Below are 57,671 nucleotides of genomic sequence, written 5' to 3' on the forward strand. Positions count from 1 at the left end.
CAACGCCACAGCACGGCAATGTTGATCGCCTCGATCATTATGCTGCTGATCGTACTGGTCGTGGGTAGCTCAGTAAACGGGGCATCACGCTGGATTGCGTTTGGCCCGTTGCGTATTCAGCCTGCTGAATTTACTAAGCTTTCACTGTTCTGCTATCTGGCCAACTACCTGGTCCGTAAAGTGGATGAAGTGCGTAATAACCTGCGCGGCTTCTTAAAACCAATGGGCGTTATCCTGGTTCTTGCGGTTTTACTGCTGGCACAGCCAGACCTCGGTACGGTGGTGGTACTGTTTGTCACCACGCTGGCGATGCTGTTCCTGGCAGGAGCGAAGCTATGGCAGTTCATCGCCATCATCGGCATGGGGATTTCTGCGGTTGTCCTGCTGATCCTCGCCGAGCCTTATCGTATCCGCCGCGTAACCTCATTCTGGAACCCGTGGGAAGACCCGTTCGGCAGCGGTTATCAGCTGACCCAGTCGCTGATGGCGTTTGGCCGTGGTGAAGTTTGGGGGCAAGGCCTGGGTAATTCCGTTCAAAAGCTGGAGTATTTACCCGAAGCGCATACTGACTTCATCTTCTCCATTATTGCGGAAGAACTGGGTTATATCGGTGTGGTACTCGCGCTTTTAATGGTATTCTTCGTCGCTTTCCGTGCCATGTCTATTGGCCGAAAAGCGCTGGAAATCGATCACCGCTTCTCAGGTTTCTTAGCCTGCTCAATTGGTATTTGGTTTAGCTTCCAGGCACTGGTAAACGTAGGGGCCGCAGCGGGTATGCTGCCGACCAAGGGCCTGACGTTGCCGTTAATCAGTTATGGTGGTTCCAGCCTGTTAATCATGTCGACGGCCATCATGTTTTTGTTACGCATAGATTATGAAACGCGTCTGGAAAAAGCCCAGGCGTTTACGCGAGGTTCACGATGAATCAACCGAAGCGGTTAATGGTGATGGCAGGCGGTACCGGCGGACATGTGTTCCCGGGGCTTGCGGTTGCGCACCATTTAATGGATCAGGGCTGGCAGGTACGCTGGCTTGGAACCGCCGACCGCATGGAAGCCGACCTTGTGCCGAAGCACGGGATTGAGATCGACTTCATCCGCATTTCAGGATTGCGTGGCAAGGGCATTAAGGCTCAGCTTCTTGCGCCGGTGCGGATTTTTAACGCCTGGCGTCAGGCCCGCACCATTATGAAGCGCTTTAAGCCGGATGTGGTGCTGGGGATGGGCGGCTATGTCTCTGGTCCTGGTGGGCTGGCTGCGTGGTCGCTGGGTATCCCGGTTGTGTTGCATGAACAAAATGGGATTGCCGGGCTCACCAACAAATGGCTGGCAAAAATTGCCACCAAAGTGATGCAGGCATTTCCGGGCGCGTTTCCGAAAGCTGACGTAGTGGGTAACCCGGTGCGCGTCGATGTGCTGGCTCTGCCGCTGCCCGATGCGCGCCTGACTGGGCGTGAAGGCCCGGTACGTGTGCTGGTGGTGGGCGGCTCCCAGGGCGCGCGCATTCTTAACCAGACGATGCCGCAGGTTGCCGCAAAACTGGGTAATGCCGTTACTATCTGGCATCAGAGCGGAAAAGGCGCTCAGCAGACCGTAGAGCAGGATTACGTTGCCGCAGGTCAGCCACAGCATAAAGTTACCGAATTTATCGATGACATGGCCGCAGCCTATGCCTGGGCTGATGTCGTTGTCTGCCGCTCTGGTGCGCTGACCGTGAGTGAAATCGCCGCTGCGGGTTTGCCAGCGCTGTTTGTGCCGTTCCAGCACAAAGACAGGCAGCAGTACTGGAATGCGTTACCGCTTGAGAAAGCCGGTGCCGCGAAAATTTTCGAGCAGCCACAATTTACCGCCGATGCGGTCGCCACCACCCTGGCGGGCTGGAACAGAGACGCATTGCTGGAGATGGCACAACGCGCGCGCGCGACAGCTATCCCCGATGCGACGGAGCGGGTGGCAAATGAAGTGAGCCTGGCAGCTCAGGCTTAACCCTCGCAGCGCGTGTTGCGCTGCACGATTTTTTTGAAGTAGTCGATGGCGTTTAGAGAATGAATACACAACAACTGGCGAAACTGCGTTCAATCGTGCCCGAGATGCGTCGCGTCCGGCACATTCACTTCGTTGGCATCGGTGGTGCTGGCATGGGCGGTATTGCCGAAGTGTTAGCTAACGAAGGTTACCAGATCAGTGGTTCCGACCTGGCTCCAAACCCTGTTACGCAGCAGCTGGCGTCGCTTGGGGCGACTATCTATTTCAACCATCGCCCGGAAAACGTGCGCGATGCGAGCGTTGTTGTGGTGTCCAGCGCAATCTCCGCGGATAACCCGGAAATTGTTGCCGCGCATGAAGCGCGTATCCCGGTGATCCGCCGTGCGGAAATGCTGGCTGAGTTAATGCGCTTCCGCCACGGTATTGCGATTGCCGGGACACACGGTAAAACCACCACCACGGCGATGGTTTCCAGTATTTATGCTGAAGCGGGTCTTGATCCGACCTTCGTTAACGGTGGTCTGGTGAAAGCGGCTGGTGTACATGCGCGTCTGGGGCACAGCCGTTACCTGATTGCTGAAGCAGACGAAAGCGATGCGTCGTTCCTGCACCTGCAGCCGATGGTGGCGATTGTCACCAACATCGAAGCTGACCACATGGATACCTACCAGGGCGACTTCGAAAATTTAAAACAGACTTTTATCAACTTCCTGCACAACCTGCCGTTCTATGGCCGTGCGGTGATGTGTGTTGACGATCCGGTTATTCGCGAGTTGCTGCCGCGTGTGGGTCGTCAAATTACCACGTATGGCTTCAGCGAAGACGCTGATGTTCGCTTGGAAGATTACAAGCAAATTGGTGCCCAGGGGCATTTCACTCTGGCGCGTCAGGATAAAGAGCTGCTGCACGTTACGCTCAATGCCCCAGGACGCCACAACGCCCTGAACGCGGCGGCAGCGGTAGCGGTAGCCACTGAAGAAGGCATTGATGACAACGCAATCCTGCGTGCGCTGGAGAGCTTCCAGGGTACCGGGCGCCGTTTCGACTTCCTGGGTGAATTCCCGCTGGAAGAGGTGAACGGTAAAACAGGCTCTGCAATGCTGGTGGACGATTACGGGCATCATCCGACGGAAGTGGACGCGACCATCAAAGCAGCACGTGCGGGCTGGCCGGATAAGAATCTGGTAATGATCTTCCAGCCGCACCGCTTCACGCGTACCCGCGATCTGTATGACGATTTCGCTAGCGTGCTGTCGCAGGTGGATACGCTGCTGATGCTGGATGTTTACTCCGCGGGCGAAACGCCTATCCCGGGTGCGGACAGCCGTTCATTGTGTCGCACTATTCGTGGTCGCGGAAAAGTTGACCCTATTCTGGTGTCTGATCCTGCCCAGGCTGCGGAGATTTTGGCTCCGGTTCTGACGGGTAATGATCTGATTCTGATTCAGGGCGCGGGAAATATCGGCAAAATCGCCCGTACCTTAGCTGAAATCAAACTGAAGCCGCAAACTCAGGAGGACGAGCGTCATGGCTGATAAGATTGCTGTCCTGTTTGGCGGCACTTCCGCCGAGCGCGAAGTCTCCCTGAATTCAGGCGCTGCCGTACTGGCGGGCCTGCGTGAGGGGGGCGTCAATGCCCATCCGGTCGATCCGAAAGAGACGGATGTGACGCAACTGAAAGCGATGGGCTTTGATAAAGTCTTCATCGCGTTGCATGGCCGTGGTGGCGAAGACGGCACCCTGCAAGGGCTTCTGGATTTAATCGGGATGCCGTATACCGGCAGCGGCGTGATGGCATCCGCGATTTCTATGGATAAACTGCGCAGCAAACTGCTGTGGCAGGGAGCTGGTCTTCCTGTGGCGCCATGGGTTGCGCTGACGCGTCGTGATTTTGAAATGGGCCTGTCAGACAGCGTTAATACCCGCATTGCCGAACTAGGGTTACCGGTTATTGTAAAGCCGAGCCGCGAAGGGTCGAGTGTCGGGATGTCGAAAGTCGACAAAGCGCAGGATTTATCTTCCGCTTTAGCGCTGGCATTTCAACATGATGAAGAAGTTCTGATAGAAAAATGGCTCAGCGGGCCGGAATTTACCGTTGCGATGCTTGGTGAAGAAATTTTACCGTCAATTCGTATCCAACCTGCTGGAACCTTCTATGATTATGAGGCGAAGTATCTCTCTGATGAGACGCAATATTTCTGCCCAAGTGGTCTTGAAGCTGAACGTGAAGCAGATTTACAGTCCCTGGTGCTTAAAGCCTGGAATGTTTTAGGCTGCCGGGGATGGGGACGCATTGATGTGATGCTCGACAGCGACGGGCAATTTTACTTGCTGGAAGCAAACACCTCCCCTGGCATGACCAGCCATAGCCTTGTGCCGATGGCCGCGCGTCAGGCGGGAATGAGTTTCTCGCAATTAGTCGTACGTATTCTGGACCAGGCGGGCTGATATGTCTCAGGCTGCATTGAACACGCGCAACCGCGATGACGAAGAAGAATATTCTTCTTCCCGGCGGAGTAATGGAACGCGTCTTGCAGGGATTATATTCCTGCTCGGTGTGCTGTGTACCGTGTTTATCAGCGGCTGGATGGTGCTGGGCTGGATGGAAGATGCGCAGCGTTTACCGCTGTCGAAACTGGCGGTAACGGGTGAGCGTCACTACACGCGTAACGACGATATTCGCCAGTCGATTCTGGCACTGGGCCCACCTGGGACCTTTATGACTCAGGACGTTAATATTATCCAGAGCCAGATTGAACGTCTGCCGTGGATAAAACAGGCGAGTGTAAGAAAGCAATGGCCTGATGAATTGAAGATTCATCTGGTTGAATATGTGCCCATTGCGCGTTGGAATGATCAGCACATGGTCGACGTAGATGGAAATTCCTTCAGCGTCCCAGGCGATCGTGTCAACAAGCAAAATTTACCGATGTTGTATGGCCCGGAAGGCAGTGAAAACGAAGTCTTGCAAGGTTTTCGCGATATGGGGCAGGTGCTGGCTAAGGACCGGTTTACGTTAAAAGATGCAGCAATGACGGCGCGCCGTTCATGGCAACTGACGTTAACGAACGGCATCAAGCTCAACCTTGGCCGCGGCGACACGATGAAACGTCTGGCGCGTTTTGTAGAACTTTACCCGGTTTTACAGCAGCAGGCACAGACTGACGGCAAACGGATAAGCTACGTTGATTTGCGCTATGACTCAGGCGCAGCAGTCGGTTGGGTACCGGCTCCGGTCGAGGAACCTAATCAGCAACAGAATCAGGCACAGGTACAGGCAGAACAACAATGATCAAGGCGACGGACAGAAAACTGGTAGTTGGACTGGAGATTGGCACCGCGAAGGTTGCCGCTTTAGTAGGGGAAGTTCTGCCCGACGGTATGGTCAATATCATTGGCGTGGGCAGCTGCCCGTCCCGTGGTATGGATAAAGGTGGGGTAAACGATCTTGAGTCGGTGGTGAAGTGCGTACAGCGCGCCATCGATCAGGCGGAATTGATGGCTGATTGCCAGATTTCATCTGTCTATCTGGCCCTCTCTGGTAAGCACATCAGCTGCCAGAACGAGATAGGTATGGTGCCTATCTCAGAAGAAGAAGTGACGCAGGAAGACGTTGAAAACGTCGTGCATACGGCGAAATCCGTCCGTGTTCGCGATGAACATCGCGTGCTGCACGTCATCCCGCAGGAATATGCAATTGACTACCAGGAAGGGATCAAGAATCCCGTCGGTCTTTCCGGCGTGCGAATGCAGGCAAAAGTGCACTTGATCACATGTCACAACGATATGGCGAAGAACATCGTTAAAGCCGTTGAACGTTGTGGCCTGAAAGTTGACCAACTTATTTTCGCCGGTCTGGCAGCAAGCTATTCCGTGCTGACCGAAGACGAACGTGAACTGGGCGTCTGTGTGGTCGATATTGGTGGTGGTACTATGGACATGGCCGTTTATACCGGCGGTGCGCTGCGCCACACCAAAGTGATCCCTTACGCAGGGAACGTTGTGACCAGCGATATTGCTTATGCCTTTGGTACGCCGCCGAGCGATGCAGAGGCGATCAAAGTGCGCCATGGCTGTGCACTGGGATCCATCGTTGGCAAAGATGAGAGCGTTGAAGTGCCAAGCGTAGGTGGTCGTCCACCGCGTAGCCTGCAACGCCAGACGTTGGCAGAGGTCATTGAGCCGCGTTATACCGAGCTGCTCAACCTGGTCAACGAAGAGATTTTGCAGTTACAGGAACAGCTTCGCCAGCAGGGTGTTAAACATCATCTTGCAGCGGGGATTGTATTAACCGGCGGAGCAGCGCAAATTGAAGGTCTTGCGGCCTGCGCTCAGCGAGTGTTCCATACCCAGGTACGTATTGGTGCACCGCTGAATATCACCGGTTTAACGGATTACGCTCAGGAGCCGTACTATTCAACGGCTGTGGGCCTGCTGCACTACGGGAAAGAGTCCCATTTGAGTGGTGAAGCGGAAGTGGAAAAACGCGTATCAGTGGGGTCGTGGGTCAAACGACTCAACACCTGGTTGCGAAAAGAGTTTTAATTTTTTTAAGAGACCGGAGAGAATTAGCGGTCTCGGGCGACAGGCACAACGGAGAGAGAAATTATGTTTGAACCTATGGAACTGACCAACGACGCGGTGATTAAAGTCATCGGCGTCGGTGGTGGCGGCGGTAACGCTGTAGAGCATATGGTGCGTGAGCGTATCGAAGGCGTTGAATTTTTTGCGGTTAACACCGATGCACAGGCACTGCGTAAGACGGCTGTAGGCCAGACGATTCAGATCGGTGGTGGCATCACCAAAGGTCTGGGTGCGGGGGCTAACCCGGAAGTTGGTCGCAACGCGGCTGAAGAAGATCGTGAAGCACTGCGTGCTGCGCTGGAAGGTGCAGACATGGTGTTTATCGCAGCAGGTATGGGCGGTGGTACTGGTACCGGCGCGGCGCCTGTTGTTGCCGAAGTGGCAAAAGATTTAGGTATCCTGACCGTTGCTGTCGTGACGAAGCCTTTCAATTTTGAAGGCAAGAAGCGTATGGCATTCGCGGAGCAGGGTATCACTGAGCTGTCCAAACATGTGGACTCTCTGATCACTATCCCGAACGACAAGCTGTTGAAAGTTCTGGGTCGCGGTATCTCCTTGCTGGACGCTTTTGGCGCGGCAAACGACGTGCTGAAAGGCGCGGTTCAGGGTATCGCTGAACTGATTACCCGTCCTGGTCTGATGAACGTTGACTTTGCAGACGTTCGCACCGTGATGTCCGAAATGGGCTACGCGATGATGGGCTCTGGCGTGGCGAGCGGTGAAGACCGTGCAGAAGAAGCGGCTGAAATGGCTATCTCTTCTCCACTGCTGGAAGATATCGACCTGTCTGGTGCGCGCGGCGTGCTGGTCAACATTACCGCTGGCTTTGACCTGCGTCTGGATGAGTTCGAAACGGTGGGTAATACCATTCGTGCGTTCGCCTCTGACAACGCGACTGTGGTAATCGGTACTTCCCTTGACCCGGAAATGAACGACGAACTGCGCGTAACTGTTGTTGCCACCGGTATCGGTATGGACAAGCGTCCTGAGATTACCCTGGTGACCAACAAGCAGACTCAGCAGCCAGTGATGGACCGTTACCAGCAGCACGGTATGGCTCCACTGACTCAAGAGCAGAAACCGGCCGCGAAAGTGGTAAACGACACGACTCCGCAAACGGCGAAAGAACCAGATTATCTGGATATCCCAGCGTTCCTGCGTAAGCAAGCTGACTAGGAATTGGCTGGAATTTGGGGATTTTCGCTCTTTGTGCTAAACTGGCCCACCGTTAGTGATATACACTCTCGGTTGGATAGTTAATTTGGCGAGATTATACGATGATCAAACAAAGGACACTTAAACGTATCGTTCAGGCGACTGGCGTCGGTTTACATACCGGCAAAAAAGTCACACTGACGTTGCGCCCTGCGCCGGCCAATACCGGGGTCATCTATCGTCGCACCGACTTGAATCCACCGGTAGATTTTCCGGCCGATGCCAAATCTGTGCGTGATACTATGCTCTGTACTTGCCTGGTGAACGAGCATGACGTGCGGATTTCTACCGTAGAGCACCTGAATGCCGCCCTGGCGGGTCTGGGTATCGACAACATCATTGTTGAAGTCGATGCGCCAGAAATCCCGATCATGGATGGTAGTGCTGCTCCGTTCGTTTATTTGCTGCTGGATGCCGGCATCGAAGAACTGAACTGCGCGAAGAAATTTGTTCGCATCAAAGACACCGTTCGTGTCGAAGATGGCGACAAATGGGCTGAATTCAAGCCGTTCAATGGTTTCTCGCTGGACTTTACCATCGACTTTAACCATCCGGCGATTGATGCAAGCACTCAGCGTTATGCGATGAACTTCTCTGCTGATGCGTTTATGCGTCAGATCAGTCGTGCTCGCACGTTTGGCTTCATGCGTGATATCGAATATTTGCAGTCCCGCGGCCTGTGCCTGGGCGGCAGCTTCGATTGTGCCATCGTTGTTGACGATTATCGCGTACTGAACGAAGACGGTCTGCGTTTTGAAGATGAATTCGTTCGTCACAAAATGCTGGATGCAATTGGCGACCTGTTCATGTGTGGTCACAACATCATTGGTGCGTTTACCGCGTTTAAATCCGGTCATGCACTGAACAACAAGCTGTTGCAGGCAGTCCTGGCAAAACAGGAAGCCTGGGAATATGTGACCTTCAAAGACGACGCAGAACTGCCTCTGGCGTTCAAAGCACCAAGCATGGTTCTGGCGTAACGGTTCAAGCCGTTTCGTAAAAAATCGACTGGTTAACCTGGTACTCTCTCCGACCAGGGAGGCCAGTCGTTTTTATTTTTACCCTTCTTCATTTTGCCCCCAGCCGCTTAATCCTTTGCCATACGTTGAAAATCTGTGCGTTAGCTGCATTCTTGACCGTTTTTCCCCGCGGCAATACGTCATTCCTGCTGATGTGCTTTGGCTTTAGTGGTAATATCTGGGCGCTAAAAAGAATAACTGAACTCAGCCTGTACGGCTGGCTTATGTGGTGGAGCAAGTGAGCGGAATACTGACGCGCTGGCGACAATTTGGCAGACGCTACTTCTGGCCGCATCTCTTATTAGGGATGGTCGCGGCGAGTCTCGGCTTGCCTGCGCTCAGCAACAGTGCTGAAGCGGCGACTCCGACAAAGACCACCACCACAAAACATGACCTCTCCACGCGGGTTAATTTTACTAACCTCGCGTTGCTGGAAGCCAATCGCCGCCCAAATTTCTCGGTTGATTACTGGCATCAGCACGCCATTCGTACGGTTATCCGTCATCTTTCGTTTGCAATGGCGCCACAGGCAATGCCTGTGGCAGAAGAAACGCTGCCGGTTCAGGCCCAGCATCTCGCACTGCTGAACACGCTCAATGCGCTGCTGACGCAAGACAGCCAGCCGCCAGTTATCGTTCGCCAGCAGACAAAAAACCGTTTTGTTCCTCCCGCGACATTTATCGTCTCAACATGGATTAGCCAGGTTCAGGGTATCCGTGCCGGGCCTCATCGCCTCAGCTAAATTAACGCTTTTTCAATACCTTAATTTATCTGCCCACGATGGGGCGTTTGAGAATTTATTATGCTAATCAAATTATTAACCAAAGTTTTCGGTAGCCGTAACGATCGTACCCTGCGCCGTATGCGCAAAGCTGTCACTGTTATCAATGGTATGGAACCGGCGATGGAAAAGCTCTCCGATGACGAGCTGAAAGCCAAAACCACGGAATTCCGTGCGCGTCTGGAAAAAGGCGAATCCTTAGAAACTCTGATCCCGGAAGCCTTTGCCGTCGTCCGTGAAGCAAGTAAGCGTGTGTTTGGCATGCGCCACTTCGACGTTCAGCTGCTGGGTGGTATGGTTCTGAACGAACGCTGCATCGCAGAAATGCGTACCGGTGAAGGTAAAACCCTGACCGCAACCTTGCCTGCTTACCTGAACGCGCTGTCTGGCAAAGGCGTTCACGTTGTTACCGTCAACGACTATCTGGCGCAGCGTGACGCCGAAAACAACCGTCCACTGTTCGAATTCCTCGGTATGACCGTGGGCATCAACATGTCCGGCCTGCCAGCACCAGCCAAGCGTGATGCCTATAACGCGGACATCACCTACGGTACCAACAACGAATACGGCTTCGACTATCTGCGCGACAACATGGCGTTCAGCCCTGAAGAGCGTGTACAGCGTAAACTGCACTATGCGCTGGTGGATGAGGTGGACTCCATTCTGATCGATGAAGCGCGAACCCCGCTTATCATCTCTGGCCCGGCTGAAGACAGCTCCGAGATGTACCGTAAAGTCGACAAAATCATTCCGCACCTGCTGCGTCAGGAAAAAGAAGACTCCGATACTTTCCAGGGCGAAGGCCACTTCTCCGTGGATGAAAAAGCGCGTCAGGTTAACCTGACTGAGCGCGGCCTGGTGCAAATTGAAGAGCTACTGGTTGCTCAGGGCATCATGGAAGAGGGCGAGTCACTGTACTCCCCGAGCAATATCATGCTGATGCACCACGTGACTGCGGCACTGCGTGCTCATGCACTGTTTACCCGCGACGTGGATTACATCGTAAAAGACGGTGAAGTTATCATCGTTGATGAACATACCGGTCGTACCATGCAGGGACGTCGCTGGTCCGATGGTCTGCACCAGGCTGTTGAAGCCAAAGAAGGTGTGGATATTCAAAATGAAAACCAGACGCTGGCATCTATCACCTTCCAGAACTACTTCCGTCTGTACGAGAAGCTGGCAGGGATGACCGGTACCGCAGATACCGAAGCGTTTGAATTCAGCTCTATCTACAAACTGGATACTGTAGTCGTCCCAACCAACCGTCCAATGATCCGTAAGGATATGCCGGACCTGGTTTACATGACTGAAGCGGAAAAAATCCAGGCGATCATTGAAGATATTCGTGACCGTACCGCAGCCGGCCAGCCGGTTCTGGTGGGTACCATTTCCATCGAGAAATCCGAAGTGGTATCCAATGAGCTGACCAAAGCGGGTATTAAACACAACGTACTGAACGCCAAGTTCCACGCCAAAGAAGCAGATATCGTTGCGCAGGCGGGTTACCCGGCGGCGGTGACCATCGCCACCAACATGGCGGGTCGTGGTACCGATATTATGCTCGGTGGTAGCTGGCAGGCAGAAGTTGCTGAGCTGGAAAACCCAACGCCAGAACAGATTGCTCAGATCAAGGCAGACTGGCAGGTGCGTCACGACGCGGTTCTGACTTCCGGTGGTTTACACATCATTGGTACCGAACGTCACGAATCTCGTCGTATCGATAACCAGCTGCGTGGTCGTGCGGGTCGTCAGGGTGATGCCGGTTCTTCCCGCTTCTACCTGTCTATGGAAGATGCGCTGATGCGTATCTTCGCCTCTGACCGTGTATCTGGCATGATGCGTAAACTGGGTATGAAGCCAGGCGAAGCGATTGAACACCCGTGGGTCACTAAAGCGATTGCTAACGCTCAGCGCAAAGTTGAAAGCCGTAACTTCGATATTCGTAAGCAACTGCTGGAATATGATGACGTGGCTAACGATCAGCGTCGTGCTATTTACACCCAGCGTAACGAACTGCTGGACGTGTCCGACGTGAGTGAAACCATCAACAGCATTCGTGAAGATGTGTTCAAAGCGACTATCGATGGCCACATTCCTCCACAGTCTCTGGAAGAAATGTGGGATATCGAAGGCTTGCAGGAACGTCTGAAAAACGACTTCGACCTTGAACTGCCAATCAAAGAGTGGCTGGACAAAGAGCCGGAACTGCATGAAGAAACCCTGCGCGAGCGTATCTTCGAAACCGCGCTGGATGTTTACAAGCGTAAAGAAGAAGTGGTTGGCGCTGAGATGATGCGTCACTTTGAGAAAGGTGTAATGCTGCAAACGCTGGACTCCCTGTGGAAAGAGCACCTGGCGGCGATGGATTATCTGCGCCAGGGTATCCACCTGCGTGGTTATGCGCAGAAGGATCCGAAACAGGAATACAAACGTGAATCCTTCGCCATGTTTGCTTCCATGCTGGAGTCACTTAAATATGAAGTGATTAGCACCCTGAGCAAGGTTCAGGTGCGGATGCCGGAAGAAGTAGAAGCGATGGAGCAGCAGCGTCGTGAAGAAGCTGAGCGCCTGGCGCAGATGCAACAACTGAGCCACCAGACAGATGACAGCGAAGCGGCTGCGGCTATCGCGGCGCAAACTGGTGACCGCAAAGTCGGGCGTAACGATCCGTGCCCATGTGGTTCAGGTAAAAAATACAAGGCGTGCCACGGCCGCCTGAGCTAAGAACGTAACATAATCTAAAAGGCGCAGAAATCTGCGCCTTTTTTATGGAAGTCACACTATGAAAACACTGCAAATTGCCGTCGGGATCATTCGCAACCCACAAAACAAAATCTTCATTACCCAGCGGGCAGCAGATGCTCATATGGCGAATAAGTGGGAATTTCCGGGTGGAAAGATTGAGTCAGGTGAAACGCCGGAGCAGGCGCTGATTCGCGAGCTTCAGGAAGAGGTCGGGATCACCCCCGTTGGGGCAACGCTTTTCGATAAGCTTGAGTACCAGTTCCCTGACCGCCACATCACGTTGTGGTTCTGGCTTGTCGAAAACTGGGAAGGGGAACCCTGGGGAAAAGAGGGGCAGCCGGGTGACTGGGTGGCGCTTCAGGCAAGCGATGCCGATAAATTCCCACCGGCAAATGAGCCTGTGATCCTGAGATTAGTCGCGCAACCGTAAGCCTGCTAAGCGAAGCGCCAGCAGGCTTTACAGATTACTGCTGGTTTTCGCTCCAGTCATCGCTGTCAGAGAGATCGCCTTCGCTTGGAATGCGTTTCTCTTCCGCAGCCCATTCGCCCAGGTCAATTAACTGGCAACGCTTACAGCAGAATGGGCGAAACGGACTCACTTCGCCCCAGACTACGGTTTTCCCACAGGTAGGGCAGCTTACGGTTGTTACGTCAGACATCAATACTCCTTAACAGCAGGCCAGCTCAAAATCGAGGCGTTCAGGCACGAGGCCATTTTCGCTGTCCAGAGGCATAAATCTAATCGCAAAACGGCTTTTATGGCCGGAGATTTGCGGGTAAAGCTGATCGCTCAGAGATAAGTTCAGGCGCAGCAGATCGGCATCATCACCGTTATCCTGATAAAAACCGTTCAGGCTGGTTTGCTTGCGGAAGGGCGCTGAATTGCGAACCAGGTCGAGAATGAGTGACAGCGTCTGGTTCATTGGCTCAAGGCTTGCCAGCCAGCTATTCACCTGCGCATCACGCTGGGTTTGCGGCATGTGCAACCACATATGGAGTGTCGGCAGGTCAAAGCTGCAGCAGCCGCCAGGAATGCTCAGGCGCTGACGAACCAGGCCGATAAGCCGGTCTTCACGCAAGAATTGCCCCACGCGAGGGGCGGCCATCAGCACACTGCTGCTGGTTTTCAGCTGCTGGCGAAGCGAGTCGATACGGCTTTGATCGACGCCCGGCACTTCAGTCCAGGCCTGCAATTTACGCTGCTGGCGCTCAAGCTCTTTTAATAACTCGGTGCGAACATCACCGCGTTCAATGACATCCAGCAGATCGCCAACATTGCGGAAAAAATGCAGCGCAGTGGCGTGATCGTTAACAGGCAGATGTTGTGAAAGCTGCTGAACTAAAAACTCGATACGCAGCCAGGTACGCATTTTTTCGTTAAGCGGGTGCTCAAAAAGGATATTAGTAGACATTATGGTTTTTCCTGTGCAACGGCCTGCGCGGCGAACGTCAGATACTGCGCGTGCAGACGGGCAACATCCGATGCAAGAGCATCTGGTGCGCCGTTATTATCAATAACATCATCCGCAACAGCAAGGCGCGCTTCACGCGTGACCTGAGCAGCAAGAATTTGTTCAGCATGTTCACGCGAGACATGGTCGCGCGTCATTGTTCGCTCGATCTGCGTTTCGGGGGAAACATCGATAACCAGAATCCGGTCGGCTTTTTTCTGAAGCTGATTTTCCACCAATAGGGGTACAACCCACAGTACGTAGGGTGAACGGGCTTCAGTAATCTGACGCTGAGTTTCCTGGTGGATAATGGGGTGGAGCAGAGCATTAAGCCAGGCTTTTTCCGAAGAATCAGAAAAAATGCACTCGCGAAGCTGACGACGATTGAGTGTGCCATCTGCATTGATGACTTCACGCCCGAAATGCGCTTCGATGGCCTTTAATGCGGGTGTATTGGGTTCTACCACCTGACGGGCAATAATATCGGCATCAATAATCGGGATGCCCAGACGAGAAAAAGCGTCTGCAACGGTGCTTTTGCCACTACCGATGCCGCCGGTTAACGCGACGATGTACCCCATTAAATCAAATCCTGGGAATTATTCATTATTAAAATCAGTTGTTTAAAATTTAAACTTAGAGCAGCGAATGGTTAACTCTCTTTACCTGCTTTCTACCAGGTAAATTTATAGGATTGTAGCGTAAAAAAAGAGAATTTCGCAGTCTTGCGGAGCAGGTATTAGTGCGTATGATAGCGTCACTGGAGTTGTGCTTTTAACATATTTGCCTCTAACCCCAGGAATCCGCACATGCGTATCGAAGAAGATCTGAAGTTAGGTTTCAAAGACGTTCTCATCCGCCCTAAACGCTCTACACTGAAAAGTCGCTCAGACGTTGAACTCGAACGTCAATTCACCTTTAAACATTCCGGTCAGACCTGGTCTGGTGTGCCAATCATTGCGGCCAACATGGACACTGTGGGTACCTTCGCAATGGCAACAGCGCTGGCAAAATTTGATGTCCTCACCGCCGTGCATAAGCACTACAGCACTGAAGAGTGGAATGCCTTTGTGGCGTCAGCGTCTGACGATGTTGTTAAGCATGTCATGGTTTCTACCGGTACATCCGATGCGGATTTTGAAAAGACCAAACAGATCCTGGCGGTTAACCCGGCGCTGAATTTTGTTTGTATTGATGTCGCGAATGGTTATTCCGAGCACTTCGTGCAGTTCGTCAGCAAAGCGCGTGCGGCCTGGCCGACCAAAACCATTATCGCGGGTAACGTTGTGACCGGCGAAATGTGTGAAGAGCTGATCCTCTCCGGTGCGGATATCGTGAAAGTGGGTATTGGCCCGGGATCCGTGTGTACTACGCGTGTAAAAACCGGCGTGGGTTACCCGCAGCTTTCTGCGGTGATTGAGTGTGCCGATGCAGCCCACGGTCTTGGTGGCCAGATTATCAGCGACGGTGGTTGCACCATGCCGGGTGATGTGGCTAAAGCCTTTGGTGGCGGTGCCGATTTCGTGATGCTTGGCGGAATGCTGGCAGGTCACGAAGAGAGTGGCGGCACGGTGGTTGAAGAGAACGGCGAGAAATTTATGCTGTTCTACGGTATGAGCTCTGAATCCGCGATGACCCGTCATGTGGGTGGCGTGGCAAAATATCGTGCAGCAGAAGGTAAAACCGTGAAGCTGCCACTGCGCGGCCCTGTCGAGAATACGGCGCGCGATGTTCTCGGTGGCCTGCGCTCAGCCTGTACCTACGTTGGGGCTTCACGCCTGAAAGAGCTGACTAAACGCACCACGTTTATCCGCGTTCAGGAGCAGGAAAACCGCGTATTCAATAGCCTCTGATGGCTCTTGCTGGCGCACAACCGCGCGCCAGCACTAACCCGCACTCATCGCATCCCCCAGATGGAAAATCGGTAAGTACATCGCGACCACCAGCGTGCCGATTATGACTCCCGTCACAATCAACAGTATTGGCTCCAGTAGTGCCGCCAGGTTGTCTGCTTGCTGGAGCGTTTGCTCCGTGTGGTGATGTGCAAGATTCTCCAGCATGATATCGAGAGCTCCGGATACCTCCCCGGTACGTATCAACTGAATGCAGAGTGGTGTAAACACCGCAGTATGTTGAAATGCTAACCAGACCGGCGTTCCCTGTTCGATTTTCTCCTGCATTCCCTGAATCACATCCCGCCAGAATGGGTTATCAACGGTTTCTTCCGCACTTTCCAGACCTTGTAAAAAAGCGATACCTGCCTGCTGCGTGAGTGATAACACGGTAAATATCTGCCCCAGTTTTTGCCCCCTGGCCAGTGCGCCCATAATGGGTAAATGCAGGACTATTCGCTGATTCACGCGCTGCCATCGCGGATACCGCCGAAGACGGTAAATAACGACGGGCGGAACGAGCACTAATACAGCCAGAATAATCGCCCATTCCTGAATGAACGCTGCCAGTCCCATTACCATCTGCGTTAACAGCGGCAGAGGGGTATTAAATGTTCTGTAGATGGCCGCGAATTCTGGCAAGACCAGCGTGACCATCGCCAGTACAACGACAACGGCCAGCGTCAGGATTATTACCGGGTAGCGCAGCGCTTTTTTCACCTTCGTATTAAGCAGCTGCTGCGATTTTTGTTGTTGTGCGAGCTGGCGGCAACACTCTTCCAGCTTGCCCGTGAGCTCGCCTGTTCTCACCATTGAAACGTAGAGCGGGCTGAATACCTCTGGCCATTTTTTTAACGCTGCAGACAAGGCACATCCCTCGCTAAGATCGTCAGCCAGACTTTGCAACAGTGCCTGCCACTGCGTGACAGGGTGTTGCTGCGCCAGCATCTCAAGACTGTGAGACAGCGTAAGACCTGCCTTGAGAAGCGTCGCGAGCTGCCGAAAAACGTCATAGCAGTGTTGAGACTGCCACCGACGACGCTGCGAACAGCGTATCAGCGTCAAAGGATGTAGCGCTTTTCGCATTAATGCCGTAAATGCGGCTTCACGATTGATGGCCCACATCACTCCGTTTTGTAACTCGCCCTCTTCTGTAAGCGCCCGCCAGCGCCAGAGTTGATTAGCCCCCATTGGACATTCCCAGCACGCGTACCAGCTCTTCCACGGTGGTTAGCCCTTGCTCGACCGCCATACAGCCATGTTCAAACAGGGTTGTCATCCCGGTCTGCCGGGCGCTTGCTTCGATAACCTCAATTGCGGCACCACTGGAAATGGCCTGGCGCAGGTCGTTGTCGATGGTCAGAACCTCAAACAGAGCAATGCGGCCATAAAAGCCGTGATAGCAACGATCGCACCCGGTTGGTCGCCACTGCGGTAGCTCTCGCGGCCAAAGTGTGAGAGGCAATACGGCTTTGGTCTGCCCCTCCTGTCGGCAATGGGGGCACAACCGGCGAACCAGTCGCTGTGCTATCACCAGAGAGAGTGCAGATGAGATCATCCAGCGAGCGACACCCATTTGCTGCAAACGGATCAGCGTCTCTGTCGTCGAATTTGTATGAAGCGTGGAGAGCACCAGGTGCCCGGTCTGTGCGGCATTGATGGCAATTTCTGCCGTTTCACCATCACGAATTTCACCCACCATAATAATGTCGGGATCCTGGCGTAACAGGGCGCGTAATACGCTTTGAAAGGTGAGCCCGGCTCGCGGGTTTATTTGGGTCTGATTGAGGCCTGCAAGCGGGATCTCGATAGGATCTTCAACGCTACAAATGTTCACATCCGGCGTGTTACGCGTTTGCAAGGCGCTGTAGAGGGTGACGGTTTTACCGCTCCCCGTTGGCCCGGTAACCAGGATCAACCCCTGTGGCTGGCGGAGCATTTCGGTAAATTGAGCCTGCTGTTCTGCACTCATGCCCAGTTGTGCAATATCCAGAGCCTGTTGCTCCTGCTGTAGCAGGCGCAGAACGATTTTCTCGCCGCCGCTACAGGGCAGGGTGGCGATACGAAAAGAGACCGGTTCGTTTGCCAGTTCGACCGTAAACTGACCATCCTGGGGCAGACGCCGTTCCGCAATATCCAGGTTGCCCAGCACTTTTAGCCGCGCCGTGAGCGAGGTTGCCAACCCGGCGTTGAGGGTTGTGTGTGGGTTGAGTACGCCATCGATGCGCAGGCGAATGTGGCAGTCGTGTTCCGACGGCTCAATATGAATATCTGATGCCCGCTGACGCATGGCCTGCAACAGCGTGCGGTTGAGAATATCCACAGCGGAGTGGGCCGTTGACGCCACAGGCAGATGTGATTGCGATGCCAGCTGCCGGTGTTTTTCCATGCGTTCGCTCGTCCAGCATTCAATATCAATGCGCTTTTGCGTCGCGAAACGTAAGGCTTCCATCAGCTCTGCGGCAGGCGTACCCACCACTGCTATGTTGACCATAGTGGCATCGCTTGTGAGCAGCTGCGCATGGTAGCGCTGACAGAGCGCCATCAGTTGTTCCGTATTCATCAGCCGCTCCTGTTAATTGCTGTTGAAGCGGAAGACGTCTTCGCAGGCTTGCTTAAGCGCGATGTCGTTCGCGATGCTGCATGTCCGTGTCCAGCCGGTCATACCGTTGCTGTTGTCCCAAACTGGCGTCATGCTGACGTCAAGGCCGTTCAGGCTTTCTTGTCCTGTGAGTGTAATCGTGCCTTTTGTCACGCTCATGCCGGAAACATAGCGAGAGGTAACGGGCGAGGGGATGCCATTACTTCCCCCATCGCAACTCTCTACGCCGCCGTGCTCCAGGGCGCAAAGCTCAACGGCGGTGCGGTACGGGATAAAGGTTTGCAGCATGTCGGTTAGCGCGGCTTTTCGAAGGTAGTTCTGGTAAGCGGGTACGCCGATCGCACTTAATATGGCAATAATGCCGATGACCACCATTAACTCAATCAGCGTGAATCCATGTTGTCTGTTCATATCTGCTCCTTAGAAAAAGTGGCGCTACTGTGGCAGCGCGGAGGAGCACAGACGAGTGGCAAAAAAGGAAGTGTGAAGGCGCTTTCAGCGAATTAATGCGGGGTTGCAGTGCGGGACAACAGAGTTGCGAGCGGCTTCGTATTTCCCCTCTCCGGGCAGAGAGGGGAAAGGCGGTATTACTTAAAGCGCATTGAGAGATCGAGTGCGCGGATGTGTTTAGTTAGTGCGCCAACGGAGATGAAATCGACACCTGTTTCAGCGAATTCGCGGATTGTTTCAAACGTCACGTTGCCGGATACCTCAAGCTGTGCCTTGCCGTCAGTGCGTTTTACCGCTTCGCGCATCTGGTCGGTTTCGAAGTTATCCAGCATGATGATATCCGCCCCGGCCTTGATGGCTTCATCCAGCTCTTCCAGGTTCTCCACTTCCACCTCAACCGGCACATCCGGGTGTAACCAGAAGGCTTTTTCCACCGCCTGACGCACGGAGCCAGAAGCAATAATGTGGTTCTCTTTAATCAGGAAGGCGTCGGACAAACCCAGACGATGGTTCGAGCCACCGCCGCATAACACCGCATATTTCAGGGCTGTGCGCAGGCCTGGCAGCGTTTTACGGGTATCCAGCAACTGGGTACGCGTGCCTGCCAGCAGATCGGTGTAGCGGCGCACTTCACTGGCTACGCCTGACAACGTCTGCACAAAATTCAGCGCGGTACGTTCACCGGTCAGCAGCACACGGGAAGGGCCATCAAGCTCAAACAACGGCTGGTTTGCGGTAATGACGTCGCCATCTTCAACATGCCAGGTGACCTGAACATCGTCACCCGCAAGCTGAGTAAAGACCTCTTCAACCCAGCGTTTTCCGCAAAATACACCGTCTTCACGGGTAATGATGACGGCGTGCGAGTGTGTCTCTTTTGGCAATAATTGTGCGGTAATATCGTTGTCGGCATTGACGTCGCCGCCCAGGTCTTCTTTCAAAGAATGGGCAACGCTTGCCGGAATATCCATGTTAATACGTTCCAGAAGTGCGTCACGTCGGTGGTCGGGGTTGTAGCGGCGAGGCGGCATGATAAAACTCCAAAATGGTAACGAATCATAATATTGAAACATGCTACTCTGAACCGAGTAATAGCACCATACAGAAGGAGTTCCAGCATGTTGTTAGAGAACGGGTGGCTGGTGGATGCGCGGCATGTGCCCTCGCCGCACCACGATTGCCGCCCGGAGGATGAACAGCCCTCACTGCTGGTGGTTCATAACATTAGTCTTCCGCCGGGTGAGTTTGGCGGTCCGTGGATCGATGCGTTATTCACGGGAACGATTGATCCCAATGCTCATCCCTTTTTTGCAGAAATTGCCCATTTGCGCGTATCGGCTCATTGTCTGATCCGTCGTGATGGGGAGATTGTCCAGTATGTTCCTTTTGATAAGCGCGCCTGGCACGCGGGGGTGTCGGTTTATCAGGGGCGCGAACGCTGTAATGATTTTTCAGTCGGGATCGAGCTGGAAGGTACTGATACGACGCCGTATACCGATGCGCAGTATCAGCAACTGGTTGCCGTGACGCAGACCCTTATCGGGTTGTATCCTGCGATAGTCGATAATATAACGGGGCACAGTGATATTGCTCCGGTAAGGAAAACTGACCCCGGCCCGGCATTCGACTGGTCGCGGTTTCACACCATGCTTACCGCATCGTCAGATAAGGAGATAACATGACGCTGTTTACCATGCTGTTGGTTATCGTTGCGGAACGTCTGTTCAAGCTCGGTGAACACTGGCAACTGGATCACCGGCTGGAAGTCCTCTTCCGTCGTATCAAACACTTTTCCCTGCTCCGCACGCTGCTGATGACCGCAGGCGTGATGCTGATAACTTTCCTGCTGTTGCGCTCGCTGCACGGCCTCTTTTTCAATGTGCCGTTGCTGGTGGTGTGGATCCTGCTCGGCGTTTTGTGTATCGGCGCGGGTAAAGTCCGTTTGCATTATCACGCTTATCTGAAGGCAGCATCACGGGATGATGCCCATGCGCGAAGTGCAATGGCGAGCGAGCTCACCATGATCCACGGCGTTCCGCCTGATTGCGACGAGCGTGATTTTCTTCGCGAGCTGCAAAATGCCCTGCTGTGGATTAACTTTCGCTTTTATCTGGCACCGTTATTCTGGTTTGTGGTGGGTGGCCCGTCGGGCCCTGTCTTGCTGATGGGTTATGCATTTTTACGTGCCTGGCAGTCCTGGCTTGCCCGATACCTCACTCCACATGAGCGGCTGCAATCCGGGATTGATGCCATTTTGCATGTGCTTGACTGGATCCCGGTGCGGTTTGTCGGGGTAGTGTATGCGTTGATTGGTCACGGTGAAAAAGCGCTGCCAGCGTGGTTTGCCTCTCTGGCTGACCGCCATACTGCGCAGTATCAGGTGTTAACGCGCCTGGCGCAGTTTTCTCTGGCGCGTGAGCCACACACCGACAAGATAGAGACGCCAAAAGCGGCTGTGTCGATGGCGAAGAAAACATCCTTTGTAGTCGTGGTGGTCGTGGCGTTGCTGACCATTTACGGCACGCTGGTGTAACCCAGAGCGCCGTCACTTCGGTTAAAGCGTATCAGCAGGCGGGATGCCAAAATCAGGCATCCCGTTTTTATCCCAGCGGACAAGCTTCAGGCGGGTATGGCGATTAGGATCGTAAAGCGGATCGCCTTCAATTTCGGTGTAGTTACGTGCGTGATACACCAGTACATCTTCCCCATCCGGCGTTTGCGTAAAGCTGTTGTGCCCCGGTCCATACTGGCGATTTTCGTAGCTGGTTGTGAATACCGGGCGCGGTGATTTCTGCCAGTTCGCCGGGTTTTGCGGATCGGCGTTCATATCAATCCACAATAGCCCCATGCAGTAGTTCTTGTCGGTTGCGCTGGCGGAGTAGCTGATAAATAGCCTGTCATTGTGCACCAGCACTGCCGGGCCTTCGTTAACCCAAAATCCGCGGCACTCCCAGTCATATTCCGGCTTGCTGAGCATTACCGGCTGGCCTTTGAGCGTCCAGGGATTCTCCATTTCACACAGATAAAGGTTGGAGTTACCGGAGATATCCGGGGCTTTTTGCGCCCACAGATACCAGCGTTTTCCCTGATGCACAAACGTGGTTGCATCCAGTGCAAAGGTGTCGAACTGGCTTTTAATCTGCCCCTTTTCTTGCCATTTTCCGGTAAGTGGATCCGGGTCGGCGCACTCCAGGGCGAACATGCGATGCTGGAACATCCCGAGCTTATCGAGCGCCTGGGTATGGGTGGCGGCAAAATAGATGTACCACTTGCCGTCAATGTGATGCAGTTCCGGCGCCCAGATAAGCTCACTCATAGGGCCGGTGTCGGGTTTACGCCAGACAACCACCTCATCGGCGCTGCGCAGTCCTTCCAGCGAGTCTGCGCGGCGGATCTCCAGTCTGTCGTACTGCGGCACGGAGGCAATAAAATAATATTGCCCCTCGTGATGCAAAATGTACGGATCGGCCCGTTGTTCGATAAACGGATTTGGCCAGGTTTGCATTCGGCTTTCCTTATTTCATTTCGTCTCAGCGGCTTCGAGTTCCTGATAATCGTTCAGCTCGCGATAGTTAGCGCGGCGTTTTTCCAGATCCTCCTGGATCTGCTTCATGGTTTCACGGTCAACCTTCAGCAAACGCACCACACCGGCGGTAATCAAATACCCGACGCCTGGAATCACCGTGAACAGCAGCACAATACCGTTGATGGCGTCTGCGCTTTGCGCTTTTGCCCCGGCATCGTAACCGTACCAGGAGAGCAGGAAGCCCACCATTGCACCGGCAATCGCCAGCCCCAGTTTGAGGAAGAAAATATTGCCGGAGAAGCTGATCCCGGTGATGCGTTTACCGGTTTTCCACTCGCCGTAATCGTCCACATCGGCCATCAGCGACCAGTGCAGCGGGGAAGGGATCTGGTGCACGATATTCAGCAGGAAGTAGAGCACCATGATGGTGGTTGTCGCTTTCGGGTCGAAGAAGTAAAACGCGCAGGAGAAAATCGCCAGCACGATATTGGTCCAGAAGAAGACTTTTAGCTTACACCAGCGGTCAGTTAACACCTTCGCCAGCATACTGCCGAACATCATGCCGACCACCCCCAGGCTGATAAACAGGGTGGCGAAGTGGGTGCTCTGGCCCATCACCCAGGTCACGTAATACATGGTGGCGGCCATGCGGATAAAACCCGGGCAGACGTTGCAGAGCGTGAGCAGCAGAATGCGCACCCACTGGTCGTTTTTCCACACGTCTTTAAGATCGTTTTTCAGTTCGTCGTTGGTCTGTACTGCCGGGCGGATACGCTCGCGCACGGTCGAGAAGCTAAACAGGAACATGCAGGTGCCAATCAACGCCAGCACAGTCATGGCCATCTGATAGCCTTTGGCTTTGTTGTCCCCGCCGAACCAGTCGGCCATCGGCAGCAACGTGAGTGACAGCAGCAGCGTCGCGATACCGACCATCACGAAGCGATAAGACTGACAGGCGACGCGCTCTTTAGGGTCGTTAGTAATCACCCCGCCAAGCGAGCAGTACGGAATATTGATGGCGGTGTAGGTTAGCGACAGCAGGAAATAAGTGACAAAGGCATAGATAACTTTGCTGTTATAGCTCCACTCTGGCGTGGTGAACATCAGGATACTGAACAGCGCATAGGGGAAGGCTATCCACAACAGCCATGGGCGAAACCGACCATATTTACTGCGGGTACGGTCAGCGATAGCCCCCATGATAGGGTCTGTTACGGCATCAATGACGCGAACGGACAGCAGCAATACGCCGACCAGCGCAGGTGCCAGACCAAAAATATCTGTATAAAAATAGTTAACAAACAACATGATGGCGCCGAAGATGATATTGCATCCGGCGTCTCCCATCCCATAGCCGATCTTTTCTTTTACTGACAGTTTGTTGTTATCCATTGACTGCTCTCCGGGTTTCGGTATGGAGAGAATTATTTGCTGGCAAAGGAATTTTTGCGTTGCAATATAAGGTCGGTGATATGGATAAAATTGCTGTTGGCGGGAATGTGTGAGGAAGGTAACAACACTCTGCACACCTGAAAAGGCATGCAGAGTGGAAGGGCTGATTAGTGTGCTTTCACCGCGTTGCTATTTTTCTGTTTAACCAGATAGCCCACGCCGAGGATCGCAACCCATACCGGGATCAGGTACACAGAAATTGCCATGCCCGGGGTGATCAGCATGATGACCAGTACCGCCGCCATGAACAGCAGGCACACCCAGTTACCCAGTGGGTAAAGCAGGGCCGGGAAGCGAGTCGCCACACCTTGCTGTTGCTTGGCGCGGCGGAACTTGATGTGCGCCAGGCTGATCATTGCCCAGTTGATAACCAGTGCAGAAACCACCAGTGCCATCAGCAGGCCGAAAGCCGATTCCGGGGCCAGGTAGTTAATCAGCACGCACAACGCCGTCACAACAGCCGAGACGATAATGGTGTTTACCGGCACGCCGCGCTTGTCGACGTTGAGCAGTGCTTTCGGGGCGTTACCCTGCTGAGCCAGACCAAACAGCATACGGCTGTTGCAATATACGCAGCTGTTGTAAACGGACAGCGCAGCGGTCAGCACCACGATATTCAGGGCGTTTGCCACGAAGGTATCGCCCAGCTCATGGAAGATCAGCACAAACGGGCTGGTATCTGCGGTAACACGCGTCCACGGCAGCAGAGAGAGCAGCACGGCCAGTGAACCCACGTAGAAGATCAGAATACGGTAGATAACCTGGTTGGTGGCTTTCGGGATGCTCTGCTCCGGGTTGTCGGCTTCAGCGGCGGTGATACCGACCAGCTCCAGCCCGCCGAAAGAGAACATGATGATCGCCATCATCATCACCAGCCCACTCATACCGTGCGGCAGGAATCCGCCCTGTTCCCACAGGTTACGTACCGTGGCCTGTGGGCCACCGTTACCGCTGAACAGCAGCCAGCCACCGAAGATGATCATGGCCACAACGGCGATAACTTTGATGATGGCAAACCAGAACTCCATCTCACCGAACACTTTCACGTTGGTCAGGTTGATGGCGTTAATGATGACGAAGAAGGCCGCAGCAGAGGCCCAGGTTGGGATCTCCGGGTACCAGAACTGAATGTACTTACCCACGGCGGTAAGCTCAGCCATGGCAACCAGAACGTACAGCACCCAGTAGTTCCAGCCGGAAGCGAAACCCGCGAACCTCCCCCAGTATTTATATGCAAAGTGGCTGAATGAACCTGCTACAGGCTCTTCAACCACCATTTCACCTAACTGGCGCATGATCAGAAAGGCAATAAAACCCGCGATTGCGTAACCCAAAATAATGCCAGGGCCGGCAGACTGGATAACGGATGCGCTTCCCAGAAACAGGCCGGTACCGATAGCACCACCCAATGCGATGAGCTGAATGTGGCGGTTTTTAAGGCCGCGCTTTAGCTGATCGCCGTGCTGTTGAGCTTCCATTTGAAACCTCGTGTGTGGTTGTTATGTTCACGCTGTGCGTGTGTAATTATGAATATCCGTTTTCTGTATTTAATTCTTTACGGTTAACGAGACCGAAAAAAGCGGAGGTGACTTCCGTAAGCGCAAGAATAGTGGTAAGCGCCCGTGAATGCACCTGCTTTATGAAGGGCTGATGACGAGTTGAATAAAAAGAAAGCATTTGTAAGTTGGCCTGTAAATCCTTCCTACCCCAACCTATAGAATAAAAATGCTCCGTAAGTGGGCGAATTTTCATTATTTGCGTTGTTGAATCGCTTCAGATTGCAAAACACCTCGTTTCATTAAGGTTAAAACTGCCTCTTTGTGGGTAACCAACTCTTTTGTGCAAAGTTACATTTCTGAAACGTTATTTCTGTAAGGTTGTTAAAATGTGCAGGGTTTACTGATTTCAATCAAAACCAATATGGACAGAAGGTGAATACTTTGTTACTTTAGCGATACGAACTTGAAATTGGTAAGACCAATTGACTCCGGGCAAAAAGGCGTAAGACAGGGAATATGGCCTACAGCAAAATTCGCCAACCAAAACTATCCGATGTGATTGAGCAGCAGCTGGAGTTTTTAATCCTCGAAGGGACACTGCGCCCTGGTGAAAAACTCCCGCCTGAACGCGAGCTGGCAAAACAGTTCGACGTTTCCCGTCCCTCGCTGCGTGAGGCAATCCAACGCCTCGAAGCAAAGGGCTTGCTGCTTCGTCGCCAGGGCGGCGGAACCTTTGTGCAAAACAGCCTGTGGCAGAGCTTCAGCGATCCGCTGGTAGAACTTCTCTCTGACCACCCTGAATCCCAGTTTGATCTGCTTGAGACCCGTCACGCGCTTGAAGGTATTGCGGCCTATTACGCCGCCCTTCGCAGCACTGATGAAGATCGCGTGCGTATCCGCGAACTGCATCAGGCCATTGAACGGGCACAGCAGTCCGGCGACTTAGACGCCGAGTCCGATGCCGTCGTCCAGTATCAAATCGCCGTCACCGAGGCAGCACATAATGTGGTTTTACTGCACTTGCTTCGCTGCATGGAGCCGATGCTGGCCCAGAACGTTCGTCAGAATTTTGAATTGTTGTATGCCCGTCGGGAAATGCTTCCGCTGGTCAGCAACCATCGCACCCGAGTATTCGAGGCGATAATGGCCGGGGAACCGGAGCAGGCGCGCGAAGCGTCGCACCGACATCTGGCTTTCATTGAGGAAATCTTGCTGGACCGCAGCCGTGAACAATCGCGTCGCGAACGTTCATTACGCCGCATACAGCAACGAAAGGATTAAGCGCCAGGTTTTTTTAGAGCGCGGCAACTAAACGCAGAACCTGTCTTATTGTGTTTTCTGGCGAAAATACAATGGGACAGGTTCCAGACAAATCAACGTATTAGATAGATAAGGAATACCCCCATGTCAGAACGTCTCCAAAATGACGTGGATCCGATCGAAACTCGCGACTGGCTACAGGCGATCGAATCGGTCATCCGTGAAGAAGGTGTTGAGCGTGCTCAGTATCTGATTGATCAGCTGCTTTCTGAAGCCCGTAAAGGCGGTGTGAAAGTGGCTTCAGGTGCAGGGGCTAACAACTACGTAAACACGATTGCCGTCGAAGACGAACCGGAATACCCGGGCAATCTGGATCTGGAACGTCGTATCCGTTCTGCAATTCGCTGGAACGCCATCATGACCGTTCTGCGCGCATCCAAGAAAGACCTGGAACTGGGCGGCCACATGGCTTCCTTCCAGTCTTCTGCAACCGTTTACGAAGTGTGCTTCAACCACTTCTTCCGTGCAGCTAACGAGAAAGACGGCGGCGATCTGGTGTACTTCCAGGGCCACATCTCTCCGGGCATCTATGCACGTGCATTCCTGGAAGGTCGTCTGACTGAAGAGCAGATGAACAACTTCCGCCAGGAAGTTCACGGTAAAGGTCTGTCTTCTTACCCGCACCCTAAACTGATGCCAGAATTCTGGCAGTTCCCGACCGTTTCTATGGGTCTGGGTCCAATCGGCGCGATCTACCAGGCTAAATTCCTGAAATATCTGGAACACCGTGGCCTGAAAGATACTTCTGAGCAAACCGTATACGCCTTCCTGGGCGACGGCGAAATGGATGAACCAGAATCTAAAGGTGCGATCACCATCGCAACCCGTGAGAAGCTGGACAACCTGTGCTTCATCATCAACTGTAACCTGCAACGTCTGGATGGTCCGGTAACCGGCAACGGCAAGATCATCAACGAACTGGAAGGCATCTTCAGCGGTGCTGGCTGGAACGTGATTAAAGTCATGTGGGGCGGTCGTTGGGATGAGCTGCTGCGTAAAGATACCAGCGGTAAACTGATCCAGCTGATGAACGAAACCGTTGACGGTGACTATCAGACCTTCAAATCCAAAGACGGTGCCTACGTTCGCGAGCACTTCTTCGGCAAATATCCTGAAACCGCAGCACTGGTTGCAGACTGGACTGATGAGCAGATCTGGGCCCTGAACCGTGGTGGTCACGATCCGAAGAAAGTCTACGCTGCACTGAAAAAAGCGCAGGACACCAAAGGTAAAGCGACTGTAATCCTGGCCCACACCATCAAAGGTTACGGCATGGGTGATACCGCAGAAGGTAAAAACATCGCTCACCAGGTGAAGAAAATGAACATGGACGGCGTGCGTCATATCCGCGACCGTTTCAACGTTCCAGTGACCGATGAGCAGGTAGAAAACCTGTCTTACATCACCTTCCCGGAAGGTTCTGAAGAGCACAAGTACCTGCACGAACGTCGTCAGGCGCTGAAAGGCTACCTGCCAGCTCGCCAGCCTAACTTCACCGAGAAACTGGAACTGCCAGCGCTGGAAGACTTCTCTCAGCTGCTGGAAGAGCAGAACAAAGAAATTTCTACCACTATCGCTTTCGTTCGTGCCCTGAACGTCATGCTGAAGAACAAGTCGATCAAAGATCGTCTGGTTCCAATCATCGCTGACGAAGCGCGTACTTTCGGTATGGAAGGTCTGTTCCGTCAGATCGGTATCTACAGCCCGAACGGCCAGCAGTACACCCCGCAGGACCGTGAGCAGGTTGCATACTACAAAGAAGACGAAAAAGGTCAGATCCTTCAGGAAGGTATCAACGAACTGGGTGCTGGCGCATCCTGGCTGGCTGCTGCGACCTCTTACAGCACCAACAACCTGCCAATGATCCCGTTCTACATCTACTACTCCATGTTCGGTTTCCAGCGTATCGGTGACCTGTGCTGGCAGGCAGGCGACCAACAGGCTCGCGGCTTCCTGGTAGGTGGTACTTCCGGTCGTACGACCCTGAACGGCGAAGGTTTGCAGCACGAAGATGGTCACAGCCACATTCAGTCTCTGACTATCCCTAACTGTATCTCTTACGACCCGTCTTACGCGTACGAAGTGGCTGTCATCATGCACGACGGTCTGACCCGTATGTACGGTGAAGCACAAGAGAACATTTACTACTACATCACCACGCTGAACGAAAACTACCACATGCCGGCAATGCCAGCAGGTGCCGAGGAAGGTATCCGTAAAGGTATCTATAAACTCGAAACCGTTGCAGGTAGCAAAGGCAAAGTTCAGCTGCTGGGCTCCGGTTCTATCCTGCGTCACGTACGTGAAGCGGCACAGATCCTGGCGAACGACTACGGTGTAGGTTCTGATGTGTACAGCGTAACTTCCTTCACTGAACTGGCGCGTGATGGCCAGGATTGTGAGCGCTGGAACATGCTGCACCCAATGGAAACTCCGCGCGTTCCGTACATCGCTCAGGTGATGAACGATGCACCAGCGGTAGCGTCTACTGACTATATGAAACTGTTCGCTGAGCAGGTTCGTACTTACGTACCAGCTGATGATTATCGCGTACTGGGTACTGACGGCTTCGGTCGTTCTGACAGCCGCGAAAACCTGCGTCATCACTTCGAAGTTGATGCTTCTTACGTGGTTGTAGCAGCACTGGGCGAACTGGCTAAACGTGGCGAAATCGATAAGAAAGTGGTTGCGGATGCAATTACCAAATTCAACATCGATGCAGAAAAAGTTAACCCGCGTCTGGCGTAAGAGGTAAAAGAATAATGGCTATCGAAATCAATGTACCGGACATCGGGGCTGATGAAGTTGAAATCACCGAGATCCTGGTCAAAGTAGGCGACAAAGTTGAAGCTGAACAGTCGCTGATCACCGTAGAAGGCGACAAAGCCTCTATGGAAGTCCCGTCTCCTCAGGCTGGCATCGTTAAAGAGATCAAAGTCTCTGTTGGCGATAAAACCGAGACTGGCAAACTGATCATGATTTTCGATTCCGCCGACGGTGCAGCAGCTGCTGCACCTGCGCAGGAAGAGAAGAAAGCTGCTCCGGCTGCTGCTCCAGCAGCTGCCGCGGCCGCGAAAGAAGTTAACGTGCCTGACATCGGCGGTGACGAAGTTGAAGTCACTGAAATCCTGGTGAAAGTGGGCGATACCGTTGCGGCTGAGCAGTCTCTGATCACTGTAGAAGGCGACAAAGCCTCTATGGAAGTTCCGGCTCCGTTCGCGGGTACCGTTAAAGAGATCAAGATCAACACCGGTGACAAAGTGTCTACGGGTTCTCTGATCATGGTCTTCGAAGTGGCGGGTGCTGCACCTGCTGCTGCGCCTGCACAGGCAGCTGCTCCGGCGGCCGCGGCTCCAGCTGTTGCTGGCGGCGCGAAAGACGTTAACGTACCAGACATCGGCGGTGACGAAGTTGAAGTGACCGAAGTGATGGTGAAAGTGGGCGATAAAGTTGCCGCTGAACAGTCACTGATCACCGTAGAAGGCGACAAGGCTTCCATGGAAGTTCCTGCGCCATTCGCGGGTATCGTTAAAGAGATCAAGATCAGCACCGGCGACAAAGTCTCTACCGGCTCGCTTATCATGATCTTCGAAGTGGAAGGCGCTGCGCCTGTTGCTGCTGCTGCAGCTCCAGCACCTGCTGCTGCACCGGCTCAGGCAGCTAAACCTGCTGCTGCCCCTGCTGCGAAAGCAGAAGGCAAATCTGAGTTCGCTGAAAACGATGCTTACGTTCACGCAACTCCGTTGATTCGTCGCCTGGCGCGCGAATTCGGTGTGAACCTGGCGAAAGTTAAAGGTACTGGCCGTAAAGGTCGTATCCTGCGCGAAGACGTGCAGACTTACGTGAAAGACGCGGTGAAACGCGCTGAAGCGGCTCCAGCTGCTGCCACCGGTGGCGGTATCCCGGGAATGCTGCCATGGCCGAAAGTGGACTTCAGCAAGTTTGGCGAAATCGAAGAAGTTGAACTGGGTCGTATCCAGAAAATCTCTGGTGCTAACCTGAGCCGTAACTGGGTAATGATCCCGCACGTTACGCACTTTGACAAAACCGATATCACCGATCTGGAAGCGTTCCGTAAACAGCAGAACGCCGAAGCTGAGAAGCGTAAACTGGACGTGAAATTCACCCCAGTGGTCTTCATCATGAAAGCGGTCGCTGCGGCTCTGGAACAGATGCCACGCTTCAACAGCTCCCTGTCCGAAGATGGCCAGAAGCTGACGCTGAAGAAATACATCAACATCGGTGTTGCGGTTGATACGCCAAATGGTCTGGTTGTTCCGGTCTTCAAAGACGTGAACAAGAAGAGCATCACTGAGCTGTCCCGCGAACTGACCGTGATCTCCAAAAAAGCGCGTGATGGCAAGCTGACTGCTGGCGAAATGCAGGGCGGTTGCTTCACCATCTCCAGCATCGGCGGCCTGGGTACTACCCACTTCGCACCGATTGTTAACGCGCCGGAAGTGGCAATCCTTGGTGTGTCCAAGTCCGCGATGGAGCCTGTGTGGAATGGCAAAGAGTTCATGCCGCGTCTGATGATGCCAATCTCTCTGTCCTTCGACCACCGCGTGATCGACGGTGCTGATGGTGCGCGTTTCATTACCATCATCAATAACACCCTGAGCGACATTCGCCGCCTGGTGATGTAATCGAAAAGCCGGCCAATCGGCCGGCTTTTTTCTGATAACCTCATGGGGTTTGTGAGGTTATTGGCGAAAGCGAAAATTCGTGAGCCGTTTGTTGTTTCAAAATTGTTAACAATTTTGTAAACTGCGGGCGGATAGAACGACCCGGTGGACGACGGGTATAAATTAAGAGGTCATGATGAGCACAGAAATCAAAACTCAGGTCGTAGTACTTGGGGCAGGCCCGGCAGGTTACTCCGCAGCATTCCGCGCCGCGGATTTAGGTCTGGAAACCGTCATCGTAGAACGTTACAGCACCCTCGGTGGTGTTTGTCTGAACGTCGGCTGTATCCCTTCTAAAGCGCTGCTGCACGTAGCCAAAGTTATCGAAGAAGCCAAAGCTCTGGCTGAACACGGTATCGTCTTCGGCGAGCCGAAAACTGATATCGACAAAATTCGTACCTGGAAAGAGAAAGTTATCACTCAGCTGACCGGCGGTCTGGCGGGTATGGCCAAAGGCCGTAAAGTGAAAGTGGTAAACGGTCTGGGTAAATTCACCGGCGCGAACACCCTGGAAGTGGAAGGCGAAAACGGCAAAACCGTGATCAACTTCGACAACGCGATCATCGCGGCGGGCTCTCGTCCAATCGAACTGCCATTCATTCCACATGAAGATCCACGTGTGTGGGACTCCACCGATGCGCTGGAACTGAAAACCGTTCCAAAACGCCTGCTGGTTATGGGTGGCGGTATCATCGGTCTGGAAATGGGTACTGTGTACCATGCGCTGGGTTCAGATATTGACGTGGTTGAAATGTTCGACCAGGTTATCCCGGCTGCTGACAAAGACATCGTTAAAGTCTTCACCAAACGCATCAGCAAGAAATTCAACCTGATGCTGGAAACCAAAGTGACTGCCGTTGAAGCGAAAGAAGACGGTATTTACGTTTCCATGGAAGGCAAAAAAGCCCCTGCGGAACCACAGCGTTACGACGCCGTGCTGGTTGCTATTGGCCGTGTGCCGAACGGTAAAAACCTCGACGCGGGCAAAGCTGGCGTGGAAGTTGACGACCGTGGCTTCATCCGCGTTGACAAACAGCTGCGCACCAACGTGCCGCACATCTTTGCAATCGGCGATATCGTCGGTCAGCCAATGCTGGCACACAAAGGTGTTCACGAAGGTCACGTTGCCGCTGAAGTTATCGCCGGCATGAAACACTACTTCGATCCGAAAGTGATCCCATCTATCGCTTACACCGAGCCAGAAGTTGCCTGGGTTGGTCTGACTGAGAAAGAAGCGAAAGAGAAAGGCATCAGCTACGAAACCGCCACCTTCCCGTGGGCTGCTTCTGGCCGTGCTATCGCTTCCGACTGCGCAGACGGTATGACCAAACTGATCTTCGACAAAGAGACTCACCGTGTGATCGGTGGTGCGATTGTCGGCACCAACGGCGGCGAGCTGCTGGGTGAAATCGGTCTGGCTATCGAAATGGGTTGTGACGCTGAAGATATCGCGCTGACCATCCACGCTCACCCAACTCTGCATGAGTCTGTGGGCCTGGCGGCAGAAGTGTTCGAAGGTAGCATCACCGACCTGCCAAACGCGAAAGCGAAGAAGAAGTAAGTTTCTTCACGATTGCTAAACGCCTCTTCGGAGGCGTTTTTTTTGCCTGAAAACTACCCATTCTGGTAGTCATCTTATTGATATTATCGCTAAAAATTTTCTTCGGGCTGCCGATACTTTTTTCACCATTGTGTGGCTACTGGCCGCGCTGTTTAGGGGTTCTGGACTCTTTATTACACGAAAAAAGGAAAACACATGTCTTTGAAGAAAGTTGCGGTGATTGGCTTAGTGGCAGCAGCGATGACGCTGACCGGGTGTGGCGCGATGACCACCGCGGTGAAAAAACGTAATCTGGAAGTGAAAACCCAGATGAGCGAAACCGTCTGGCTGGAGCCATCAAACGAAAAAACGGTCTACATCCAGGTTAAAAATACCTCTGATAAAGACATGAGCAACCTGCAAACCCTGCTGGCTAATGATCTTGTTGCCAAAGGCTATAAGGTGACCAGCTCCCCTGATGGCGCCTACTACTGGGTGCAGGCTAACGTTCTGAAAGCGGACAAAATGGATCTGCGTGAATCTCAGGGTTACCTGAAAACTGGCTACGAAGGTGCTGCTGTGGGTGCTGCACTGGGCGCGGGTATCACCGCGTACAACAGCAACTCTTCCGGTGCCGCGCTGGGCGTGGGTCTGGCGGCTGGCCTGATTGGTATGGCGGCGGATGCAATGGTGGAAGACGTGAACTACACCATGGTGACCGACCTGCAGATCTCTGAGCGTAGTAAAGCGAAAGTCACCACTGATAACATCGCGGCGCTGCGCCAGGGAACATCCGGGGTGAAATTGCAAACCAGCACCGAGCAGGGCGATCGCGCGAAATATCAGACCCGCGTGGTGTCTAACGCCAACAAAGTTAACCTGAAGTTCGAAGAAGCGAAGCCGGTGCTGGAAGCCCAGCTGGCAAAATCAGTCGCAAATATTCTGTAAGTTAAAAAGCCGGGTGGCGTCTTCGCCTTACCCGGCCTACAAAACCCGTGGCCGCCAGCAGTCAGGGGGCAACGGGCTCCCAGGATTTATCCGGACTGTACGCCGTTAAGGCTGCGGCTTTTTGCTCTGAATCCTTACCCAGATCGCGCTGGTAAACGGTATCATCCTGATTGATCACAAAGCTCATCACTCCCGTTTGCCCGTAGCTGACAGGCCAGGCAACCATCGCAAAGCCGTTGTTTTTATCGGGCAATATACGGAAGCGATATCCGTGATAGCCGGCCCCAGGCTCTGACGGGCTGAATGCCGGGCCAAGCGGGCTGGGCGCTTCCCCGGGCGTAATGGGCCAGTACAAACCATCTTTTTTCCCTTTTGAGCTGACAATTTTCTGCGCATATGTCTGGTTCATCTCGTAATAACTTTGCTGCGCGTCCACGTAAGCGTGGAGCGCTTCTATAGCGGCGAGTTCATTACGACCAATTTCACGTGTCAGGATCTCTTCGGAAGCTTCCTTGATATCAAATTGCCAGCCGTTTGCGGTCTTAATGACCGGTATCGGGAGCTGCCAGTCGCTATCGCCCACCACCAGATGTGCGACATCGCCGTTAGTTACTGTGTTATGCCGGACTTTCCAGTCGCGCAGGAAGCGGTCGACGGCATCAGGATCGACCCCTTCAGGCGGCAGGAAATCGCGCCAGTTTTCCCCGAGCAGTTCGCTCATTGCGGCTTCATTTTGCTCGCTGATTGCATTTACCAGTGCGTCTGTCGCCTTGTCCGGAGTGTCGAAGTGTTGTTGTGCTTGCGCGATGGCTGAAACCATGAGCAACACCAATCCGCTGAGTAATTTAATGTTCATGTCGGCTCCATTAACGATGACGGACTTCACGGCGTTCAGACCGTGCGCCAGAGGCTTGTCGTTGCGGCTGATTGCGCGAGGCAACCTGACGGCTCTGCGCGCCACGCTGCTGCTGAGCTTGCCAGTTCCCGGAGCGGCTATCGTTTCCACTCAGGGCGTTGGCACGCGGCTGGCTTGTGCGTTGCTGAGTATTTCGTTGTTGCACATTGCGCTGCTGTGCCGTTTGCGAAACCCGTGGCTCCTGTCTTTGTGCCGTCGCTTTACGATTCTCTCTCTGCTGAGAGTTGGCCTTTTTCGCGGTCTGCGTTTTGTTGGTGTCGTAACCCCGATAGTTATTACGCTGAGAAATCTGCTTCAGTTGCTGATTCGACGCCTGACGCTGAGCATCTTTTGTGCCGGTGCGCGCCGTTTGCGGGAAAGTTTTCCCGGTCGATTTTTCCATCTGCGCCATTGCAGCCTGGCGCTGGTTATCGCGATTAACCGGTTTTTGCTGGGTTGCGCTCAGCCCCGTTGCTGCGTTGGTGGAGTGGAAGCGGTTATTAAGCTGGCTATTTGGGTACGGCACCCCTTCACGATAAGCTGGGTTATGCTGCCAGGTACGGTTAGCGTCAGTCAGACGCTGACCACTGATTTTATTGAAGTTATCAACGTTGATATTGATGTTGTTATCACCATTACGGTTGTAACCGCCATTATGGTCGTAATCGTGATCATGGTGATCCCAATCGTCGTCGTCCCAGTCGATGCTGCTGAAGATGGCGTAGGTGGTCGCCACGCCCAGGCTGAAGCCTAAACCGTTCACGAAACTGTTGCCAAACTGCTCGCCGGTGGTCGGTGGGAGATAGGTTGGCGGATAGGCGGTGTTTGGCCAGGTCCCGTAAACCGTATTGGGGTTATAGGTGGGGACATAAACCACCTGCGGATCGGCGGATTCAATCTTGATGACTGTTGGGCTTGTGGTGGTAGTCGTGGTTGTCGACTCGGTGGTCACGGTTTTCGCCGGGGCAGGTTTTGTCTCGGTGGTAACCGTCTGCTGTGGTGTAGATTTTAATGCGCCCGTTTGCTGAGCCAGCAAACGCAGACGTTGTACGGAGTCCATCACGTCTTTTGGCTGCGCGAGAAAGGCATCGCCCAGACTTTGCACCCACGGCGGGTTTTCGCCCATCAGCGACATGAGCTGAGGAAACGCCACCAGCGATTTCACGCTGGGATCCCAGGGTTGGCTGGCCACGGCCTGAATGGCGGCATCACCCTGCATTTTAGGGTTGTCCTTCGACCATTGCGCAGCCTGGATAACGTTAGCCGGATAGGTGGATGCCATCAATATTTGCGACAACAGGGCATCAGGATAAAGCGCAATAGGCGCTACCCACTGATCGATTTGCGCGGCACTGTAGGTTGGTGGTGTGGCAGGCGCGGTTTGCGCTGTGGGTGCCGGTGTGGCTGCCGGGGCCGGTGTTACAGGTTGTTGAGCAACGGGAGCAGGAGTGACGGGGGTTTCTGTTGCGCGGCTTTTGACAAACATAACGCCAGAGGCGGCAAACAGCCCGGCACTGCATAAAAGGACAAGCAAATGTGGCTTAAATGGCAACTTCATAAAGTGACTCCAACGAGACAAGCGCTGTGCCGTGAGGCGTTCCTGTTGCCGCGAGTATTATTCACCCGTGTCTTACAGTTTTGACTTTTCTTGGGAAACCACCCGGAGTGTCCGGATAAAGAGTGTGAGCATTTATTACACAATTATATCTGAAGGTTGAAAAGCCGCTGGGATATTCAGAAGGCCGCTCTTGCGAGCGGCCAGCAGCTAGTTGCCGAGGTTAACGACAAACAGCACCGTGATGTCAGATATGTTCCAGCCACCGTGCAGTGCAGTAAGCAGTAAACCGGTCACAACGATCAGCGCAGTGATTCGCATCTCCATTGCGTGCGTTCTCATAATGGCTACGCGGGTTCATTCTCCACCGGGAAAGGCAGAATCAGGCAAGTTGGGGTTTTGCCACGTAGGTTACGGAACTGCTCCCGGACCCGGTGACTGGTTGCTACACCAGCGAAGCAGGCCGAGAAGAAGAGTAGTGGATTCAAAGGGGATGCAGAAGATGAGAAGTGAAGTTACATTAATTTTCATACGAAACAGGAAAGCGCTACGCAGTATTTCACCTTCGGCTTGCAAGGAAACGAACTCTGGGGCAAAATTTAATCCGTTGGGGTTTTGCCGCAAATCTGCCAGCCCGGTGTGCTACCACCGCAAGGCAACAAATTAACCGCTTTAATGAAGTGAACCCCGAAAGTTGGACATCCAACGATTAGGGGTTTTGCGTTTCAATGGGCAGAAAAAAATACTCACCTGAATTCAAGCAGCAAGTCGTACTCCACTATCTGTTCAGCAGTGATGGTGCAAAGAAAACAGCGCGGTTGTTCGGCGTTGATCACGGAGCGGTCAGACGCTGGACTGAGCACTGGAAAGTGAATGGGATGGACAGTTTTACCATTCCTACCAGGGCTTACTCTGCCGAGTTTAAAGAGTCTGTCGTGCTCTGGATGCAGCAACACAACAAATCATCCCGGAAAGCTGCGGCGGAGTTTCGTATTGCAGCCGCTTGTACTGTCAGCAAATGGGAGCGTCTTTACCGTACTGGCGGTATCATTGCCCTACAGGATAAACCCAGAGGACGCCAGATGAAGTCAGGGAAGAACGAAACTTCAGATAAAGAACTTAATAATCCCCGTCCAGCGTTCCAGAACGCTGAGGAAGAACTTGAATACCTGCGTGTTGAGAATGCCTACCTAAAAAAGCTTCAGGCCTTGATTCGGGAAAAGCAGAAGACAAAGCAAAAATAATTACCGAATTGAGGCGAAACCATAACCTGAGAATGCTGCTTCATATAGCAGGATTACCTCGCAGCACGTACTACTGGCATGTCAAAGCAGATAGCCGTGGAGAGCGCTATGAGGGCGAACAGCAAAGAATAGCCGCACTGTTCCACTATCATAAAGGACGATATGGTTACCGGCGCATTACCCTGGCGTTGCGTAATGAAGGCTATGGCATTAATCATAAAACAGTACGGAAACTGATGCGCAAGATGGGGCTGGCCTCATGCCTGAGAAGCAAAAAGTATCAGTCATACAAAGGCACCTACGGTAAAGTAGCGCCAAATACCCTTGCACGTGATTTTAAGGCCAGCAGTCCAAACCAGAAATGGGTCACGGATGTGACAGAGTTCAACGTAAAAGGGACAAAGCTGTATCTGTCACCAGTGCTTGATCTGTATAACAGCGAGATAATAGCCTGGAATATGACGACGCATCCGGGAATGAATCTGGTCGAAAACATGCTCAGCAAAGCCGTCAAGAGGCTGAAACCGGGTGACAGACCGGTACTGCACTCTGATCAGGGTTGGCAGTATCAGATGGCACGGTATCAGGAGAAACTTAAAGCTAAAGGCATAGAACAAAGCATGTCGCGCAAAGGGAACTGTCTGGACAATGCAGTGATAGAAAATTTTTTTGGTCTGCTGAAAACAGAATGTTGGTACCACGAAGAGTTTGAAAATACAGACCATCTACGAAAAACGGTGGAAGAGTATATCCACTACTACAACAACGAACGAATCAAGCTAAAACTAAACGGCCTGAGTCCGGTACAATACCGAACCCAGGCCATGTCAGCCGCCAGTTAAGAACGTGTCCAATATATGGGGTTCACTTCATTAAGGCGGTTTTTTTGTGCCCAAAATTCGAATCGCCTTCCCGCTACACCATCCTTAACGATTCAGCAAATTTTTTAATGTTGCTTTTTTGTAAACGGATTAACACTGTGCAGAAATCCTGCTATGCTGCCCGACGCGGTATCGGGCATTTACCCTACAAACTGCTGTCTCACAGGAGCGTGAAGAGATTCGCCCACATACACGCTGTGTATGCCGCAATATGACAATGAGAGCGAGGAGAACCGTCGTGCTAGAAGAATACCGTAAGCACGTAGCAGAACGTGCCGCCGAGGGAATTGTACCCAAACCTTTAGATGCAACCCAAATGGCCGCGCTCGTCGAGCTGCTGAAGAATCCGCCCAAGGGCGAAGAAGAATTCCTGTTAGATCTGTTGATCAACCGCGTACCGCCTGGCGTAGATGAAGCTGCCTACGTAAAAGCCGGTTTCCTTGCTGCCATTGCCAAAGGCGAAGCAACCTCCCCACTGGTGACTCCTGAAAAAGCGATTGAACTGCTCGGCACCATGCAGGGTGGCTACAACATTCATCCGCTGATTGACGCGCTGGATAACGAAAAGCTGGCGCCAATTGCGGCCAAAGCGCTCTCTTCAACGCTGCTGATGTTCGATAACTTCTACGATGTGGAAGAAAAAGCCAAAGCAGGCAACGAATATGCGAAGCAGGTTATGCAGTCCTGGGCTGATGCTGAATGGTTCCTGAACCGTCCAGCTCTGGCTGAAAAAATCACCGTGACCGTTTTCAAGGTGACCGGTGAAACTAACACCGATGACCTCTCCCCGGCTCCGGATGCGTGGTCCCGTCCTGATATCCCTCTGCACGCGCTGGCGATGCTGAAAAACGCCCGTGAAGGTATCGAGCCGGATCAGCCAGGCAACGTTGGCCCGATCAAGCAGATCGAAGCCCTGCAGGAGAAAGGTTTCCCGCTGGCCTATGTGGGCGATGTTGTGGGTACCGGCTCTTCCCGTAAATCTGCAACCAACTCCGTGCTGTGGTTCATGGGCGATGATATCCCGCATGTGCCGAACAAACGCGGCGGCGGCCTGTGCCTGGGCGGCAAAATTGCACCAATCTTCTTCAACACCATGGAAGATGCTGGCGCACTGCCAATTGAAGTGGACGTGAACAACCTGAATATGGGCGACGTGATTGACGTTTACCCGTTCAAAGGTGAAGTGCGTCACCACGAAACCAACGAACTGCTGGCAAGCTTTGAGCTGAAAACCGACGTTCTGGTCGACGAAGTGCGTGCCGGTGGCCGTATTCCGCTGATCATCGGTCGTGGCCTGACCACCAAAGCGCGTGAAGCGCTGGGTCTGCCGCACTCAGACGTTTTCCGTCAGGCGAAAGATGTGGCGGAAAGTAACCGTGGTTACTCCCTGGCGCAGAAAATGGTTGGCCGCGCGTGCGGCGTAACTGGTATTCGCCCGGGTGCGTACTGTGAGCCGAAGATGACTTCTGTGGGCTCTCAGGATACCACTGGCCCAATGACCCGTGACGAACTGAAAGACCTGGCGTGCCTGGGCTTCTCTTCTGACCTGGTGATGCAGTCCTTCTGCCACACTGCGGCCTATCCGAAGCCGGTTGATGTGACCACACACCACACGCTACCAGACTTCATCATGAACCGTGGCGGTGTGTCCCTGCGTCCGGGTGATGGCGTTATTCACTCCTGGCTGAACCGTATGCTGCTGCCAGATACCGTGGGTACCGGTGGCGACTCTCATACCCGTTTCCCGATTGGTATCTCCTTCCCGGCGGGCTCTGGTCTGGTGGCGTTTGCTGCTGCGACCGGCGTGATGCCGCTGGATATGCCAGAATCCGTTCTGGTGCGCTTCAAAGGCAAAATGCAGCCGGGTATCACCCTGCGTGACCTGGTTCACGCCATCCCGCTGTATGCCATCAAGCAGGGCCTGCTGACCGTTGAGAAGAAAGGTAAGAAAAACATCTTCTCTGGCCGCATCCTGGAAATTGAAGGTCTGCCGGATCTGAAAGTAGAACAGGCATTCGAACTGACCGATGCCTCCGCTGAGCGTTCTGCTGCGGGCTGTACCATCAAGCTAAACCAGGCGCCGATCGAAGAGTATCTGACCTCTAATATCGTGCTGCTGAAGTGGATGATCGCAGAAGGTTACGGCGATCGTCGTACGCTGGAACGCCGCGTTCAGGGGATGGAAAAATGGCTGGCGGATCCGCAGTTGCTGGAAGCCGATGCTGACGCAGAATATGCGGCAGTGATCGACATCGATCTGGCGGATATCAAAGAGCCAATCCTGTGTGCACCAAACGATCCAGACGATGCTCGTCTGCTCTCTGACGTTCAGGGCGATAAGATCGACGAAGTGTTCATCGGTTCCTGTATGACCAACATCGGTCACTTCCGTGCTGCCGGTAAGCTGCTGGATACCCATAAAGGCCAGCTGCCAACGCGTCTGTGGGTGGCTCCGCCAACCCGCATGGACGCCGCTCAGCTGACTGAAGAAGGTTACTACAGCGTGTTCGGTAAGAGCGGTGCGCGTATCGAAATCCCTGGCTGTTCCCTGTGTATGGGTAACCAGGCGCGCGTAGCGGACGGTGCGACGGTAGTCTCTACCTCTACCCGTAACTTCCCGAACCGTCTGGGTACTGGCGCTAACGTTTATCTGGCCTCTGCGGAGCTGGCGGCGGTTGCCGCGCTGATTGGCAAACTGCCAACGCCGGAAGAGTACCAGACTTATATTGCTCAGGTTGATAAGACGGCGGTGGATACCTATCGTTATCTGAACTTCGACCAGCTCTCTCAGTACACCGAGAAGGCTGACGGCGTTATCTTCCAGACGGCAGTATAAATGCTACCCTCTCCCGTGGGAGAGGGGCTGGGGGTGAGGGCACCAGACCGCACCTGACCCATTGCCCGGTGGCGCTACGCTTACCGGGCCTACAAAACCCATCGCAACTGCGGTGGGTTTTTATTTTCATTCCTCCCACCTCTTACGCTTTTTTTCTTCCTCGCTGCTGCGATAATTACCTTAATGGCTTTGCAGAGGAAAATACTATGGATTACGAATTTCTGCGCGACATCACCGGAGTGGTGAAAGTGCGTATGTCGATGGGCCACGAAGCCGTAGGACACTGGTTTAACGAAGAGGTGAAAGAGAATCTCGCGCTTCTTGATGAAGTTGAACAGGCGGCGAATACGGTGAAAGGCAGTGAGCGCTCCTGGCAACGTGCCGGGCACGAATACACGCTGTGGATGGACGGCGAAGAGGTTATGGTGCGTGCCAACCAGCTTGAATTCTCGGGTGACGAGATGGAAGAGGGGATGAGCTACTACGATGAAGAGAGTCTGTCGCTGTGCGGCGTCGAAGACTTCCTGAAGGTGGTGGCGGCGTACCGCGAGTTCATGAAACAGAAATAGCATACCGGAGCGTCCTTGCTCCTTGTGTCTCTTACATGGCCGGAATATTGCGGCCATAGTAGATTTCGCGCATCTCTTTCCAGAGAAGGTCAGTGATGGCCTTACGCTCTTCGTCGCTCAGGTCTTCCGGTTTGGTGTGGAACATGTAGTGCTTAAGGTCAAACTCCTTAAGCAACATCTTGGTATGGAAGATGTTTTCCTGGTATACATTCACGTCCACCATGTCATACAGCGCTTTCATGTCCTCGGACATAAAGTTCTGAATGGAATTGATCTCGTGGTCAATAAAGTGCTTCATGCCATTGATATCACGAGTAAAACCACGGACGCGATAGTCAATGGTTACGATATCGGATTCCAGCTGGTGGATTAAGTAGTTCAGCGCATTCAGCGGTGAAATCACACCGCAGGTCGATACTTCGATATCGGCGCGGAACGTACACAGCCCGCCTTCAGGATGGCTTTCCGGATAGGTGTGCACACAGATATGGCTTTTATCCAGGTGAGCCACCACCACTTCTGGCAGCGGACCGGGGTGCTCGGTTTTGTCGATAAGCTGCGGGTCGACTGGCTCTTCGCTGACCAGGATGGTCACGCTCGCACCCTGAGGGTCGTAATCCTGGCGCGCGATATTCAGGATATTCGCGCCAATAATCGAGCAGGTTTCTGACAGGATTTCAGTCAGCCGATTGGCGTTGTAGAGTTCATCGATATAGGCGATATACCCATCGCGTTCTTCTGCTGTTTTGACATAGCAGATATCGTAAATACAAAAACTCAGGCTTTTTGTCAGGTTGTTAAAGCCATGCAGTTTAAGCTTTTTCAATTAGTTCACCCCCTGAGAGGACAACGCGTCTTGCAAATACTGAGGCAAGGCAAACGCGGCGGTGTGGACAGCCGGATTGTAGTATCGGCAATGAAGACCGGCCTGGTGGAAACGGGCCTGAATGATTTCGGCGGAGAGATGGCGTAGCACCTCGTTATCCGTTGCCCAGGCAAAGGTCATGATCCCGCCGTAGTAAGTCGGAATAGCGGCCTGATAGAAACTGACATCGCCAAAATAAGTGCTTAACTTGCGGTGGCTGTCGATGGCTTCATCCTGTTGCAGGAAGCAGACGCCATTCTGCGCCACGAAGATCCCACCGGGCTTAAGGCAACGTTTGCAGCCTTCGTAAAAGGATGAGGTAAACAGCGATGCACCCGGGCCGATTGGGTCGGTGCAGTCAGAGATGATCACATCAAAGGTTTGTGTGGTCTGGTTAACAAAGTTGACCCCATCGTCAATCACCAGACTGAAGCGCGGGTCGTCATAGCTGCCGGCATTATGATTGGGTAAGTACTGGCGGCAGAAAGAGACAACGCCTGCGTCGATTTCCACCATGGTGATGGATTCGACAGATTTATGGCGGGACACTTCACGCAGCATTGCGCCATCACCCCCGCCGATAATCAAAACGTGTTTGGCCTGTCCGTGTGCCAGCAGCGGTACGTGGGTCATCATCTCGTGATAGATAAACTCGTCACGCTCGGTGGTTTGCACCACGCCGTCCAGCGCCATCACGCGCCCAAAAGCAGCGTTTTCGAAAATGATCAGATCCTGATGATCGGTTTTCTCATGATAAAGCACGTTATCAACGGCAAAGTACTGACCAAACTGATCATGCAGTGTTTCATGCCACAACGCGTTGTCGGCCATAAGCTGACGCCTCCTTTGTTAACATCCGTTTTCCCACGAAAAATGAGCGAAACATGATAGCTAACTATAACCGTGCTTGCACGGCTATAGGGTCAACAAGGAGCGTCGGGGGGAGGTTATTTTACGTAGGCGAGCAGGCTAAGGGAGTCGCGAGCCAGCGCTTTGCATTTCTTTGCAGTGGGAATGCCAATGCCGCTTAAATCACGGTAGCTGTCTTCACCGAGCGCCTTCATGTCGAAGCTGTCGTAGTTGCTGAGATCCCACTGGTTCTGCTGGGCAAAAAAGACCAGTGCGCGACGAATCTGCCCGTTGGGTAAATTCTGGTAACCACAATCATTTTTCAGGAATACAAAAACCGCCGTTAAATCGGCCATATCTTCTGCTTCATTTTCACTCAGCGCATAACTGTTTGCACACATAGCCATCAGGCTGCCGAACAAAATTGTCCTGAAAAACGTCTTCATTGCTTCTACCACTGCGTCACGGAAAATTAACGTTAGCATACTTGATGCCAGGGCGACGATCTTTATTATTGCCGCTTTGCTTGACCTTCCGGTAAGGGGAGGGTTTATGCTCAAAATATCGCCTGCTGGAAATAAGGAAATGAACATGCAACGTCGTGATTTTTTAAAATATTCCGTTGCGCTGGGGGTTGCCAGCGCATTACCGCTGTGGAGTCGCGCAGTTTTTGCGGCCGACAGACCCGCCTTACCCATCCCTGATCTGCTTACCGCGGATGCCCGCAGCCGCATCCAGCTTATTGTTCAGTCGGGTAAAACGACCTTTGGTGAGCATTCTGCGACAACCTGGGGGTATAACGGCAATCTGCTCGGCCCTGCTATTCAGTTACGCAGAGGAAAAGCCGTCACTGTGGACATCCACAATACGCTGGCGGAAGAGACAACGCTGCACTGGCACGGCCTGGAAGTCCCGGGTGAAGTGGACGGGGGTCCGCAGGGGGTGATTAAGGCGGGCGGTAAGCGCAGCGTCACCTTTACCCCTGACCAGCCCGCGTCGACCTGCTGGTTCCACCCGCATCAGCATGGCAAAACCGGACGGCAGGTTGCGATGGGGCTGGCAGGGCTGGTACTCATTGAAGATGATGAAAGCCGCCTGCTGCGCCTGCCAAAACAGTGGGGCATCGACGATGTGCCGGTGATTGTGCAGGACAAAAAGTTCACCTCAGACGGGCAGATTGATTACCAGCTGGACGTGATGAGCGCAGCGGTGGGCTGGTTCGGTGATACGTTGCTGACCAACGGCGCGATTTACCCGCAGCACGCCGCGCCGAAGGGCTGGCTGCGTTTACGTCTGCTTAATGGCTGTAACGCGCGTTCGCTGAATTTTGCCACCAGTGATAAACGCCCGCTGTATGTGGTGGCGAGCGATGGCGGCTTGTTGCCTGAGCCGGTTAAGGTCAACGAATTACCGATGCTGATGGGCGAGCGTTTTGAAGTGCTGGTGGATATCAGCGATGGCAAGGCGTTTGACCTTGTGACCCTGCCGGTGAGCCAGATGGGCATGGCCGTTGCGCCATTTGATCAGCCGCATCCGGTGCTGCGCATTCAGCCGCTTCAGGTCACGGCGTCGGGCATATTGCCGGATACTCTGGCGAAGGTGCCTGCGTTACCTGCACTTGAGGGGTTAACCCAGCGCAAACTCCAGCTCTCGATGGATCCGATGCTCGATATGATGGGGATGCAGGCGCTGATGACGAAATATGGCAATCAGGCGATGGCCGGGATGCAGCATGGGCAGATGATGGGCCATATGAATATGGATCACGGCAGCATGGGCGGAATGGGGAAAATGAACCACGGGGGACAGGGTTTTGACTTCCATAACGCCAACATGATCAACGGCAAAGCGTTCGATATGAATACGCCGATGTTTGCTGCCACGAAAGGGCAGTTTGAACGTTGGGTGATTTCTGGTGAAGGTGACATGATGCTGCATCCGTTCCATATTCACGGCACGCAGTTCCGCATTCTCTCAGAGAATGGTAAAGCGCCAGAGGTACATCGTTCCGGCTGGAAAGACACGGTGCGGGTTGAAGGTGGTGTGAGCGAGGTGCTGGTGAAGTTCGCGCACGACGCGCCGAAGGAGTTCGCCTATATGGCGCATTGCCATCTGCTGGAGCATGAAGATACGGGGATGATGCTCGGTTTTACCGTATAAAAAAGCCGGGTGGCGACTGCGCCTTACCCGGCCTGTATATGGCACCCGTAGGCCCGGTAAGCGTAGCGCCACCGGGCTTTTCAGTTACTTGCTTGCGTCAGGCAAGGCATACGCGACAATATAGTCGCCCATCTTCGTGCCAAACGAACCATGACCACCGGCAGAGATGACGACGTACTGCTTGCCATTCACTTCATAGGTCATCGGTGTTGCCTGTCCGCCTGCTGGCAGACGGCCTTGCCACAGTTTCTCACCGTTGGTCATGTTGTACGCGCGCAGATAGTTATCAGCGGTTGCCGCGATGAACAGCACGTTACCAGCGGTGGATATTGGGCCACCCAGCATTGGCATCCCCATATTGAACGGCACAGGAACCGGCATCGGGAACGGCATACTGTCCTGAGGCGTACCAATACGTTTCTTCCACACGACCTGGTTGGTTTTCAGATCCAGCGCGGAGATATAACCCCATGCAGGCTGTTTACACGGCAGGCCGAACGGTGACAGGAACGGGTTCAGGGTTACGCCAAACGGCACGCCATACTGCGGCTGAATACCGGATTCGGTCCCGGTACCTTTCGCGTCTTTCGGCGGTTCGATTGGGTTACCCGGGCCGCGTGGGATCAGTTTAGAGACAAACGGCAGCGCCATCGGGTTGGCAATCGCTACCTGACGGTTCGGGTCAACGGAGATCCCGCCCCATTCGAACATCCCCAGGTTACCCGGGAAGACCAGCGTGCCCTGCTCAGAAGGCGGCGTGAAGATACCTTCGTAGCGCAGCTGATGGAACATCACGCGGCAGACCAGCTGGTCAAACATGGTGGCACCCCACATGTCTGCACCGCTCAGGTCTTTCTTCGGACGGAAGCTCAGGTCAGAGAACGGCTGCGTTTTACTGACGTAATCGCCTTTTGCTGCCCCCTGAGGAACCGGTTTTTCCGGTGCAGGAACAACCAGCTTACCGTTGCTGCGATCCAGTACGAAGATGTTACCCGTTTTCGCTGGTGCATAAATTACCGGAACGGTTTTGCCGTTAACGGTAATGTCGGCAAGCGTCGGCTGGGATGGCATGTCCATATCCCACAGATCGTGGTGAACGGTCTGGTAGCTCCATGCCAGTTTACCGGTGGTCGCGTTCAGCGCCACGATAGCGCTCGCGTAACGCTCCTGCTCTGGTGTGCGATAGCCGCCCCAGATATCCGGCGTGGTCACACCCATTGGCAGGTAGACCAGGTCCAGCTTCGCGTCATACGCTGCTGGTGCCCAGGAGTTCGGTGAGTTAAAGGTAAAGGTGTGTTCGTCCGATGGGATCGCGTTTGGATCTTTCGCGCCCGGATCGAAGGCCCACAGCAGTTTACCGGTGTTCACGTCAAAACCACGGATAACGCCAGAGGTTTCGCGGGTAGAGAAGTTATCCGTTACCGAACCGGCAATCACGATAGTTTTATCGGTGATGATCGGTGGTGAGGTCGGTTCATACAGGCCCGGCGTGGTATCCGGCATGTTGGTTTGCAGATTCAGGACACCTTTGTTGGCAAAGGTCTCGCACAGCTTGCCCGTTTCGGCGTTAACTGCAAACAGTCGTCCATCGTTCACCGGCAGCATGATGCGGCGAGGGCAGTCAGCGACCACATCCGGGCTGGCATTATCGGCACGCGCTTCATGGTAAGAAACACCACGGCAGGTCACATGCTGGAATGACGGGTTAGAGTTGAGCTGTGGATCGAAGTGCCATTTCTCTTTACCGGTAGCCGCATCAAGCGCGAACAGACGCTGGTGCGCGGTACACAGATAAAGCATGTTGCCAACTTTAATTGGCGTCACTTCGTTGGTCAGTTCACCTGGATCGTTAGGCATCTTCACATCGCCGGTACGGAAGACCCAGGCTTCTTTCAGGTCCTTCACGTTGTCGGCGTTGATCTGCTTCAGTGGAGAGTAACGCTGACCTTCCTGATTACGACCATACGCAGGCCAGTCGCTATCGGCAACCTGAGAGATAGCCGCGGCAGGCGTGGATTCCGTGTTCAGCGTGCCTTTGATCTCCTGTGGGTCGTTGAAGCCAGCCCAGGTGAGGATGCCACCGCTGATAAGCAGGGCAATCACCAGTGCGGCGACGGCGCCACTGGAAGGAACAATCAGGCGACGCCAGACAAACGGCAGGATCAGCCAGATACCAAAGAACACGAGGATGTCACTGCGTGGCGTCAGTGCCCAGAAGTCGAAGCCGACTTCCCAGACGCCCCAGATCATGGTTGCGAGAAGTAATGCGGCATAAAGCCACAGTGCTGATTGTTTTCTACGCAACAGCAGGATGGTTACGGCAACCATAACCAGACCTGCAATCGGGTAGTACCAGGAACCGCCTAAAGCGACCAGCCAGACGCCACCGATTAACAGATACAGCGCGCAGAAGGCTGCGAACGCTGCTGTTAATGTCACCAGTAGACGCGACTGTTGAGTTTTTGTTTCAGCCATAGAAAAGTACTCGTCAGTTTTGTTAATTATTTGCTAGCAATTAATTATAGGTATTAACAAGTGTGATCGGAATCACAAAATTTGCTTTTTATAACTCATGCGCCAGGGCTATCCATTTGCTGTTATAATGGGTGGCTTGTGAATCGATGCCGGACGCAGATTCATCCGCATTGAGCGATTTTTATTAAAATCATATGGTTAGTAATATGAAACATACTGTTGAAGTGATGATCCCGGAAGCGGAGATCAAAGCGCGTATCGCCGAACTGGGCCGTCAAATCACCGAACATTACAAAGACAGCGGCAGCGAAATGGTGCTGGTTGGTTTGTTGCGTGGCTCTTTTATGTTCATGGCAGACTTGTGCCGTGAAGTGCAGGTGTCACATGAGGTCGATTTTATGACCGCCTCCAGCTACGGCAGCGGCATGTCCACAACCCGTGATGTGAAAATCCTTAAAGACCTGGATGAAGATATTCGTGGCAAAGATGTGTTGATCGTTGAGGACATCATCGACTCCGGCAACACGCTCTCTAAAGTGCGCGAGATCCTGAGCCTGCGCGAACCAAAATCCCTGGCGATCTGCACCCTGCTGGATAAACCAACCCGTCGTGAAGTGCAGGTGCCGGTTGAGTTTGTCGGTTTCTCTATTCCTGACGAATTCGTGGTGGGTTACGGTATCGACTACGCCCAGCGTTATCGCCATCTGCCGTATGTCGGGAAAGTTGTGCTGCTGGACGAGTAATGTTGATTGGGTGCGGGCTGATGCCCTCACCCCAGCCCTCTCCCACCGGGAGAGGGAGAAAACCTCAGGCTTTATTTATGGTTTACGTGCTTGAGTTTGAGGTTGGCAATGCCCGAGCGATAGCGCTGTTCCAGCGTTTCGCGGTTGGTAGCGGTCACTTCCAGATTACGCAGTAACCCGTCATGAATACCGTACGCCCAGCCGTGAATAGATACCTTCTGCCCGCGTTTCCAGGCAGATTGCATAATCGTGGAGTGGCCCAGGTTATAGACCTGCTCCATGACGTTTAGCTCACACAGGGTATCAAGCCGACGCTCTTGCGGCATTTCGCCTAGCAGTGAGCTATGTTTGAACCAGATATCGCGGATGTGCAGCAGCCAGTTATCGATTAAGCCCAGCTCAGTGTTTTCTATCGCAGCCTGGACGCCACCACAGCCGTAGTGGCCGCAAATGATGATGTGCTCGACTTCCAGTACATCGACGGCATACTGAACAACCGAGAGACAGTTAAGATCCGTGTGAATGACCAGGTTGGCTACGTTGCGGTGAACGAATAATTCGCCCGGTTCGAGGCCGGTCAGACGCTCTGCCGGAACGCGGCTATCGGAACATCCAATCCATAGAAAGCGCGGGTTCTGCGCTTGCGCCAGTTTCCCGAAAAAACCGGGGTCCTCTTCCACCAGCATCTTTGACCATAGTGCATTGTTGCTGATGAGTGTATCTATGTCATTCATGGAGGTTAACGACCTGTAACCGAGTGATTGCGTTGCGCTACTATAGGGTAACCCGACTTTTAATGAAACCACACAACGTGTGTCAGAACTATAGGTAAGTCTAATTCATGGCGATTGCACTGGAGCTTGAACAGCTTAAAAAAACCTATCCGGGCGGCGTTCAGGCGCTGCGCGGAATAGATCTCAAAGTAGAAGCGGGTGATTTCTATGCGCTTCTGGGGCCAAATGGCGCAGGGAAATCCACCACCATCGGGATTATCAGTTCTCTGGTTAACAAGTCATCCGGCAGGGTAAGCGTGTTTGGCTACGACCTGCAAAAAGATGTTGTTAACGCCAAGCGCCAGCTTGGGCTGGTGCCGCAGGAGTTCAACTTTAACCCTTTCGAAACCGTACAACAGATCGTAGTGAACCAGGCGGGTTACTACGGCGTGGAGCGCAAAGATGCGCTTGAACGTAGCGAAAAGTACCTCAAACAGCTCGATCTGTGGGAAAAACGCAACGAACGTGCGCGGATGTTATCCGGCGGGATGAAGCGCCGCCTGATGATTGCGCGTGCGCTGATGCATGAACCAAAACTGTTGATCCTCGATGAACCCACCGCCGGTGTGGACATCGAGCTTCGTCGCTCAATGTGGGGGTTCCTGAAAGATCTTAACGATAAAGGCACCACCATTATTCTGACAACCCACTACCTCGAAGAAGCCGAAATGCTCTGCCGCAATATCGGCATCATTCAGAATGGCGAGCTGGTGGAAAACACCTCGATGAAAGATCTGCTTTCTAAGCTGAAATCAGAAACCTTTATTCTCGACCTGGCGCCAAAAAGCCCGCTGCCAAAGCTGGAAGGGTATCAATATCGTCTGGTAGATACCTCGACGCTGGAAGTGGAAGTGCTACGCGAGCAGGGGATCAACAGCGTGTTCTCCCAGCTGAGCGCGCAGGGCATTCAGGTGTTGAGTATGCGTAATAAAGCGAACCGACTGGAAGAGCTGTTTGTCTCTCTGGTACATGAGAAACAAGGAGACAAAGCATGACGCATCTTTACTGGGTTGCGCTGAAAAGCATCTGGGCGAAAGAGATTAACCGTTTTATGCGCATCTGGGTGCAAACCCTGGTGCCGCCGGTCATCACCATGACCCTGTACTTTATCATCTTCGGTAACCTGATTGGTTCTCGCATTGGTGAGATGCACGGCTTTACCTATATGCAGTTTATCGTACCGGGCCTGATCATGATGGCGGTGATTACCAACGCCTATGCCAACGTTGCGTCATCATTCTTTAGCGCCAAGTTCCAGCGCAACATTGAAGAACTGCTGGTAGCACCTGTGCCTACGCATGTGATCATTGCCGGTTACGTGGGTGGTGGCGTGGCGCGTGGTCTGTGCGTGGGTATCCTGGTCACGGCGATTTCGCTGTTCTTTGTCCCGTTCCAGGTGCATTCATGGCTGTTTGTGGCGCTAACATTGCTGCTGACGGCGATCCTGTTCTCGCTGGCCGGTCTGCTGAACGCCGTATTCGCCAAGACGTTCGACGACATCAGCCTGATCCCGACCTTCGTGCTGACGCCACTGACCTATCTGGGCGGGGTGTTCTACTCCCTGACGCTGCTGCCGCCGTTCTGGCAGGCGCTGTCGCACCTGAACCCGATCGTGTACATGATAAGCGGCTTCCGCTTTGGTTTCCTCGGCATTACCGACGTGCCGCTGTTTACTACCGTTGCGGTGCTGGTGGTGTTTATCCTCGCCTTCTACCTGCTGTGCTGGTATCTGATCCAGCGCGGGCGCGGGCTGCGTAGCTAACCTTCGGCCCGGCGACAATCCGTTGCCGGGCGCTTTTCTTTGACAGTTATCACCGTAAGCTAACCTTCACTGGGCTAAACTACTCGCCTGCTAAGGAGGGAGTTATGCTGGGATGGGTCATCACCTGCCACGATGAACAGGCGCAGGATATGCTGGACAAGCTTGACGCTAAATTTGGTCCGCTGGCGCAATGTCGGGCGGTCAATTACTGGCGTGGCTTAAGCACCAATATGCTCAGCCGTATGATGTGCGACGCCCTGCATGAAACCGACACCGGCGACGGCGTTATCTTTCTTACCGATAAATCCGGCGCTGCCCCCTATCGTACGGCGGCATTGATGAGCCATAAGCACGATTGTTGCGAAGTGATTTCAGGAATTAGCCTGCCGTTGCTGGAACTAATGTACCCGCAGCGAGAAACACTCGGCAGCGCCGGGTTTCGCGAGGCTATCGTGGCGCAAGGTACGCCGGGCGTCAGCAGCTTGTGGCATCAGCAACAGAAAAATCCTCCTTTCGTCCTGCTTCACAACCTGTATAAGAATTAAACATTGGTATTGATGTCTCTTTTGCTACAATGACATCAGTTTTTTCGTATCGATAACGATCCAATGCTAACGCGTCTACTATTCCTGCTGTTGTTGTTCGTTTCCGGCATCAGTTCTGCCAGTTTATTAAGTCAGCAAAGACTGCCTGCACAATACATGCAAACCACCGAAGATGCGGCGATTTGGGCGCAGGTGGGTAATGACGTGGTCAACGTTGGCAACGTGCGTGCCGGGCAGATCCTGGCCGTGGTGCCTGCGGCGGCAGATTACTATGAGTTCCGCTTCGGTTTCGGCACGGGTTTTATCGACAAGGGGCATCTGGAGCCTGTTCAGGGCAAGAAGCGCGTTGAAGATGGCCTGGGCGATCTGAATAAACCGCTCAGTAATCAAAATCTGGTCACCTGGAAAGACACGCCGGTTTATAACGCCGCTGACAACAGCAGTGCTCCTTTCGGGACCTTAAGCGCCAATCTCCGCTACCCGATCCTGAACAAGCTTAAAGACCGTCTGAACCAAACCTGGTTTCAGATCCGCATTGGCAACCGCCTGGCGTGGATAAGCAGCCTGGATGCGCAGGAAGATAACGGTATTCCGGTGATTACCTACCACCATATCCTGCGTGATGAGGAGAACACCCGTTTTCGTCATACCTCCACAACGACCAGCGTGCGTGCCTTTAGCAACCAGATGACATGGTTACGCGACCAGGGTTATACCACGCTGACCATGTATCAGCTCGAGGGGTACGTACGTAACAAAATAAACCTGCCTGCTAAGTCGGTGGTGATCACCTTTGATGACGGCCTGAAATCCGTTAGCCGCTATGCTTATCCCATTTTGAAAGAGTACGGGTTTAAGGCAACGGCGTTTATTATCTCATCCCGAATCAAACGCCATCCGCAAAAGTGGGCCCCCAAGTCTCTGCAGTTCATGAGCGTGTCAGAGCTGGAGCAGATCCAGGATGTATTTGATATTCAGTCGCATACCCATTTTTTACACCGCGTAGATGGCAACCATCAGCCGATTTTACTCAGCCGCAGCTACCACATTATTTTGTTCGATTTTAAACGCTCCCGGCGTGATTTGGCACAGTTCAACCCGCATGTGCTTTATCTTTCCTATCCGTTTGGCGGATACAACGATAACGCGGTGAAAGCGGCAAATGACGCCGGTTTTCATCTGGCGGTCACGACCGTGAAAGGAAAGGTAAAACCGGGAGATAATCCGTTCTTACTCAAGCGTCTGTACATCTTAAGAACGGATTCACTGGAGACAATGTCGCGGCTGATCAGCAATCAGCCGCAGGGGTAGCAGCTATCAGGCAACCTGAACCGGGATCGCTTTCGCGGTACGTTTCATGTCATTGTCGCCTTCGAAGTAGGCGACTTTTGGCTGCCAGCGGCGCGCTTCTTCGTCAGACATCATGACGAAGCTTGCGATAATCACGATATCACCCACGTCAGCGCAGTGCGCGGCAGCGCCGTTGACGGAGATGATTTTGGAACCGCGTTCAGCCGCGATGGCGTAAGTAGAGAAGCGTTTGCCGTTGTTCACGTTCCAGATATCAATAGCTTCGTTTTCAAGAATACCCGCCGCGTCGAGGAAATCCTGATCGATCGCGCAGGAGCCTTCATAGTGCAGGTCGGCCTGAGTGACTTTCACACGGTGAAGCTTACCTTGCAGCATTTTGCGAATCATTACGTCTACCTTTAATCATCATGCTTTACCCTCTCATATGTGAAGAGAGGGCAGGTGAGGGGATTTATTCCCAGGCAAATACGCGCGCAGTATTGCCCGATTTTTAGTCGGTGTCTACTACGCCAGCTCAACCACTTTATTGTCGATAAGGCGCGCCTGACCCAACCACGCAGCCACCAGGAGAACCGCTCGTTTGCTGGACTCAGTCAGCTCCAGCAGGGTATCGGCGTCGCGGATCTGCACATCGTCAGAACGGAAACCTTTCTCGTTAAGCGCCTGTTCGGCAAGGGCGATAATCTCTTCAGCGGTCAGCTCTTTCGCCAGCAGTTGTTCCGCCATGGTATTCATGACCTTACTCACACCCGGCGCGATTTTACGCTGGTCTGCGGTTAAGTAACCGTTGCGGGAGCTCAGCGCCAGGCCATCTTTCGCGCGCACAATCGGCACGCCAACGATTTCAATGTCGTAACCCATATCCGCAACCATTTTGCGGATCAGTGCCAGTTGCTGGAAGTCTTTCTCGCCAAAGCAGGCGATATCTGGCTGTACCAGGTTGAAAAGCTTGCTGACGATGGTTGAGACGCCACGGAAATGACCCGGACGGCTTGCGCCTTCCAGCATGGTCGAAATCCCCGGGACATCGACGTAAGTCGCTTCTTCTGTACCCTGCGGGTACACATCGGCAGGTGCCGGAGAGAAAACGATGTCCGTATGGCGTTTCTTCAGTTTTTCGCAATCTTCCTGAAGGGTGCGCGGGTAACGCGCCAGGTCGTCAGCGCGGTCAAACTGCATTGGGTTAACGAAAATACTAACCACCACGATGTCTGCACGGGCTTTAGCTTCATCGACCAGCTTCATGTGGCCGTCGTGCAGGTTGCCCATGGTTGGGACCAGTGCGATACGTTTACCTTCCTGACGTGCTCTGCGGATATGCTGGCGCAGCAGCGGCAGGGTTTCAATGATAAGCACAACGAGACTCCTTAATGGAAACTGTGTTCTTCACCCGGATACACACCGGATTCAACGTCGGCAATATACTGCCTGACCGCCGCGCGCATGTCGCCCGCATCGGTCAGGAAATTTTTGGCAAATTTAGGGATATGTCCACCCGTAATGCCAAACGCGTCGTGCATGACCAGGATCTGACCATCGGTGACGTTGCCCGCGCCAATCCCGATAACCGGAATGGTGAGCGCCTCGGTGATGCGTTTTGCCAGCTCGACAGGAACGCACTCCAGTACCAGTAACTGCGCGCCTGCGGCTTCCAGCGCCACGGCATCATCAAACAGCGTCTGTGCGGCATCGCCACGGCCTTGTACTTTGTAGCCGCCAAAGATGTTTACCGACTGTGGCGTCAGGCCCAGGTGCCCGCACACGGGCACGGCACGTTCGGTCAGCATTTTCACTGTGTCCACAAGCCAGGCACCGCCTTCAATCTTGACCATGTTGGCGCCAGCACGCATCACTGCCGCTGAATTTTCAAACGCCTGCTCAGGTGTGGCATAGGCCATAAACGGCAGGTCGGAAAGAAGCAGACATGCTGGTGCGCCACGACGCACAGCACGGGTGTGGTAAGCAATATCCTCTACCGTTACAGGCAGGGTGGAATCATGTCCCTGTACCGTCATCCCTAACGAGTCTCCGACCAGCATGACGTTGATCCCTTCTTCGGCAAACAGTTTGGCGAAGCTGTAGTCATATGCGGTGATGGTGGCGAAGCGTCTCTTTTCCTGTTTGCATTTTTGCAGCAAGGAGATGGTGGTTGGTTTCATACGGTTTCCTGATAGCCAAAGCGAATCTTTGCGCATTCTATCAGTAACATTCGAGGGAACAATGATTTTAGGCAATCGATTAACCACAATTGTTTAGTGGTTAATCGATAAAAAAACGGGGTTACCAGCGGGCGGGTTTTTCCGCGTTAAGGCTTTCCAGAATGGCTTTCAGGGAAATGCCATCGGGGAAGGTCAGGTCTGGGGCAACTTCAAACAGCGGCCAGAGCATAAACCCGCGATTTTTCATATCGTAATGCGGAACAGTGAGGCGTTCAGTGGTAATAACGTCATGGCCGAACAGCATGATATCGAGATCCAGTGTCCGCGGCCCCCAGCGTTCGGCTTTGCGCACGCGACCCTGCTGCAATTCGATACGCTGGGTTTTGTCCAGCAGCGTTTCGGCGGCAAGGGCGGTTTCCAGCACCACGGCGGCATTCAGGTAATCGGGTTGATCCTGCGGCCCCAGCGGTGGCGTGCGGTAGAAAGAGGATACCGCGATGATGCGGCTTTCAGGGATCTCGCCCAGCGCCTGAACGGCAGCATTCACCTGCTCCAGTGGAGACGCGAGATTGCTGCCGATGGCGATATACGCAAGGGTCATGCCGTGCCTTCGCGACGTGGCGCGCGCTTACGCGGGCGACGGTGGCGACGACGTGGTTCTGGCTCTTCATCCAGACTGGTCAGCATCCCTTTTTGCTCTGGTGGCGCAGAGACCTGGAATTCTCCCCACCACTGTGCCAGGCGTTGCAATTCCTGATTCTTCTCAACTTCAGCGCGCAGGGATAAAAGGTCGAACGCGGCGCGGAATTTAGGATGCTCCATCAGCTTCCAGGCGCGTTTACCCTGACGACGTGACATACGCAACTGAAGCTGCCAGATATCACGCACCAGTGTAGTGATGCGTTTTGGAATGGCCAGCGTCCGGCAGCCTTCGTCCAGCACGTCATTTGCGGCCAGCGCAAATGCATCGTAATAGGCCAGACCGCTTTCCTGAGCAATTTTCTGCGCGGTTTCCAGTAACGGATACCAGAACATTGCAGCAAACAGGAACGCAGGGTTCACGCGCATATCATTGTGAATACGGGTGTCAGTATTCTTCAGCACCTGCGCAATGATGCGCTCCATCGAGCTGTCGCCGTTTTCCGTGAAGTAACGGGTAATGGTCGGGAACAGCGGCTGGAACAGGCTGTATTCGCGCAGCAGGTTGTAGGTTTCAAACCCGTAACCGGCTTGCAGCAGTTTCAGCGCTTCTTCAAACAGGCGTGCAGGCGGGACATCGTTAATCAGCGTTGCCAGGCGCGGGATGGGCTCACCGGTTTCCGGGCTGATACGCATATTCAGCTTGGCAGCAAAACGTACGGCACGCAGCATTCGCACCGGATCTTCGCGGTAGCGCGTTTCTGGTGTACCTATCAGGCGAATCAGACCTGCTTTCAGATCCTGCATTCCACCCACGTAATCACGGACAGTGAAATCCGCCACGCTGTAATAAAGGCTGTTAATGGTGAAATCGCGACGCTGGGCATCTTCTTCAATAGAGCCAAAGATGTTGTCGCGCAGCAGCATCCCGTTCTGGCCGCGCTGAGACGTGGTTCGGTCTGCGGGGTTGCCTTCGTGGTGGCCACGGAAGGTGGCAACTTCAATAATTTCAGGCCCAAACATAACGTGAGCAAGACGGAAGCGGCGGCCAACCAGCCGGCAGTTGCGGAATAATTTACGCACCTGCTCTGGCGTGGCACTGGTCGTCACGTCAAAATCTTTTGGTTTTTTGCCCAGCAGTAAATCGCGAACACCACCGCCAACGAGATAGGCCTCGTAGCCTGCTTTATTCAAACGATAGAGCACCTTGAGGGCATTTTCACTGATATCTTTGCGAGAAATATTGTGCTGCTCACGCGGAATAACCGACATATGGGTTTGTGCAATAGCCTCTTCAGCCATGCTCTCTTCCCGGCTTAGCACCTTACGGCAAAAATTAGCGACTCGGGTAAAAATAGTACACCTCGTAGTGTGTTTTGTTATGAAAAAAGCGGCTAATCATAGCTCAGCATAACGCATTTGAGAATGCTGGATTTTTGGCACTGTTTTGAGTGTCCAGTTAGCAACGGCTAATTTCAGCAATTCATCAATACTCAGGTCCTGCCATTCGCTTGTTATATTCTGGTTGAGAAATCGCAGCGCGTCGATCAAAACGGGCCGTGGATCGCCATCTGGCAAAGCAGGCGCGTGGTTTTGCTTCGACAGCTTATTTCCCTGCGCATTCAGCGCCAGCGGCAAATGAATATATTTCGGGGCAGCCCAGCCAAATTGCTGATACAGCGATATTTGCCGCACCGTTGGCTCAATTAAATC

Annotated in this window: 52 protein-coding genes (2 of these 52 cut by a window edge); 28 read left to right on the plus strand and 24 right to left on the minus strand. The window is 53.4% G+C overall.

Features of this window, described 5'->3' with window-relative positions:
* The 11 genes from ftsW to mutT all read left to right on the plus strand — a co-directional run.
* A protein-coding gene (ftsW, locus tag HV107_RS14190; RefSeq protein ID WP_182059578.1) for a cell division protein FtsW crosses the window boundary here: on the plus strand, positions 1–924 show its 3' portion. 321 nt of this gene lie to the left of the window's left edge; only the last 924 of its 1,245 coding nucleotides appear in the window; the start codon falls outside the window, past its left edge; it ends in the stop codon at positions 922–924.
* Positions 921–1,985 (plus strand): undecaprenyldiphospho-muramoylpentapeptide beta-N-acetylglucosaminyltransferase, encoded by a 1,065-nt coding sequence (murG, locus tag HV107_RS14195; protein WP_182059579.1) that lies wholly within the window; start codon positions 921–923, stop codon positions 1,983–1,985. The genes ftsW and murG overlap by 4 nt, the downstream gene beginning before the upstream one ends.
* Before the next feature lie 59 nt (positions 1,986–2,044).
* On the plus strand, positions 2,045–3,520 hold the full coding sequence (gene murC, locus HV107_RS14200; RefSeq protein ID WP_182059580.1) for a UDP-N-acetylmuramate--L-alanine ligase: 1,476 nt from the start codon (positions 2,045–2,047) through the stop codon (positions 3,518–3,520).
* A complete protein-coding gene (locus tag HV107_RS14205) occupies positions 3,513–4,433 on the plus strand; it encodes a D-alanine--D-alanine ligase (protein WP_014068902.1) in 921 nt (306 codons plus the stop codon). The genes murC and HV107_RS14205 overlap by 8 nt, the downstream gene beginning before the upstream one ends.
* Position 4,434: 1 nt before the next feature.
* Entirely contained in the window at positions 4,435–5,277 is an 843-nt protein-coding gene (ftsQ, locus tag HV107_RS14210; RefSeq protein WP_182059581.1) for a cell division protein FtsQ, read from the plus strand.
* On the plus strand, positions 5,274–6,530 hold the full coding sequence (ftsA, locus tag HV107_RS14215) for a cell division protein FtsA (RefSeq protein WP_010426970.1): 1,257 nt from the start codon (positions 5,274–5,276) through the stop codon (positions 6,528–6,530). The genes ftsQ and ftsA overlap by 4 nt, the downstream gene beginning before the upstream one ends.
* 63 nt (positions 6,531–6,593) lie before the next feature.
* Positions 6,594–7,745: a cell division protein FtsZ gene (gene ftsZ / locus HV107_RS14220; protein ID WP_131633946.1), complete on the plus strand. Its 1,152-nt coding sequence runs from the start codon at positions 6,594–6,596 to the stop codon at positions 7,743–7,745.
* A gap of 101 nt (positions 7,746–7,846) precedes the next feature.
* Positions 7,847–8,764 carry a UDP-3-O-acyl-N-acetylglucosamine deacetylase gene (gene lpxC, locus HV107_RS14225; RefSeq protein WP_182059582.1) on the plus strand — a complete coding sequence of 306 codons (918 nt, stop codon included), beginning with the start codon at positions 7,847–7,849 and terminating at the stop codon, positions 8,762–8,764.
* 277 nt (positions 8,765–9,041) lie between these two features.
* Positions 9,042–9,545, plus strand: coding sequence for a secA translation cis-regulator SecM (gene secM, locus HV107_RS14230; RefSeq protein ID WP_182059583.1), 504 nt, complete (start codon positions 9,042–9,044; stop codon positions 9,543–9,545).
* A 60-nt stretch (positions 9,546–9,605) separates the two neighbouring features.
* Entirely contained in the window at positions 9,606–12,311 is a 2,706-nt protein-coding gene (secA, locus tag HV107_RS14235; protein ID WP_182059584.1) for a preprotein translocase subunit SecA, read from the plus strand.
* Between the two features lie 58 nt (positions 12,312–12,369).
* The gene (gene mutT, locus HV107_RS14240) at positions 12,370–12,762 is read left to right on the plus strand and encodes an 8-oxo-dGTP diphosphatase MutT (RefSeq protein WP_182059585.1); all 393 of its coding nucleotides are present in this window, start codon (positions 12,370–12,372) and stop codon (positions 12,760–12,762) included.
* A 34-nt stretch (positions 12,763–12,796) separates the two neighbouring features.
* On the opposite strand, the gene yacG is transcribed toward mutT, so the two are convergent.
* Genes yacG through coaE form a run of 3 tightly spaced genes read right to left on the minus strand, consistent with a single transcriptional unit; the run spans position 12,797 to position 14,364 of the window.
* A complete protein-coding gene (gene yacG, locus HV107_RS14245) occupies positions 12,797–12,991 on the minus strand; it encodes a DNA gyrase inhibitor YacG (protein ID WP_006810106.1) in 195 nt (64 codons plus the stop codon).
* A gap of 9 nt (positions 12,992–13,000) precedes the next feature.
* Entirely contained in the window at positions 13,001–13,744 is a 744-nt protein-coding gene (zapD, locus tag HV107_RS14250; RefSeq protein WP_182059586.1) for a cell division protein ZapD, read from the minus strand.
* Entirely contained in the window at positions 13,744–14,364 is a 621-nt protein-coding gene (gene coaE / locus HV107_RS14255) for a dephospho-CoA kinase (protein ID WP_182059587.1), read from the minus strand. The genes zapD and coaE overlap by 1 nt, the downstream gene beginning before the upstream one ends.
* A 228-nt stretch (positions 14,365–14,592) precedes the next feature.
* On the opposite strand from coaE, the gene HV107_RS14260 reads away from it, so the two are divergent.
* Positions 14,593–15,636 carry a GMP reductase gene (locus tag HV107_RS14260; protein WP_182059588.1) on the plus strand — a complete coding sequence of 348 codons (1,044 nt, stop codon included), beginning with the start codon at positions 14,593–14,595 and terminating at the stop codon, positions 15,634–15,636.
* A gap of 33 nt (positions 15,637–15,669) precedes the next feature.
* Here HV107_RS14260 and hofC read toward each other — a convergent pair whose 3' ends face one another.
* The 4 genes from hofC to nadC form a co-directional block, all read right to left on the minus strand.
* Positions 15,670–16,866 carry a protein transport protein HofC gene (gene hofC / locus HV107_RS14265; protein WP_182059589.1) on the minus strand — a complete coding sequence of 399 codons (1,197 nt, stop codon included), beginning with the start codon at positions 16,864–16,866 and terminating at the stop codon, positions 15,670–15,672.
* The gene (gene gspE / locus HV107_RS14270; protein WP_182059590.1) at positions 16,856–18,238 is read right to left on the minus strand and encodes a type II secretion system protein GspE; all 1,383 of its coding nucleotides are present in this window, start codon (positions 18,236–18,238) and stop codon (positions 16,856–16,858) included. Before gspE ends, hofC begins: the two co-directional genes overlap by 11 nt.
* A 12-nt stretch (positions 18,239–18,250) precedes the next feature.
* Positions 18,251–18,688 carry a prepilin peptidase-dependent pilin gene (gene ppdD / locus HV107_RS14275; RefSeq protein ID WP_182059591.1) on the minus strand — a complete coding sequence of 146 codons (438 nt, stop codon included), beginning with the start codon at positions 18,686–18,688 and terminating at the stop codon, positions 18,251–18,253.
* A gap of 176 nt (positions 18,689–18,864) precedes the next feature.
* A complete protein-coding gene (gene nadC, locus HV107_RS14280; RefSeq protein WP_182059592.1) occupies positions 18,865–19,758 on the minus strand; it encodes a carboxylating nicotinate-nucleotide diphosphorylase in 894 nt (297 codons plus the stop codon).
* 87 nt (positions 19,759–19,845) lie between these two features.
* Here nadC and ampD point away from each other — a divergent pair, with 87 nt between their 5' ends.
* Both ampD and ampE read left to right on the plus strand, forming a co-directional pair.
* Positions 19,846–20,409 (plus strand): 1,6-anhydro-N-acetylmuramyl-L-alanine amidase AmpD, encoded by a 564-nt coding sequence (ampD, locus tag HV107_RS14285; protein ID WP_182059593.1) that lies wholly within the window; start codon positions 19,846–19,848, stop codon positions 20,407–20,409.
* On the plus strand, positions 20,406–21,260 hold the full coding sequence (ampE, locus tag HV107_RS14290) for a beta-lactamase regulator AmpE (protein WP_182059594.1): 855 nt from the start codon (positions 20,406–20,408) through the stop codon (positions 21,258–21,260). Before ampD ends, ampE begins: the two co-directional genes overlap by 4 nt.
* 21 nt (positions 21,261–21,281) lie before the next feature.
* On the opposite strand, the gene HV107_RS14295 is transcribed toward ampE, so the two are convergent.
* The 3 genes from HV107_RS14295 to aroP form a co-directional block, all read right to left on the minus strand.
* Entirely contained in the window at positions 21,282–22,232 is a 951-nt protein-coding gene (locus HV107_RS14295; protein ID WP_182059595.1) for a family 43 glycosylhydrolase, read from the minus strand.
* A 15-nt stretch (positions 22,233–22,247) separates the two neighbouring features.
* Positions 22,248–23,645, minus strand: a complete 1,398-nt coding sequence (locus HV107_RS14300; RefSeq protein WP_182059596.1) for a glycoside-pentoside-hexuronide (GPH):cation symporter — start codon at positions 23,643–23,645, stop codon at positions 22,248–22,250.
* A 167-nt stretch (positions 23,646–23,812) separates the two neighbouring features.
* Positions 23,813–25,183 carry an aromatic amino acid transporter AroP gene (gene aroP / locus HV107_RS14305; RefSeq protein WP_182059597.1) on the minus strand — a complete coding sequence of 457 codons (1,371 nt, stop codon included), beginning with the start codon at positions 25,181–25,183 and terminating at the stop codon, positions 23,813–23,815.
* 537 nt (positions 25,184–25,720) lie between these two features.
* Here aroP and pdhR point away from each other — a divergent pair.
* From pdhR to traT, 5 genes are all read left to right on the plus strand, one after another.
* A complete protein-coding gene (gene pdhR / locus HV107_RS14315) occupies positions 25,721–26,485 on the plus strand; it encodes a pyruvate dehydrogenase complex transcriptional repressor PdhR (RefSeq protein ID WP_014068921.1) in 765 nt (254 codons plus the stop codon).
* Positions 26,486–26,608: 123 nt separating this feature from the next.
* Positions 26,609–29,272, plus strand: coding sequence for a pyruvate dehydrogenase (acetyl-transferring), homodimeric type (gene aceE / locus HV107_RS14320; RefSeq protein ID WP_182059598.1), 2,664 nt, complete (start codon positions 26,609–26,611; stop codon positions 29,270–29,272).
* 14 nt (positions 29,273–29,286) lie between these two features.
* Complete coding sequence (gene aceF / locus HV107_RS14325; protein WP_182059599.1) at positions 29,287–31,170, plus strand: pyruvate dehydrogenase complex dihydrolipoyllysine-residue acetyltransferase; 1,884 nt, start codon at positions 29,287–29,289, stop codon at positions 31,168–31,170.
* A gap of 175 nt (positions 31,171–31,345) precedes the next feature.
* Positions 31,346–32,770, plus strand: a complete 1,425-nt coding sequence (gene lpdA / locus HV107_RS14330) for a dihydrolipoyl dehydrogenase (RefSeq protein WP_014068924.1) — start codon at positions 31,346–31,348, stop codon at positions 32,768–32,770.
* A 195-nt stretch (positions 32,771–32,965) separates the two neighbouring features.
* Positions 32,966–33,697, plus strand: coding sequence for a conjugal transfer complement resistance protein TraT (traT, locus tag HV107_RS14335; RefSeq protein ID WP_182059600.1), 732 nt, complete (start codon positions 32,966–32,968; stop codon positions 33,695–33,697).
* 61 nt (positions 33,698–33,758) lie between these two features.
* Here the strand turns inward: traT and HV107_RS14340 are convergent, their stop codons facing one another.
* The 3 genes from HV107_RS14340 to HV107_RS27315 form a co-directional block, all read right to left on the minus strand.
* A complete protein-coding gene (locus tag HV107_RS14340) occupies positions 33,759–34,553 on the minus strand; it encodes a DUF2950 domain-containing protein (protein ID WP_182059601.1) in 795 nt (264 codons plus the stop codon).
* A gap of 10 nt (positions 34,554–34,563) precedes the next feature.
* Entirely contained in the window at positions 34,564–36,150 is a 1,587-nt protein-coding gene (locus HV107_RS14345; RefSeq protein ID WP_182059602.1) for a DUF3300 domain-containing protein, read from the minus strand.
* A gap of 207 nt (positions 36,151–36,357) precedes the next feature.
* Positions 36,358–36,489, minus strand: a complete 132-nt coding sequence (locus HV107_RS27315) for a hypothetical protein (protein ID WP_259349628.1) — start codon at positions 36,487–36,489, stop codon at positions 36,358–36,360.
* A 386-nt stretch (positions 36,490–36,875) separates the two neighbouring features.
* On the opposite strand from HV107_RS27315, the gene HV107_RS14350 reads away from it, so the two are divergent.
* The 3 genes from HV107_RS14350 to yacL all read left to right on the plus strand — a co-directional run bounded on the left by HV107_RS14350 (position 36,876) and on the right by yacL (position 41,677).
* A protein-coding gene (locus tag HV107_RS14350) for an IS3 family transposase (RefSeq protein ID WP_105318584.1) occupies positions 36,876–38,233 on the plus strand; the annotation gives its coding sequence in 2 pieces (ribosomal slippage) (positions 36,876–37,338 and positions 37,338–38,233; 1,359 coding nt in all).
* A gap of 277 nt (positions 38,234–38,510) precedes the next feature.
* Positions 38,511–41,108, plus strand: a complete 2,598-nt coding sequence (gene acnB / locus HV107_RS14355; RefSeq protein ID WP_182059603.1) for a bifunctional aconitate hydratase 2/2-methylisocitrate dehydratase — start codon at positions 38,511–38,513, stop codon at positions 41,106–41,108.
* A 206-nt stretch (positions 41,109–41,314) separates the two neighbouring features.
* Positions 41,315–41,677 carry a protein YacL gene (gene yacL / locus HV107_RS14360; RefSeq protein WP_014068929.1) on the plus strand — a complete coding sequence of 121 codons (363 nt, stop codon included), beginning with the start codon at positions 41,315–41,317 and terminating at the stop codon, positions 41,675–41,677.
* A gap of 31 nt (positions 41,678–41,708) precedes the next feature.
* Here yacL and speD read toward each other — a convergent pair whose 3' ends face one another.
* From speD to HV107_RS14375, 3 genes are all read right to left on the minus strand, one after another.
* Positions 41,709–42,503, minus strand: a complete 795-nt coding sequence (gene speD, locus HV107_RS14365) for an adenosylmethionine decarboxylase (RefSeq protein ID WP_182059604.1) — start codon at positions 42,501–42,503, stop codon at positions 41,709–41,711.
* Positions 42,504–43,373: a polyamine aminopropyltransferase gene (gene speE / locus HV107_RS14370; protein WP_182059605.1), complete on the minus strand. Its 870-nt coding sequence runs from the start codon at positions 43,371–43,373 to the stop codon at positions 42,504–42,506.
* Positions 43,374–43,489: 116 nt separating this feature from the next.
* Positions 43,490–43,837 carry a YacC family pilotin-like protein gene (locus HV107_RS14375; RefSeq protein WP_014882582.1) on the minus strand — a complete coding sequence of 116 codons (348 nt, stop codon included), beginning with the start codon at positions 43,835–43,837 and terminating at the stop codon, positions 43,490–43,492.
* 145 nt (positions 43,838–43,982) lie between these two features.
* Here HV107_RS14375 and cueO point away from each other — a divergent pair, with 145 nt between their 5' ends.
* Entirely contained in the window at positions 43,983–45,551 is a 1,569-nt protein-coding gene (gene cueO, locus HV107_RS14380) for a multicopper oxidase CueO (protein ID WP_182059606.1), read from the plus strand.
* An 84-nt stretch (positions 45,552–45,635) separates the two neighbouring features.
* Here the strand turns inward: cueO and HV107_RS14385 are convergent, their stop codons facing one another.
* The gene (locus HV107_RS14385; protein WP_182059607.1) at positions 45,636–48,026 is read right to left on the minus strand and encodes a glucose/quinate/shikimate family membrane-bound PQQ-dependent dehydrogenase; all 2,391 of its coding nucleotides are present in this window, start codon (positions 48,024–48,026) and stop codon (positions 45,636–45,638) included.
* 206 nt (positions 48,027–48,232) lie between these two features.
* Here HV107_RS14385 and hpt point away from each other — a divergent pair, with 206 nt between their 5' ends.
* Positions 48,233–48,769 carry a hypoxanthine phosphoribosyltransferase gene (gene hpt / locus HV107_RS14390; RefSeq protein ID WP_014068935.1) on the plus strand — a complete coding sequence of 179 codons (537 nt, stop codon included), beginning with the start codon at positions 48,233–48,235 and terminating at the stop codon, positions 48,767–48,769.
* A gap of 71 nt (positions 48,770–48,840) precedes the next feature.
* Here the strand turns inward: hpt and can are convergent, their stop codons facing one another.
* Positions 48,841–49,503 (minus strand): carbonate dehydratase, encoded by a 663-nt coding sequence (gene can, locus HV107_RS14395; protein ID WP_020882596.1) that lies wholly within the window; start codon positions 49,501–49,503, stop codon positions 48,841–48,843.
* A 107-nt stretch (positions 49,504–49,610) separates the two neighbouring features.
* Here can and HV107_RS14400 point away from each other — a divergent pair, with 107 nt between their 5' ends.
* From HV107_RS14400 to HV107_RS14415, 4 genes are all read left to right on the plus strand, one after another.
* Complete coding sequence (locus HV107_RS14400) at positions 49,611–50,537, plus strand: ABC transporter ATP-binding protein (RefSeq protein ID WP_182059608.1); 927 nt, start codon at positions 49,611–49,613, stop codon at positions 50,535–50,537.
* Positions 50,534–51,304: an ABC transporter permease gene (locus HV107_RS14405; protein ID WP_182059609.1), complete on the plus strand. Its 771-nt coding sequence runs from the start codon at positions 50,534–50,536 to the stop codon at positions 51,302–51,304. The genes HV107_RS14400 and HV107_RS14405 overlap by 4 nt, the downstream gene beginning before the upstream one ends.
* Positions 51,305–51,408: 104 nt before the next feature.
* Positions 51,409–51,849, plus strand: a complete 441-nt coding sequence (locus tag HV107_RS14410; protein ID WP_182059610.1) for a PTS sugar transporter subunit IIA — start codon at positions 51,409–51,411, stop codon at positions 51,847–51,849.
* A 63-nt stretch (positions 51,850–51,912) separates the two neighbouring features.
* On the plus strand, positions 51,913–53,160 hold the full coding sequence (locus HV107_RS14415; RefSeq protein ID WP_182059611.1) for a polysaccharide deacetylase family protein: 1,248 nt from the start codon (positions 51,913–51,915) through the stop codon (positions 53,158–53,160).
* 6 nt (positions 53,161–53,166) lie between these two features.
* Here HV107_RS14415 and panD read toward each other — a convergent pair whose 3' ends face one another.
* From panD to gluQRS, 6 genes are all read right to left on the minus strand, one after another.
* On the minus strand, positions 53,167–53,547 hold the full coding sequence (gene panD, locus HV107_RS14420) for an aspartate 1-decarboxylase (RefSeq protein ID WP_006810068.1): 381 nt from the start codon (positions 53,545–53,547) through the stop codon (positions 53,167–53,169).
* A 117-nt stretch (positions 53,548–53,664) separates the two neighbouring features.
* A complete protein-coding gene (gene panC, locus HV107_RS14425; RefSeq protein ID WP_182059612.1) occupies positions 53,665–54,516 on the minus strand; it encodes a pantoate--beta-alanine ligase in 852 nt (283 codons plus the stop codon).
* Positions 54,517–54,527: 11 nt separating this feature from the next.
* Positions 54,528–55,319 (minus strand): 3-methyl-2-oxobutanoate hydroxymethyltransferase, encoded by a 792-nt coding sequence (gene panB / locus HV107_RS14430; protein WP_182059613.1) that lies wholly within the window; start codon positions 55,317–55,319, stop codon positions 54,528–54,530.
* Between the two features lie 121 nt (positions 55,320–55,440).
* Positions 55,441–55,920, minus strand: coding sequence for a 2-amino-4-hydroxy-6-hydroxymethyldihydropteridine diphosphokinase (gene folK / locus HV107_RS14435; protein WP_182059614.1), 480 nt, complete (start codon positions 55,918–55,920; stop codon positions 55,441–55,443).
* Complete coding sequence (gene pcnB / locus HV107_RS14440) at positions 55,917–57,314, minus strand: polynucleotide adenylyltransferase PcnB (RefSeq protein ID WP_182063523.1); 1,398 nt, start codon at positions 57,312–57,314, stop codon at positions 55,917–55,919. Before pcnB ends, folK begins: the two co-directional genes overlap by 4 nt.
* 42 nt (positions 57,315–57,356) lie before the next feature.
* Positions 57,357–57,671, minus strand: the end of a protein-coding gene (gene gluQRS, locus HV107_RS14445; RefSeq protein ID WP_182059615.1) for a tRNA glutamyl-Q(34) synthetase GluQRS. It continues 576 nt past the right edge of the window; the window shows 315 of its 891 coding nt (coding positions 577–891); its start codon lies beyond the right edge, outside the window; its stop codon occupies positions 57,357–57,359.

The sequence above is a fragment of the Enterobacter sp. RHBSTW-00175 genome (genome assembly GCF_013927005.1).
GTDB lineage: Bacteria > Pseudomonadota > Gammaproteobacteria > Enterobacterales > Enterobacteriaceae > Enterobacter.

What these genes read in the sequence shown, in the direction of transcription:
- coaE (WP_182059587.1), bottom strand. Translation starts at nt 14,364, where the DNA reads ATGGGGTACATCGTCGCGTTAACCGGCGGCATCGGTAGTGGCAAAAGC.
- HV107_RS14345 (WP_182059602.1), bottom strand. Translation starts at nt 36,150, where the DNA reads ATGAAGTTGCCATTTAAGCCACATTTGCTTGTCCTTTTATGCAGTGCC.
- murC (WP_182059580.1), top strand. Translation starts at nt 2,045, where the DNA reads ATGAATACACAACAACTGGCGAAACTGCGTTCAATCGTGCCCGAGATG.
- mutT (WP_182059585.1), top strand. Translation starts at nt 12,370, where the DNA reads ATGAAAACACTGCAAATTGCCGTCGGGATCATTCGCAACCCACAAAAC.
- lpdA (WP_014068924.1), top strand. Translation starts at nt 31,346, where the DNA reads ATGAGCACAGAAATCAAAACTCAGGTCGTAGTACTTGGGGCAGGCCCG.
- zapD (WP_182059586.1), bottom strand. Translation starts at nt 13,744, where the DNA reads ATGTCTACTAATATCCTTTTTGAGCACCCGCTTAACGAAAAAATGCGT.
- folK (WP_182059614.1), bottom strand. Translation starts at nt 55,920, where the DNA reads ATGACCCTTGCGTATATCGCCATCGGCAGCAATCTCGCGTCTCCACTG.
- HV107_RS14415 (WP_182059611.1), top strand. Translation starts at nt 51,913, where the DNA reads ATGCTAACGCGTCTACTATTCCTGCTGTTGTTGTTCGTTTCCGGCATC.
- panB (WP_182059613.1), bottom strand. Translation starts at nt 55,319, where the DNA reads ATGAAACCAACCACCATCTCCTTGCTGCAAAAATGCAAACAGGAAAAG.
- hpt (WP_014068935.1), top strand. Translation starts at nt 48,233, where the DNA reads ATGAAACATACTGTTGAAGTGATGATCCCGGAAGCGGAGATCAAAGCG.
- HV107_RS14400 (WP_182059608.1), top strand. Translation starts at nt 49,611, where the DNA reads ATGGCGATTGCACTGGAGCTTGAACAGCTTAAAAAAACCTATCCGGGC.
- yacG (WP_006810106.1), bottom strand. Translation starts at nt 12,991, where the DNA reads ATGTCTGACGTAACAACCGTAAGCTGCCCTACCTGTGGGAAAACCGTA.
- ftsQ (WP_182059581.1), top strand. Translation starts at nt 4,435, where the DNA reads ATGTCTCAGGCTGCATTGAACACGCGCAACCGCGATGACGAAGAAGAA.
- HV107_RS14340 (WP_182059601.1), bottom strand. Translation starts at nt 34,553, where the DNA reads ATGAACATTAAATTACTCAGCGGATTGGTGTTGCTCATGGTTTCAGCC.
- ampD (WP_182059593.1), top strand. Translation starts at nt 19,846, where the DNA reads ATGTTGTTAGAGAACGGGTGGCTGGTGGATGCGCGGCATGTGCCCTCG.
- pdhR (WP_014068921.1), top strand. Translation starts at nt 25,721, where the DNA reads ATGGCCTACAGCAAAATTCGCCAACCAAAACTATCCGATGTGATTGAG.
- secA (WP_182059584.1), top strand. Translation starts at nt 9,606, where the DNA reads ATGCTAATCAAATTATTAACCAAAGTTTTCGGTAGCCGTAACGATCGT.
- HV107_RS14300 (WP_182059596.1), bottom strand. Translation starts at nt 23,645, where the DNA reads ATGGATAACAACAAACTGTCAGTAAAAGAAAAGATCGGCTATGGGATG.
- HV107_RS14295 (WP_182059595.1), bottom strand. Translation starts at nt 22,232, where the DNA reads ATGCAAACCTGGCCAAATCCGTTTATCGAACAACGGGCCGATCCGTAC.
- ppdD (WP_182059591.1), bottom strand. Translation starts at nt 18,688, where the DNA reads ATGAACAGACAACATGGATTCACGCTGATTGAGTTAATGGTGGTCATC.
- HV107_RS14260 (WP_182059588.1), top strand. Translation starts at nt 14,593, where the DNA reads ATGCGTATCGAAGAAGATCTGAAGTTAGGTTTCAAAGACGTTCTCATC.
- cueO (WP_182059606.1), top strand. Translation starts at nt 43,983, where the DNA reads ATGCAACGTCGTGATTTTTTAAAATATTCCGTTGCGCTGGGGGTTGCC.
- HV107_RS14405 (WP_182059609.1), top strand. Translation starts at nt 50,534, where the DNA reads ATGACGCATCTTTACTGGGTTGCGCTGAAAAGCATCTGGGCGAAAGAG.
- aceE (WP_182059598.1), top strand. Translation starts at nt 26,609, where the DNA reads ATGTCAGAACGTCTCCAAAATGACGTGGATCCGATCGAAACTCGCGAC.
- ftsZ (WP_131633946.1), top strand. Translation starts at nt 6,594, where the DNA reads ATGTTTGAACCTATGGAACTGACCAACGACGCGGTGATTAAAGTCATC.
- aceF (WP_182059599.1), top strand. Translation starts at nt 29,287, where the DNA reads ATGGCTATCGAAATCAATGTACCGGACATCGGGGCTGATGAAGTTGAA.
- speE (WP_182059605.1), bottom strand. Translation starts at nt 43,373, where the DNA reads ATGGCCGACAACGCGTTGTGGCATGAAACACTGCATGATCAGTTTGGT.
- yacL (WP_014068929.1), top strand. Translation starts at nt 41,315, where the DNA reads ATGGATTACGAATTTCTGCGCGACATCACCGGAGTGGTGAAAGTGCGT.
- panD (WP_006810068.1), bottom strand. Translation starts at nt 53,547, where the DNA reads ATGATTCGCAAAATGCTGCAAGGTAAGCTTCACCGTGTGAAAGTCACT.
- nadC (WP_182059592.1), bottom strand. Translation starts at nt 19,758, where the DNA reads ATGCCGCCTCGCCGCTACAACCCCGACCACCGACGTGACGCACTTCTG.
- can (WP_020882596.1), bottom strand. Translation starts at nt 49,503, where the DNA reads ATGAATGACATAGATACACTCATCAGCAACAATGCACTATGGTCAAAG.
- hofC (WP_182059589.1), bottom strand. Translation starts at nt 16,866, where the DNA reads ATGGGGGCTAATCAACTCTGGCGCTGGCGGGCGCTTACAGAAGAGGGC.
- murG (WP_182059579.1), top strand. Translation starts at nt 921, where the DNA reads ATGAATCAACCGAAGCGGTTAATGGTGATGGCAGGCGGTACCGGCGGA.
- lpxC (WP_182059582.1), top strand. Translation starts at nt 7,847, where the DNA reads ATGATCAAACAAAGGACACTTAAACGTATCGTTCAGGCGACTGGCGTC.
- gspE (WP_182059590.1), bottom strand. Translation starts at nt 18,238, where the DNA reads ATGAATACGGAACAACTGATGGCGCTCTGTCAGCGCTACCATGCGCAG.
- ftsA (WP_010426970.1), top strand. Translation starts at nt 5,274, where the DNA reads ATGATCAAGGCGACGGACAGAAAACTGGTAGTTGGACTGGAGATTGGC.
- HV107_RS14385 (WP_182059607.1), bottom strand. Translation starts at nt 48,026, where the DNA reads ATGGCTGAAACAAAAACTCAACAGTCGCGTCTACTGGTGACATTAACA.
- HV107_RS14375 (WP_014882582.1), bottom strand. Translation starts at nt 43,837, where the DNA reads ATGAAGACGTTTTTCAGGACAATTTTGTTCGGCAGCCTGATGGCTATG.
- HV107_RS27315 (WP_259349628.1), bottom strand. Translation starts at nt 36,489, where the DNA reads ATGAGAACGCACGCAATGGAGATGCGAATCACTGCGCTGATCGTTGTG.
- aroP (WP_182059597.1), bottom strand. Translation starts at nt 25,183, where the DNA reads ATGGAAGCTCAACAGCACGGCGATCAGCTAAAGCGCGGCCTTAAAAAC.
- ampE (WP_182059594.1), top strand. Translation starts at nt 20,406, where the DNA reads ATGACGCTGTTTACCATGCTGTTGGTTATCGTTGCGGAACGTCTGTTC.
- HV107_RS14410 (WP_182059610.1), top strand. Translation starts at nt 51,409, where the DNA reads ATGCTGGGATGGGTCATCACCTGCCACGATGAACAGGCGCAGGATATG.
- traT (WP_182059600.1), top strand. Translation starts at nt 32,966, where the DNA reads ATGTCTTTGAAGAAAGTTGCGGTGATTGGCTTAGTGGCAGCAGCGATG.
- HV107_RS14205 (WP_014068902.1), top strand. Translation starts at nt 3,513, where the DNA reads ATGGCTGATAAGATTGCTGTCCTGTTTGGCGGCACTTCCGCCGAGCGC.